At 40.2% G+C, this 57,671-nt stretch carries 60 protein-coding genes and 2 pseudogenes (1 of these 62 running past the window's edge); 45 read left to right on the plus strand and 17 right to left on the minus strand.

Annotation, left to right across the window (positions count from 1 at the left end):
- Window positions 1-54: 54 nt before the first annotated feature.
- The 5 genes and pseudogenes from DW862_RS10940 to DW862_RS10960 all read right to left on the minus strand — a co-directional run.
- A pseudogene (locus tag DW862_RS10940) lies at window positions 55-210 on the minus strand (RloB domain-containing protein); the annotation flags it as partial.
- Window positions 211-216: 6 nt separating this feature from the next.
- Window positions 217-1,368, minus strand: coding sequence for an ATP/GTP-binding protein (locus DW862_RS10945; RefSeq protein ID WP_225449765.1), 1,152 nt, complete (start codon window positions 1,366-1,368; stop codon window positions 217-219).
- Between the two features lie 258 nt (window positions 1,369-1,626).
- Window positions 1,627-2,781, minus strand: coding sequence for a galactokinase (gene galK, locus DW862_RS10950; RefSeq protein WP_004314127.1), 1,155 nt, complete (start codon window positions 2,779-2,781; stop codon window positions 1,627-1,629).
- A gap of 108 nt (window positions 2,782-2,889) precedes the next feature.
- A complete protein-coding gene (locus tag DW862_RS10955; protein ID WP_117809531.1) occupies window positions 2,890-4,200 on the minus strand; it encodes an MFS transporter in 1,311 nt (436 codons plus the stop codon).
- 52 nt (window positions 4,201-4,252) lie between these two features.
- Entirely contained in the window at window positions 4,253-5,350 is a 1,098-nt protein-coding gene (locus DW862_RS10960) for an aldose epimerase family protein (protein ID WP_008021915.1), read from the minus strand.
- A gap of 261 nt (window positions 5,351-5,611) precedes the next feature.
- Between DW862_RS10960 and DW862_RS10965 the strand changes: the two genes are divergently transcribed.
- From DW862_RS10965 to DW862_RS10980, 4 genes are all read left to right on the plus strand, one after another.
- Window positions 5,612-6,583 carry a type I phosphomannose isomerase catalytic subunit gene (locus DW862_RS10965; protein WP_004313588.1) on the plus strand — a complete coding sequence of 324 codons (972 nt, stop codon included), beginning with the start codon at window positions 5,612-5,614 and terminating at the stop codon, window positions 6,581-6,583.
- A gap of 208 nt (window positions 6,584-6,791) precedes the next feature.
- Window positions 6,792-7,757: a tyrosine-type DNA invertase cluster 3b gene (locus tag DW862_RS10970; protein WP_120068297.1), complete on the plus strand. Its 966-nt coding sequence runs from the start codon at window positions 6,792-6,794 to the stop codon at window positions 7,755-7,757.
- Window positions 7,758-8,092: 335 nt separating this feature from the next.
- Entirely contained in the window at window positions 8,093-8,671 is a 579-nt protein-coding gene (locus DW862_RS10975) for a UpxY family transcription antiterminator (protein WP_008018120.1), read from the plus strand.
- Window positions 8,672-8,699: 28 nt separating this feature from the next.
- Entirely contained in the window at window positions 8,700-9,449 is a 750-nt protein-coding gene (locus DW862_RS10980) for a polysaccharide biosynthesis/export family protein (RefSeq protein WP_015531610.1), read from the plus strand.
- 3 nt (window positions 9,450-9,452) lie between these two features.
- Here DW862_RS10980 and DW862_RS10985 read toward each other — a convergent pair whose 3' ends face one another.
- From DW862_RS10985 to DW862_RS10990, 3 genes are all read right to left on the minus strand, one after another.
- Entirely contained in the window at window positions 9,453-9,866 is a 414-nt protein-coding gene (locus DW862_RS10985; RefSeq protein WP_120068138.1) for an N-acetylmuramoyl-L-alanine amidase, read from the minus strand.
- Window positions 9,867-9,870: 4 nt separating this feature from the next.
- On the minus strand, window positions 9,871-9,978 hold the full coding sequence (locus tag DW862_RS25905) for a smalltalk protein (RefSeq protein ID WP_004297473.1): 108 nt from the start codon (window positions 9,976-9,978) through the stop codon (window positions 9,871-9,873).
- 122 nt (window positions 9,979-10,100) lie between these two features.
- Entirely contained in the window at window positions 10,101-10,589 is a 489-nt protein-coding gene (locus DW862_RS10990) for a DNA-binding protein (protein ID WP_008021928.1), read from the minus strand.
- A 219-nt stretch (window positions 10,590-10,808) separates the two neighbouring features.
- On the opposite strand from DW862_RS10990, the gene DW862_RS10995 reads away from it, so the two are divergent.
- Window positions 10,809-11,027, plus strand: a complete 219-nt coding sequence (locus DW862_RS10995) for a DUF4248 domain-containing protein (protein ID WP_004313208.1) — start codon at window positions 10,809-10,811, stop codon at window positions 11,025-11,027.
- 181 nt (window positions 11,028-11,208) lie between these two features.
- Here the strand turns inward: DW862_RS10995 and DW862_RS11000 are convergent, their stop codons facing one another.
- The gene (locus tag DW862_RS11000; protein WP_120068141.1) at window positions 11,209-13,041 is read right to left on the minus strand and encodes a DUF3987 domain-containing protein; all 1,833 of its coding nucleotides are present in this window, start codon (window positions 13,039-13,041) and stop codon (window positions 11,209-11,211) included.
- Window positions 13,042-13,077: 36 nt separating this feature from the next.
- Entirely contained in the window at window positions 13,078-13,710 is a 633-nt protein-coding gene (locus DW862_RS11005) for a BT4734/BF3469 family protein (RefSeq protein WP_061448687.1), read from the minus strand.
- 153 nt (window positions 13,711-13,863) lie between these two features.
- Here DW862_RS11005 and DW862_RS11010 point away from each other — a divergent pair, with 153 nt between their 5' ends.
- From DW862_RS11010 to DW862_RS11110, 22 genes and pseudogenes are all read left to right on the plus strand, one after another.
- Window positions 13,864-14,013, plus strand: a complete 150-nt coding sequence (locus DW862_RS11010) for a hypothetical protein (RefSeq protein ID WP_008021935.1) — start codon at window positions 13,864-13,866, stop codon at window positions 14,011-14,013.
- Between the two features lie 150 nt (window positions 14,014-14,163).
- Window positions 14,164-15,570, plus strand: coding sequence for an undecaprenyl-phosphate glucose phosphotransferase (locus DW862_RS11015; protein WP_120068144.1), 1,407 nt, complete (start codon window positions 14,164-14,166; stop codon window positions 15,568-15,570).
- A gap of 58 nt (window positions 15,571-15,628) precedes the next feature.
- Entirely contained in the window at window positions 15,629-16,444 is an 816-nt protein-coding gene (locus DW862_RS11020) for a polysaccharide biosynthesis/export family protein (RefSeq protein ID WP_120068147.1), read from the plus strand.
- Window positions 16,445-16,450: 6 nt separating this feature from the next.
- Window positions 16,451-18,871, plus strand: a complete 2,421-nt coding sequence (locus tag DW862_RS11025; RefSeq protein ID WP_120068150.1) for a polysaccharide biosynthesis tyrosine autokinase — start codon at window positions 16,451-16,453, stop codon at window positions 18,869-18,871.
- 297 nt (window positions 18,872-19,168) lie between these two features.
- A complete protein-coding gene (locus DW862_RS11030; protein WP_120068153.1) occupies window positions 19,169-20,701 on the plus strand; it encodes a polysaccharide biosynthesis protein in 1,533 nt (510 codons plus the stop codon).
- A 95-nt stretch (window positions 20,702-20,796) separates the two neighbouring features.
- Window positions 20,797-21,888: a glycosyltransferase family 2 protein gene (locus DW862_RS11035; protein WP_165861905.1), complete on the plus strand. Its 1,092-nt coding sequence runs from the start codon at window positions 20,797-20,799 to the stop codon at window positions 21,886-21,888.
- 8 nt (window positions 21,889-21,896) lie between these two features.
- A complete protein-coding gene (locus DW862_RS11040) occupies window positions 21,897-22,775 on the plus strand; it encodes a polysaccharide pyruvyl transferase family protein (RefSeq protein WP_055235450.1) in 879 nt (292 codons plus the stop codon).
- Window positions 22,776-22,812: 37 nt separating this feature from the next.
- On the plus strand, window positions 22,813-23,982 hold the full coding sequence (locus tag DW862_RS11045; protein WP_120068159.1) for a hypothetical protein: 1,170 nt from the start codon (window positions 22,813-22,815) through the stop codon (window positions 23,980-23,982).
- Window positions 23,983-23,987: 5 nt separating this feature from the next.
- Entirely contained in the window at window positions 23,988-24,962 is a 975-nt protein-coding gene (locus tag DW862_RS11050; RefSeq protein ID WP_165861906.1) for an acyltransferase family protein, read from the plus strand.
- Window positions 24,963-24,972: 10 nt separating this feature from the next.
- Window positions 24,973-26,139 carry a glycosyltransferase gene (locus DW862_RS11055; RefSeq protein ID WP_055235447.1) on the plus strand — a complete coding sequence of 389 codons (1,167 nt, stop codon included), beginning with the start codon at window positions 24,973-24,975 and terminating at the stop codon, window positions 26,137-26,139.
- Window positions 26,139-27,344: a glycosyltransferase family 4 protein gene (locus DW862_RS11060; protein ID WP_055235446.1), complete on the plus strand. Its 1,206-nt coding sequence runs from the start codon at window positions 26,139-26,141 to the stop codon at window positions 27,342-27,344. The genes DW862_RS11055 and DW862_RS11060 overlap by 1 nt, the downstream gene beginning before the upstream one ends.
- A gap of 42 nt (window positions 27,345-27,386) precedes the next feature.
- Window positions 27,387-27,653: a hypothetical protein gene (locus DW862_RS26345; RefSeq protein WP_243636477.1), complete on the plus strand. Its 267-nt coding sequence runs from the start codon at window positions 27,387-27,389 to the stop codon at window positions 27,651-27,653.
- Window positions 27,626-27,901, plus strand: a complete 276-nt coding sequence (locus DW862_RS26350) for a DapH/DapD/GlmU-related protein (protein ID WP_243636478.1) — start codon at window positions 27,626-27,628, stop codon at window positions 27,899-27,901. The genes DW862_RS26345 and DW862_RS26350 overlap by 28 nt, the downstream gene beginning before the upstream one ends.
- Window positions 27,902-28,108: 207 nt before the next feature.
- Window positions 28,109-29,092 (plus strand): O-antigen ligase family protein, encoded by a 984-nt coding sequence (locus DW862_RS11070; protein ID WP_165861907.1) that lies wholly within the window; start codon window positions 28,109-28,111, stop codon window positions 29,090-29,092.
- A gap of 76 nt (window positions 29,093-29,168) precedes the next feature.
- Entirely contained in the window at window positions 29,169-29,723 is a 555-nt protein-coding gene (locus DW862_RS11075; protein WP_055235443.1) for a hypothetical protein, read from the plus strand.
- 452 nt (window positions 29,724-30,175) lie between these two features.
- Window positions 30,176-30,727: a glycosyltransferase gene (locus DW862_RS11080; protein ID WP_055235442.1), complete on the plus strand. Its 552-nt coding sequence runs from the start codon at window positions 30,176-30,178 to the stop codon at window positions 30,725-30,727.
- 36 nt (window positions 30,728-30,763) lie between these two features.
- Window positions 30,764-31,858: a glycosyltransferase gene (locus tag DW862_RS11085; RefSeq protein WP_055235441.1), complete on the plus strand. Its 1,095-nt coding sequence runs from the start codon at window positions 30,764-30,766 to the stop codon at window positions 31,856-31,858.
- 184 nt (window positions 31,859-32,042) lie between these two features.
- Window positions 32,043-32,606, plus strand: a complete 564-nt coding sequence (locus tag DW862_RS11090) for a WcaF family extracellular polysaccharide biosynthesis acetyltransferase (RefSeq protein ID WP_055235440.1) — start codon at window positions 32,043-32,045, stop codon at window positions 32,604-32,606.
- A 236-nt stretch (window positions 32,607-32,842) separates the two neighbouring features.
- Window positions 32,843-33,598 carry a glycosyltransferase family 2 protein gene (locus tag DW862_RS11095; RefSeq protein ID WP_120068171.1) on the plus strand — a complete coding sequence of 252 codons (756 nt, stop codon included), beginning with the start codon at window positions 32,843-32,845 and terminating at the stop codon, window positions 33,596-33,598.
- Window positions 33,599-33,951: 353 nt separating this feature from the next.
- Window positions 33,952-34,059 (plus strand): annotated as a pseudogene (locus tag DW862_RS11100) (nucleotidyltransferase family protein); the annotation flags it as partial.
- Window positions 34,060-34,135: 76 nt separating this feature from the next.
- Window positions 34,136-34,429 (plus strand): nucleotidyltransferase family protein, encoded by a 294-nt coding sequence (locus DW862_RS11105; protein ID WP_117809555.1) that lies wholly within the window; start codon window positions 34,136-34,138, stop codon window positions 34,427-34,429.
- Window positions 34,413-34,823, plus strand: a complete 411-nt coding sequence (locus DW862_RS11110) for a DUF86 domain-containing protein (protein ID WP_120068176.1) — start codon at window positions 34,413-34,415, stop codon at window positions 34,821-34,823. The genes DW862_RS11105 and DW862_RS11110 overlap by 17 nt, the downstream gene beginning before the upstream one ends.
- Before the next feature lie 29 nt (window positions 34,824-34,852).
- On the opposite strand, the gene DW862_RS11115 is transcribed toward DW862_RS11110, so the two are convergent.
- Genes DW862_RS11115 through DW862_RS11125 form a run of 3 tightly spaced genes read right to left on the minus strand, consistent with a single transcriptional unit; the run spans window position 34,853 to window position 35,718 of the window.
- Window positions 34,853-35,110 carry a hypothetical protein gene (locus DW862_RS11115; RefSeq protein WP_015531639.1) on the minus strand — a complete coding sequence of 86 codons (258 nt, stop codon included), beginning with the start codon at window positions 35,108-35,110 and terminating at the stop codon, window positions 34,853-34,855.
- A 3-nt stretch (window positions 35,111-35,113) separates the two neighbouring features.
- Window positions 35,114-35,476: a phage holin family protein gene (locus DW862_RS11120; protein ID WP_004297511.1), complete on the minus strand. Its 363-nt coding sequence runs from the start codon at window positions 35,474-35,476 to the stop codon at window positions 35,114-35,116.
- Window positions 35,477-35,508: 32 nt separating this feature from the next.
- Window positions 35,509-35,718 carry a YtxH domain-containing protein gene (locus tag DW862_RS11125; RefSeq protein WP_004297513.1) on the minus strand — a complete coding sequence of 70 codons (210 nt, stop codon included), beginning with the start codon at window positions 35,716-35,718 and terminating at the stop codon, window positions 35,509-35,511.
- 200 nt (window positions 35,719-35,918) lie between these two features.
- Here DW862_RS11125 and DW862_RS11130 point away from each other — a divergent pair, with 200 nt between their 5' ends.
- The 18 genes from DW862_RS11130 to DW862_RS11215 all read left to right on the plus strand — a co-directional run bounded on the left by DW862_RS11130 (window position 35,919) and on the right by DW862_RS11215 (window position 54,403).
- On the plus strand, window positions 35,919-36,689 hold the full coding sequence (locus tag DW862_RS11130) for an SDR family oxidoreductase (RefSeq protein ID WP_087322494.1): 771 nt from the start codon (window positions 35,919-35,921) through the stop codon (window positions 36,687-36,689).
- A gap of 115 nt (window positions 36,690-36,804) precedes the next feature.
- A complete protein-coding gene (locus DW862_RS11135; RefSeq protein WP_004313235.1) occupies window positions 36,805-37,299 on the plus strand; it encodes an SPOR domain-containing protein in 495 nt (164 codons plus the stop codon).
- 251 nt (window positions 37,300-37,550) lie between these two features.
- The gene (cysQ, locus tag DW862_RS11140; RefSeq protein ID WP_165861908.1) at window positions 37,551-38,375 is read left to right on the plus strand and encodes a 3'(2'),5'-bisphosphate nucleotidase CysQ; all 825 of its coding nucleotides are present in this window, start codon (window positions 37,551-37,553) and stop codon (window positions 38,373-38,375) included.
- 11 nt (window positions 38,376-38,386) lie between these two features.
- On the plus strand, window positions 38,387-39,940 hold the full coding sequence (locus DW862_RS11145; RefSeq protein ID WP_120068179.1) for an SLC13 family permease: 1,554 nt from the start codon (window positions 38,387-38,389) through the stop codon (window positions 39,938-39,940).
- 15 nt (window positions 39,941-39,955) lie between these two features.
- On the plus strand, window positions 39,956-40,564 hold the full coding sequence (cysC, locus tag DW862_RS11150) for an adenylyl-sulfate kinase (RefSeq protein WP_015531641.1): 609 nt from the start codon (window positions 39,956-39,958) through the stop codon (window positions 40,562-40,564).
- A gap of 76 nt (window positions 40,565-40,640) precedes the next feature.
- Window positions 40,641-41,552, plus strand: coding sequence for a sulfate adenylyltransferase subunit CysD (gene cysD / locus DW862_RS11155; protein ID WP_181981116.1), 912 nt, complete (start codon window positions 40,641-40,643; stop codon window positions 41,550-41,552).
- Window positions 41,553-41,564: 12 nt separating this feature from the next.
- Entirely contained in the window at window positions 41,565-43,025 is a 1,461-nt protein-coding gene (cysN, locus tag DW862_RS11160; protein ID WP_049702999.1) for a sulfate adenylyltransferase subunit CysN, read from the plus strand.
- 83 nt (window positions 43,026-43,108) lie between these two features.
- On the plus strand, window positions 43,109-44,215 hold the full coding sequence (locus DW862_RS11165; protein ID WP_120068182.1) for a sulfotransferase: 1,107 nt from the start codon (window positions 43,109-43,111) through the stop codon (window positions 44,213-44,215).
- Between the two features lie 25 nt (window positions 44,216-44,240).
- Entirely contained in the window at window positions 44,241-45,209 is a 969-nt protein-coding gene (locus tag DW862_RS11170) for a PCMD domain-containing protein (protein WP_120068185.1), read from the plus strand.
- Window positions 45,210-45,525: 316 nt separating this feature from the next.
- A complete protein-coding gene (locus DW862_RS11175) occupies window positions 45,526-46,665 on the plus strand; it encodes an OmpA family protein (RefSeq protein WP_004313243.1) in 1,140 nt (379 codons plus the stop codon).
- A gap of 74 nt (window positions 46,666-46,739) precedes the next feature.
- Window positions 46,740-47,156, plus strand: coding sequence for a Holliday junction resolvase RuvX (ruvX, locus tag DW862_RS11180; RefSeq protein WP_008021987.1), 417 nt, complete (start codon window positions 46,740-46,742; stop codon window positions 47,154-47,156).
- Window positions 47,157-47,199: 43 nt separating this feature from the next.
- The gene (gene def, locus DW862_RS11185; protein WP_004313245.1) at window positions 47,200-47,754 is read left to right on the plus strand and encodes a peptide deformylase; all 555 of its coding nucleotides are present in this window, start codon (window positions 47,200-47,202) and stop codon (window positions 47,752-47,754) included.
- Between the two features lie 76 nt (window positions 47,755-47,830).
- On the plus strand, window positions 47,831-49,861 hold the full coding sequence (locus DW862_RS11190) for a tetratricopeptide repeat protein (protein WP_120068188.1): 2,031 nt from the start codon (window positions 47,831-47,833) through the stop codon (window positions 49,859-49,861).
- Between the two features lie 82 nt (window positions 49,862-49,943).
- A complete protein-coding gene (gene thrS, locus DW862_RS11195; RefSeq protein WP_004311453.1) occupies window positions 49,944-51,884 on the plus strand; it encodes a threonine--tRNA ligase in 1,941 nt (646 codons plus the stop codon).
- A gap of 72 nt (window positions 51,885-51,956) precedes the next feature.
- Window positions 51,957-52,568, plus strand: a complete 612-nt coding sequence (gene infC, locus DW862_RS11200) for a translation initiation factor IF-3 (RefSeq protein WP_008021991.1) — start codon at window positions 51,957-51,959, stop codon at window positions 52,566-52,568.
- 68 nt (window positions 52,569-52,636) lie between these two features.
- The gene (gene rpmI, locus DW862_RS11205; protein ID WP_004326827.1) at window positions 52,637-52,834 is read left to right on the plus strand and encodes a 50S ribosomal protein L35; all 198 of its coding nucleotides are present in this window, start codon (window positions 52,637-52,639) and stop codon (window positions 52,832-52,834) included.
- A 98-nt stretch (window positions 52,835-52,932) separates the two neighbouring features.
- Window positions 52,933-53,283: a 50S ribosomal protein L20 gene (rplT, locus tag DW862_RS11210; protein ID WP_004297540.1), complete on the plus strand. Its 351-nt coding sequence runs from the start codon at window positions 52,933-52,935 to the stop codon at window positions 53,281-53,283.
- A 358-nt stretch (window positions 53,284-53,641) separates the two neighbouring features.
- The gene (locus tag DW862_RS11215; RefSeq protein WP_120068300.1) at window positions 53,642-54,403 is read left to right on the plus strand and encodes an EFR1 family ferrodoxin; all 762 of its coding nucleotides are present in this window, start codon (window positions 53,642-53,644) and stop codon (window positions 54,401-54,403) included.
- 17 nt (window positions 54,404-54,420) lie between these two features.
- Here the strand turns inward: DW862_RS11215 and xpt are convergent, their stop codons facing one another.
- The 4 genes from xpt to DW862_RS11235 all read right to left on the minus strand — a co-directional run.
- Complete coding sequence (gene xpt, locus DW862_RS11220; RefSeq protein WP_004311456.1) at window positions 54,421-54,993, minus strand: xanthine phosphoribosyltransferase; 573 nt, start codon at window positions 54,991-54,993, stop codon at window positions 54,421-54,423.
- Window positions 54,994-55,083: 90 nt separating this feature from the next.
- The gene (locus DW862_RS11225) at window positions 55,084-56,391 is read right to left on the minus strand and encodes a phenylacetate--CoA ligase (protein ID WP_004313249.1); all 1,308 of its coding nucleotides are present in this window, start codon (window positions 56,389-56,391) and stop codon (window positions 55,084-55,086) included.
- 11 nt (window positions 56,392-56,402) lie between these two features.
- Window positions 56,403-56,987 (minus strand): indolepyruvate oxidoreductase subunit beta, encoded by a 585-nt coding sequence (locus DW862_RS11230; protein WP_008644099.1) that lies wholly within the window; start codon window positions 56,985-56,987, stop codon window positions 56,403-56,405.
- 3 nt (window positions 56,988-56,990) lie between these two features.
- Window positions 56,991-57,671, minus strand: the 3' end of a protein-coding gene (locus tag DW862_RS11235) for a thiamine pyrophosphate-dependent enzyme (RefSeq protein WP_008644106.1). Its footprint extends 912 nt past the window's final position; 681 of the gene's 1,593 nt are visible here — the last part of the coding sequence; the start codon falls outside the window, past its right edge; it ends in the stop codon at window positions 56,991-56,993.

The raw sequence follows: 57,671 nt of genomic DNA on the forward strand, positions 1-57,671 counted from the left end.
GCAAAGATATGGCGGCTAACAACTTATGTCAAGGCGGAAAATAGAATGGTTACCCTTGAAATAGTTAGGTTCAGTTCTTTCACCTTCACATACGATAAGGAAACTAACAGATACATTGCGTACTGCTACTTTTCTTCTTTTATCCAGTTTTGCCTGTCTTTGTTCTCTTTTTATTTCCTCAAACCGATGTTTCGGCAGCAGTCTACTCATTGTGTATTAATCTTTAATATATGGAATTGCGCCGTAACGTCCGTTGATATAATCTTTTTCAAAACTACGGTCTTTCCGAATCTTGTTTCCTTCCGGTTCTCTGAATTCTGCTAATGAATAGAGGTCGGTAGCTTCCGAATGATCTTTTTCCGTAAACCAAATCTGATCCCTACGGAATGTTTTTACATTCAGTAAATTGGTGTCGTGGGTAGCAAATATTAGTTGAGCTCCCTTGGGATTTGTTTTTGGATTGTTGAAAAGTTTAATAATATGTTGAGTCAGTAATGGATGGAGCTTGGAATCGAGTTCGTCTATAACTAGTAGACCTCCCAACGCCAATTGACCAATAACTAAGGCGGCCAAATCGAATAGTTTGTTAGTACCCGATGACTCATGCTCTTTCATGGAAAAGCGGGTTTCTCCAATGACTTCTTCCTGTTCATTATACAAATTATGTATGGTGTATGCTTTTACTTCTTTTGCCAACTTTTCATCTTCGGGAAGTTCAAATCTGTTAAACCCTACATTCATAGATTTCAAGAAATCTTGAATCTCTTGTTGAAAGCTAAGTTCTGGATTTTTATTATTACACATATCATTTGTAAATACAGACCAAGATTCATGGTCGATACCTGATATTACCCAGATACAGTCAATTTTATGAATAATTTTTTTGGCAATTTCACCGTTAAAAGAATCAATTGTAGATAAAAATAGTCCATTGTCACGTACCTTTTCTTCCAAACCTTTGCCTTCATTATACTCGTCAGCTATTCCGATTCCTTCTTCTGTACGAACAAATAAGCATTTTTCCTTTTTTGCTTTTCCCTCTTTTATATATAACCACTCTTCATAAACCTTCAGATTGTCTGCGGTAAAGCCATACGTATATGTTTGGTTATCTATCAGTATTTCTATTTCAAAAAATGATGGTTCTTGAGTTGATTTTTGGTTTAATAAGAAAGGAGTAATATTTAATTTATCTGTAGAACTCATTTTAGAAGAATAGTTGACTATCTCTCCAAATTTGCCAATCGCTTTTAAAAAGTTACTTTTTCCACTTGAGTTAGCTCCATAAATAACAGCTGATGGAAGTAGTCTATATCCTTCTTTTTCTATAACAGATTCATTCAATTCTTTAATAGCGGTAGCTTCCATGCTCAAAACCTTTTTGTCTTTGAACGAACGATAGTTGCCTACTGTAAAATTGATTATCATATTGTTTTTATATTAAGTTGTCTATTCTATAGAACATGGCAAAGATACGAATAGTTTTAGATAATTCTCTTAAAATGAGAATTTTTCTCATTTTAAGAGAATAGAGTTGAGATTGTGTGTTATTATGCCGTGTAAAAAATAAGGGCGGCTCCTATCACGGAAGCCGCCCTTCTTACTTATTTAATAACGAATAAATTCTTATTCCAATCTACGAGAACCGTCACCGATTACTACGTCATACACTTTCGGGCTTCTGCCGAATTTAGCTTTGAAAGCAGCTTTTGTTTTTTCAACGAAGTTGTCATACAACTCATCCTTAACAAGGTTGATCGTACAACCACCGAAGCCACCACCCATTACGCGTGAACCGGTTACGCCGTATTCTTTAGCGCAGTCATTCAGGAAGTCGAGTTCTTCGCAGCTTACTTCGTACAGCTTGCTCATGCCGTGATGAGTTTCGTACATCTTCTGGCCAACAGTTTCGTAATCATCCTTTTCCAATGCTTCGCAAACATCGAGTACACGTTGGATTTCTTCAATTACATATTCTGCACGCATATAGTCTTCAGCGCTGATATCAGCTTTCGCTTCTTCCAGCATAGCCATCGTACAGTCGCGCAGGAATTCTACGTGCGGATGTTTTTTCTGGATAGCGGCAACAGCAGCTTCACAGCTTTGGCGACGCTTGTTGTAAGCAGAAGAAGCCAGTTCGTGTTTAACCACTGAATCCATCAGAACCAGACGATAGCCTTCCGGATGGAATGGGAAATACTGATATTCCAGTGAACGGCAATCCAGACGGATCAAGCTGCCTGCTTTACCGAACACAGAAGCAAACTGGTCCATGATACCGCAGTTAACACCGCAGTAGTTGTGTTCTGTTGCCTGGCCCACTTTAGCCAATTCAAATTTATCTATTTTGTTTTCACCGAACAGTTCGTTCAATGCGAAAGCATACGTACTTTCCAAAGCAGCAGAAGAAGACATACCTGCACCCAGAGGCACATCACCTGCAAAAGCAGTATTGAATCCCTTCACGTCAACGCCACGTTTAATCATTTCACGGCATACACCGAAAATATATCTTGCCCAGCTGGCACGTGGAGCATCCTCTTCGTTCAGACCAAATTCTACATAGTCTTTCAAGTCGATAGAGTAAGCTTTAACCTTGTCAGTGCCGTTTGGTTTGATTTCAGCAATCATGCCTTTGTCTACGGCTCCCGGAAATACGAATCCACCGTTGTAGTCAGTGTGTTCGCCGATCAGGTTGATACGGCCCGGAGAAGCATATAAAAATCCAGTAGTTCCGTCAAAGTGTTTAATGAAGCGACTTCTTACGTATTCTGTATCCATGATATTTATATTTTAAAGGTGAATAATAATAATATAGAGAATTATGATTTCTGATTTCTGAATTATGAGCTATGAACAATTCATAATTCAGAAATCAGAAATCGAAATTTATTCCACAGGAATATCCTTGTTTACATTTTTGCAACCTACCAGACCGTAGAACAGCAGGTAAGCAAGTGCGGCGATGATAACCCAGTAGCTAGGCATGAAACCGGCGATGTCAGCTACCCAACCTTGGATAACAGGCAGGATACCTCCACCACAAACCAGTACCATAAACAGACCGGAAGCAGCAGCCAGATATTTTCCTAATCCTTCTACTGCAAGGTTGAAAATACCACCCCACATGATAGAAGTACAAAGACCTACTAATACCAAATACATAGCGTTGATAGGTACTTCAGCAAAACCGAATGACAAACCGCCGGTAGCACTCTGTTGAAGTACAGGCAGGTTAACCAATGTTCCGGTAGAAGAGAAGATAGCAAGGAATACTAAAATCAAACCCAGTGCAGATGTAAACGTAAGCATCGCTTTACTGGAAATTTTAGCACCGAGTGATGCGCCGGCCAGACGACCGATCAGCATTAAGAACCAATAAGTTCCTGCCACAAAACCGGAAATAGTAGAAGCAATGCCTGCTCCGCCTTTTTCTACGGGGTCTGTCAGGAATAGATTCAAAGTACCCGGTACACCAACTTCAATACCTACATATACAAAGATTGCAATAGCTCCCAGGATGAAATGACGGAACTTTAAAGCACCCTTCATCAATTTGCCGATAGGTTCTGTTGCAGCATTGGCATTAGGTTCGGGGATTTGTACAAACAGAAGTACGAAGAAAGCGAAAGCGAACACAGCCATAGCAGTGTACATCACAGGGAATATTTGAGAAATAGTGGCTTTTTCGATAGATCCGGCGATCAGGATACCTACAAACATCGGAGTAATGGTAGCCATTACAGAGTTGAAAGATCCACCTACCTGGATAAGCTGGTTACCTTTGTTACCTTCACCACCCAGTTTGTTCAACATCGGGTTTACAACAGTGTTAAGCAAACACATAGAGAAACCTGCTACGAATGCACCAATCAAATAAACGGCAAATGCCATTTCCGGGCTTGAATGACCGGATAAGAATTGGATACCTACACCAATGAAACCGATAGCTACTGCGATCAGTGCTGTTTTCTTATAACCCACGCGTTGCAACAGGATACCGCTCGGAATACCCATTACTGCGTATGCAATAAAGTTTCCGAAGTTTCCCAGCATACCTAATGCGTTTGATACGTCAAACTGGTTTTTCAACACGATACCCATAGGAGCAGCGAGGTTGGTAACAAATGAAATCATACCAAAAAGGAAAATCATCGTAATGATTGCAATGATTTTACCGTTCTTTTTTTCTTGTGTCATGGTTCAAAAAAAATGTTAGTTTATAAAATTAGGTTAGTTGTTTTTTCAAATCTTATTCTTCCACTGCAAATTTGTAGACAGTGATCTGTTGGTATTCATCACCCGGCAGCAAAGTAGCCGATGGGAAATGCGGTTTGTTCGGGGTATCCGGGAAACACTGTGCTTCAAAGCAGATAGCGCTTCTTGCAGGGAATGTAGCTCCGTGTGCGCCTTCAAATCCATTCAGCCAGTTGCCTGTATAGAGTTGCACGCCGGCTTCGGTGGTATACACTTCCATGATACGGCCGCTTTTTGGGTCTTTGCAAGTAGCAGCCAAGTCGAGTGAGCCGCTCTCTATCTTGTTCAGTACATAGCAGTGGTCGTAACCGGCACCGAAAATCAGTTGCTGGAATTTGTCATTGATACGTTCGCCTACGGTATGCGGAGTGCGGAAATCCATCGGAGTACCCTCTACTTTGGCAATTTCGCCTGTTGGGATAGAAACCTCGTCGATAGGCGTATAGAAATCAGCGTTGATAGTAACGATGTGGTCGTTGACGGTAGGAGTAGGAGTGGAGATACCGGCGAGGTTGAAGAAACCGTGGTTAGTCAGATTTACGACTGTGGCTTTGTCGGTTGTTGCGCGGTATTCGATAGTCAGTGCGTTTACTTCGTTTTCCAGGCGGTAGGTCATTTCTACTTCCAGGTTGCCGGGGAATCCTTCTTCGCCATCGGCAGAAACATAGTTGAATTGCACTGTGCTCTCGTCAAGTTGTATAGCGTCCCATACACGAGCGTGGAAACCGGTAGGTCCTCCGTGCAGGGAGTTAGGTCCGTTGTTGATTGTGAGTTCATGTTCTTCGCCGAACAGAGTGAATTTCCCTTTGGCGATGCGGTTGCCGTAGCGTCCGATAGTAGTGCTTAGGAAAGGTTCCGGGCTGTTGATGACGTGGTCGATGCTGTCGTGTCCGAGGATTACATTGGCATACTTACCGTTTTTGTCCGGTACCATGATAGAAAGAATGGCGCATCCGTAATTGGTTACAGCTACTTCCATTCCCTTTGTATTTTTGAGGATAAATAAATCAGTTTTCTTATCATTTATATCCTTTTGGAAATCTTTCCGGCTGAGCCCTGATAGATTCCCTTCTGTTGGGAATGTGTTATTCATGTCTGGTATTATTAAAAATTTCCTGCAAATAAAGGGAAATTCTTTCTTTCTCACAAATTATTCCGACTAAATATGACAGGTACTTTAGGAAAGTTTAGCTTTATTACTTCATGTTCTTTCGGATACGCAAAGCAAAAGAATCTTTCTTAAATGAATTTTCATCCTCCTTTTCTTAAAAACTGAACAATTTTTTGTATGTTTGTTCCCGGATTGTAACAATCCGAGCGAATTTAATCTAGGTTTATAACAAGAAAAACAAAAATGTATCCATTAAAATTCGAACCAATTCTGAAGCAGACGCTTTGGGGGGGCGACAAAATTATTCCGTTCAAGCACTTGAACTCTGACTTGAAAGGAGTAGGAGAAAGCTGGGAGATTTCCGGCGTTGAGGACAATGAATCCGTTGTGGCTAATGGCCCGGATAAAGGTTTAACCTTAGCCGATATGGTAAGAAAGTATCGTGAGGAACTGGTTGGTGAAGCGAATTATGCTCGTTTCGGCAACAAATTTCCGCTACTCATTAAGTTCATCGACGCCAAACAGGATTTGTCAATCCAGGTACACCCAACAGATGAGTTGGCGAAGAAACGCCATAATTCGATGGGAAAAACCGAGATGTGGTATGTGGTAGATGCCGACAAAGGAGCTAAATTGCGTTCAGGATTCTCTGAACAGATTACCCCGAAAGAATATAAAGAACGCGTGTTGAACAATACGATTACCGACGTATTGCAGGAATATGAGATCCATCCGGGTGATGTGTTTTTCCTTCCTGCCGGACGCGTACACAGCATCGGGGCAGGTTCTTTCATCGCCGAGATTCAGCAAACCTCTGATATTACTTACCGTATCTACGACTTCAACCGTAAAGATGCGAATGGCAAAACCCGCGAACTTCACACCGACTTAGCCCGTGAAGCCATCAACTACGAAGTGTTGGATGACTATCGCACTAAATACGAACCGTTGAAGGACGAACCGGTAGAACTGGTTGCCTGCACCTACTTTACGACTTCTCTGTATGACATGACTGAAGAAATCAGTTGCGACTATTCCGAACTCGATTCATTCGTGATCTTTATCTGTATGGAAGGATCCTGCAAGATGAGAGACAATGAAGGAAATGAACTGACTGTTAGTGCTGGAGAATCTATTTTGTTGCCTGCAACTACACAAGACATCACAATCACTCCTGAAGGAGGAAATGTGAAATTGTTGGAAACATACGTATAAGAGATTATTATACAGAATTAAAGTCATCCGACTTTGCTCCATTCTAGTGATGGACAAAGCCGGATGACTTTTTTTATTACCAATAGAGTAAAAAAGGCAGAGAAGTCTTTAACTATATTTATCAGAAAGTTTGCGTTGAAGACACAAAAAGATTCGTTCTTTTGCCACTTGCCAAGTGGCATAATATATAAAATAACTAGTGATGCAAATGATGAACAAAAATGGATTTAGCCGGTGTGCGGAATTCTACATCGGTCGTTTGCGAAAGGAGGGACGGCATTCTACGGCGCATGTCTACAAGAATGCCCTCTTCTCTTTCAGCAAATTTTGCGGCACGTCTAACGTGTCGTTCAGACAGATCACCCGTGAGCGTTTACGGCGTTACGGTCAGTATCTTTATGAGTGTGGCTTGAAGCCCAATACGATTTCTACGTATATGCGTATGCTTCGTAGTATCTATAACCGTGGAGTGGAAGCGGGCAGTGCGCCATACGTTCCGCGATTGTTTCATGATGTTTATACAGGTGTGGATGTCCGCCTAAAGAAGGCTCTACCTGCTACAGAACTGCATAAGCTTCTGTATGAAGATCCCAAAACGGAGCGTTTACGTCGTACGCAAGCTATCGCTGCTCTGATGTTTCAGTTTTGTGGAATGTCATTTGCCGATTTAGCCCATTTGGAGAAGTCGGCTTTGAATCAGAATGTGTTGCGATACAACCGTATCAAAACCAAAACTCCGATGAGCGTGGAAGTGCTGAATACAGCAAAGGAAATGATTAACCAGCTCCGTAGTAAGGAAAGTTCTCACCCCGATTGTCCGGATTATCTGTTTGACATTCTTCGTGGGGATAAGAAACGGAAAGATGAAAGAGGTTATCGGGAATATCAGTCCGCTCTTCGTCGATTTAATAATAATCTGAAGGACCTGGCAAGAACCTTGCATTTGCAATCTCCTGTCACTTCCTATACGCTTCGTCATTCCTGGGCAACGACTGCGAAGTATCGGGGAGTCTCCATTGAAATGATTAGTGAATCATTGGGCCATAAATCTATAAAAACCACACAAATCTATTTGAAAGGCTTTGAGCTTAAAGAACGTACGGAGGTAAATAAAGGGAATTTATCTTACGTTAGAAACTGCTGTGTAGGCAGAAATAAAAGCGTAAAGTTCTAATAATCAGAACTGATATATGTGTGTTACTTCTTAGGTAACGGAACTTAAATTTGACGCAAAGATAGACAAAAACATAAATAGTAAGCAAATATTCTTCCATTTTTTTTCGTTTTATCTAAAATATAGGAAAAAAACTATCCGAACATGAAATAAGATTATTTTCATGCCCTATACTTTTTATTGCCTAATCTCTGGATTCTTCCCGTTGAGTATTAGGCTGTTTCCTTCTTATGCCCTATTTCTATATGTGATTTCCATTTTTTGTTGAGATGTGTGCCTTGTGTATGTATTGTCCGTTACCTAAGAAGTAACGGAAGAACATGAGGTAAAAAAACATGATTTTAACAAAGCCGAAATCAATTAGTGCTGGGCCTAGCGATGGGACAGGGGAAGGCGTAGCACACTCTAAACGCTGGTATGTTGCTCTGGTTCGTATGCATCATGAGAAGAAAGTAGCCGAACGTTTAGATAAAATAGGGATTGAGAATTTTGTTCCTGTTCAGCAGGAAATTCATCAGTGGAGTGACCGGCGCAAGATGGTTGAGTCTGTCCTTCTTCCAATGATGGTGTTTGTACACGTTAATCCGAAAGAACGCAAAGAAGTTCTAAGTTTTTCTACAGTGAGCCGTTATATGGTGATGCGTGGTGAGAGCTCTCCAGCGGTGATTCCAGATGAGCAGATGGCTCGTTTTCGTTTCATGCTCGACTATTCAGAGGAAGCTATTTGTATGAACAGCTCTCCTTTGGCACGTGGTGAGAAGGTTCGTGTTGTGAAAGGACCTCTGACCGGGCTGGTTGGTGAACTGGTTAATGTAGATGGCAAAAGCAAGATTGCCGTCCGGTTGAATATGCTGGGATGCGCTTGCGTGAATATGCCTATTGGTTATGTCGAAGCTATCTGCGAGAAAAACTAGTACTCGTCATCATTTATCCACAAATTACATGAATATGAAGTTTTCTTGTGCTTTTGCACTGATATTCTCTTTCTTCTTCTTTTCAGCTTGTCAATCCTATAAGAAAGTACCTTATTTGCAGGATGCGGAGGTTTTGAAACAGGTGAATACGCAAGTTTCCCCTGTTCAGGACGCAAGGTTGATACCGGGAGATGAGGTTTCCATTCTTGTTTCTACTTCCGATCCGGTTGTTTCGCAGCCATTCAATGCACAAGGCAGTACCTTTTTGTTGGATGACCAGGGAAATATCAATTATCCGGTTTTAGGTAAACTCCCTTTAAACGGATTAACGAGTCGCGAAGCTGAAAACCTGATAACGGAGCGACTGAAATCTTACGTGAAAGAAAGACCTACGGTAGTAGTCCGTATGTCCGGTTTTAAAGTTTCGGTTTTGGGAGAAGTGGCCTCTCCGGGTGTTTATCCGGTGGTGAATGAGCAGATCAATGTACTCGAAGCCCTTGCCATGGCAGGAGATTTGACTATTTATGGTGTTCGTGATAATGTGAAACTAATCCGCGAAGACAAGAACGGGCATAAACAGTTTGTTACACTCAATCTGAACGACGCGGATTTGTTATTATCTCCTTACTATCAGTTGCAACAGAATGACATCCTGTATGTCACTCCCAATAAAACCAAAGCACAGAGCGCGGACATCGGAACAAGTACCACGATGTGGATTTCGGGATTTTCCATCTTAGTGTCTATTGCCAGTCTGCTGGTTAATATACTTAGATGATCCTTACAACTCTCCATATTCTTTGATACAGTTAAAACACGGACATTTCTTCATCGGATTTAAATCATGATGGCCTACAATCAATGCTTTGGGGAATCTTTTCCTCAATTCGCGGAGCAAAGCGAGCAAAGAACCTCGTTGCGCCAATGTACGTGTGTCTTGGGGACGTCCGGCAATATCCAGCCCTCCTTCGTAACAAATACCTATCGAATGGGTGTTATGGTCACGGCAGTGTGCCCCGACCTTTTCCAGAGGACGGCCCTGGCAAATTTCTCCATCGCGAGTGATATAGAAATGGTAACCGATGTCACGGAACCCACGGTGTTGGATATGATCTTGTCGGCAAGCCTCCGCCGAAAGGAATTTTCCTTCCGGCGTGGCACTGCAATGAATGATAATCAGCGTAATGGTGCGCATGGGGCTACATACAACTTTGTACTCCAATCAGGCCTCCGATAGCGGTGGCAACGGTGATAATCACTTTGATAATGAAGCTCCACACGGAGCGGGGAGAAGATGAATTACTCATAAATAAGAGGTTTTAAATAAATTAATAATAGTTTTCTTATTCACCACAGAGTACACAGAATTTTTTCACCATAGATTATTCCTTTTCTCTGTGTCCTCTGCGTCCTCTGTGGTGAATCTACCTTAGGCAGCCGGGTCAGGCGCTTCACCGCTTCCGCCCGGATTTGGATTCGGCGTATTGCCTGAATCGGAATCTCCACCAGGGGTAGTTGGTTTCTGATACTCCGCTTGCTGCTTCAGTTGACTGTCGAGTTTCAGGTTGGTAGTCGACAAATTACCGGTGGCACGAGCTTTAAGACGCATACCTGTGATGTTTTTCTCTAACGAAAAATCTTCCAGCGTATCAGCCGCCTTACTGCGGATGCCTACCCCAAAGATGGCAAGGTCGTCGATTTTCACGCATTTGCCGTCGAGCAGCAATTCTTTGATGCAGTCTACCATGTCAGAAAGTACACCTTTGATGACACCACCGGAATACGGTGAATTGTGTTTCGACATGTGTTCGGCAAGCTTGGCCAAATCAAACGTCTCGTCGCTTACCGCACGGGCGAACCACTTGCCTGCGTTCAGGCCTTTCTGCTGTTGGTTTTGATAAATTTTGTAACGAATCATAAAACAATAAATTAAAGGGTTAAACATATTGTCCGGGGATTCTTTTCCCTTCCGACAATACAAAGATACTACCCTGAAACATCGATAAATCAATTGTTTGCGATTGCACACGATTGTTGTCAATTATATGTCGTAATGGTCGTTTATTCAATGGAAAAGCGTTGGTTATGTGGTACTATTTTGTTATTTTTGTAACTGTAAATCAAAATTTTATCCATTATGACCGAATTCAAAATACGTGCCTATGGGCGCATGGAACTGGCGCAACTTTATTCTCCGACACTTACCGACATTGCTGCTTATCGAAAAATGAAGAAATGGATCTCTTTATGTCCCGGACTTCTGCAACGTCTGTACGACTTAGGGTACGAATCAAAGCGTCGCTCATTCACACCGTTGGAGGTGAGAGTGATTGTGGACGCTTTGGGAGAACCTTGAAGAAGTTGAGAGTTGAGAATTGAGAGTTGAGAGTTGAAAAATGAAAGTGGGAGATGGAGAGAGGAATAGAGGCGGTTTGTGTGGGATAAAGCGGTGCTTTATGGTTGCTAAACCTATGCTTTACGAACGCTAAAGCGATGCTTTATTAAAATACAAGAAATACACTTTTACCCCCCTCTCCCTAACACACGCACACGTGCGTGCGCGTATAGATGCCTTTATCGTCTGCGTTGGTAAACAATCCCTTTTTAATCAGACGATTCAACCAGCCGAAAGCAGTGTTAGGTTTGATTTTCATGATTGTAGCCTGCTCCGACAACTGTGCACGGGTGAATTGGTTGCCCATTGCTTCGAAAAGTGCATCCCGGTCGGCATTGGCTCTATGCTTGACTTCTGTGGAGGGAAGAAAAGACAAGATATGCGTGGCATGACGATAAAGCGGAGTTACAAGCTCCAGGACCGCTTTAAAATCTTCAGCGGTGATCGTTACATCCCAACGGGTGATAATGCCGTCTTTGATATTATCAGTGGCAATCTCCTTATCAGGAGTAAGCAGATGGATAGAAGAATTCTTGAATTGGTAAGGTTGATCACATTCCAATGCACGTATCATAGCTACTTCTGCCATGATACGGCACGTGTTGACAGCCAGTCGGGCGATGGAACTGCTCATTTCGTTGTCGTTGGCAAGTCCCGAACGGAAGAACAAATCGGAAAAGAGAGCGTTGAACTCTTGCTTTTGCTCGTCGGTGAGCCGGAGCGTATGGACTCCATGTGTTTTCATCAGGTCGAGTTGCTTTTTCCATTCCAGGCCTATGTCTGTGAAGATAGCTTCCAGATCGGCTTCGCCACTTTCAAACTGATTGATCCATGCCCATATACCATGCATATAATAAAACAGTTGGCGCGAGAACAAGCCGTTCTCTGTCGAGGGAATAAGTGGTTTCACTTGTGCGGGCGTACCGGAAAGCAGGACGGACAGATAGCTTTTCTTTACTTCCCGGTATTCCTGGTCGGTACGCCGGTTGTACGACAAACGGTCATGGTCGAACGCTTTGCGGAGCGTGTCGCTCCAGTGTCCGTATTCCGAGCCGATGGCAGCAGAAATAGTATCTGCTTCCGTTTCGCAGATAAGTCCTGTGCCGTTGGCATCCATGATATTTTGCAGAATACCTGTTCCGGTGTTATTGCCAGAGATGAGAAACATTCTGTTTTTGGGCATTTGGGGAGCTTCCACTTTGCTACACTCTTTTCCCATGACGTCGTAGGCGGCTTTCTCTTTTTTGTAAGCCTTGACCTCTGTCGCTACTTGTTGGCGGATCTCGTCATGGATAGGTTCGACGAGCAGACGGATAAGCGAAAGAATTCCCTTACCCGAGGCAGAAGGAGCCACGATAAAACTTTGCAGGCAAGGAGACTGGAGTTTGCCGGCGTATGGACATCTCACATATCGTTCCATGCTGGCACCTATGGCAGTCAATGCTCCAATCAGCATGACATCACGCTGCGTAGGGCTGGTGGCATAGCTCATGATGAGCAAGAGGATTTTCGGCCAGTCCGCTTCGGGGAAAGTGGGCAATGGCTGGTTGGGGTCACTACCGTTCAGCAGCTCTTCGGATTCGTCCGGTTCGTCATTCTCCACCTTATTATATACGTGTGCGTGTGTGAGAACTTTGGACGGTGTATTTTCCGTATTTTCTGTATTTCTACGGTTGTTCATAACTTCCGTATTACAGAGTTTCACATTGGCCGTCTCGGCAAGATGGAAAGCCGTACCCAGGTGTACTTCCCCATGCCGGGTAGTGAGAGCATTGGAGAATATCCGTTCGGCATGTTCACGTTGGTACTTGGCGGACATCCGGCACAAACGGTGGAAAAACTCGCGTCCCGCTTCTCCGCAATCTGTTGCGATGGCAAACGCCAGTTGTACATATTCAGCATAGGTAGGAGCAATATCCGCTCCTGCAGTTTCAACCGCTTCAGTGAGGCGGCGTAAAGATTCAATATCAGTCATTATTTTGATTTATGATTTATAATTTATGATTTATGGTTATTCGTTGGTGGCTCTAAATAATGCTCCCGGGTCATGGCAAAGGAAGCAGGATCTCACAATGTCTTTACCGGAAAAGTCCACGCCTTTTTTCTTTTCTCCGAAAGGAGGAGGTGTTCCTGTACCATAGATCATCACAGTGTATAACATTGCTAACTTCATTTTTTCCGTAATACAGTTTGCGTCATCGGCCATGGGTAAATGATTATAGGGTATGAAGGCTTTTACGCCCCGTCCGCTAGGACTGATAAACGTGAGCACAGGGTGGAGAAGAGGATCATTGAACAACGTCTTACGCATCTCCACTGCTTCCTGATAGGAGGTGAGATAGTCTATATCTACTACTGTTAGGAGGGAAGGATCTATGAGGCATTTGCTGCTGCGACGCGAGAATGTACCACAGGGAGTCACGTATGGTAATAGTGATGCTTTTGCCGTCCGTATATCTTCGGAGTTGCGTACTTGTTCGGTCAGAACTTTGAGATTCTCGTTGCAGGTAATCATTTGAAAGACTTGCTCTACGGAGACTTCGCAGCAGGGAATAAGCGTAGGAGGAGTAACTAGTTGTCCGTGTTCGTCTTTAATGGGCGCAATGGGAGGCATGAAATAAGACATTCTAAAATCGTTTGTCATAACGTATCTAATTATTTGATTATCGCCTTGAATTTTCAAAACGCGGGGCGAAGGTAGGAATAGCTTTTAAATCAACTGTTCTGACATATCAGAACAGTTATAGGTAGAATCATGTATTATTTAATAACTTTAACAATTAACAGAATTACAAAAATGAAAAAGTACTCTCATGTAGCACTCGGTCTTTTCATCGCCGAGCAGTTTAAGAAAGCAGGTGTGAAGATAGCTCCCATGTGCGCTGAAATAGGTTTGGGCAAAGCTGTCTACTATGCAAAGGTTATAAAAGGGGAGACGTTCGTTTAAGCCATTTCACCCGTCTTTTGGCTTACTTCTATGACTGTCATACCAAAGAGGAATTTCGAGCCAAAGCAATTGAATGGGTCGACCGTTATATTGATTATCGTGAGAAACACGGGTGATGGGAAAGAAATTTAATCAATTGATAATAAAATAATGCAGGAAGTCCAACGTTTCAATAAAGTCCTAAAATCGTTTGTCCTTCTAGGGGACATCATCTTATTGAACTTGCTGTTATGGATGTTTACTTCGATCTGGGAAAACCGGTCTCTATTTGAGTATTCAATGCCTCTTCTCCAGAACATGGCTCTGATGACTTTATGTTATCTGGTTTGCAACATCCGTTCAGGAGTGATCCTTCATCGTCCGGTGGTTCGCCCGGAACAAATTATGCTTCGGGTGGCCCGGAATATGATTCCTTTTGTCTTGATAGTCTTTGGGCTTTCATACATATTCCATTTTGAATGTGTCAATCTGCGTCAGTTGGGGGTATTTTATATAGTTCTCATTATCGTTATCATTTCCTATCGTCTGACGTTCCGATCTATTCTGGAGCTTTATCGCAAAAGTGGGGAAAATGTCCGAAAGGTAGTGTTGGTGGGTAGCCATGAAAATATGCAGGAACTTTATCATTCCATGACGGATGATCCGACATCCGGGTATCGTGTATTGGGATATTTTGAAGATTTTCCGTCAGACCGCTATCCTATGAACATAGCTTATTTGGGACAGCCGTGTGAAGCTGTTGATTATTTGACTCGTAATGCGGGAAAGGTAGACCAACTTTATTGTAGTCTTCCTTCCGCCCGTAGTGCTGAAATAGTGCCGATTATCAACTATTGTGAGAATCATCTGATTCGTTTCTTCAGCGTTCCCAATGTTCGGAACTATCTGAAACGGAGAATGTATTTTGAAATGTTAGGTAATGTCCCGGTACTTTCTATCCGTCGTGAGCCACTTGAATTATTGGAAAATCGTATGATGAAACGTGGCTTTGATATTATTTGCTCGCTACTGTTTCTTTGTATCCTATTCCCGATTATATATATCATTGTGGGACTGGCTATAAAGATAAGTTCGCCTGGGCCTGTTTTTTTCAAGCAGAAACGAAGCGGGGAGGATGGTCGTGAATTCTGGTGTTATAAGTTTCGCTCAATGCGGGTAAATGCTCAATGTGATACATTACAAGCTACAGAACATGATCCTCGTAAAACCCGAATCGGTGATCTGATTCGTAAGACGAATGTGGATGAACTTCCTCAATTTATTAATGTCCTGAAAGGGGATATGTCTTTAGTGGGTCCCCGTCCGCACATGTTGAAGCACACAGAAGAATATTCTCATTTAATAAATAAATATATGGTTCGTCATTTTGTAAAGCCTGGTATTACAGGTTGGGCACAAGTGACAGGTTTCCGTGGAGAAACGAAGGAGCTTTGGCAGATGGAAGGACGTGTGCAACGTGACATCTGGTATATTGAGCATTGGACGTTTCTTTTGGATTTATATATCATGTATAAGACTGTGTATAACGTAATCCGCGGGGATAAAGAGGCTTATTAGGCGAAGAGTTGGAATTTGAATAAAGATTAAATCAATAGTTGTAAAATTACATGAGTAGGTGGTTATGAGAAAATTGAAACGATTGACTTTGGGTGCGTTACTTGCTTTTTTGCTGGTATCCTGCCAATCATATAAGAAAGTGCCTTATTTGCAGGATACGGCTTTTGTGAATGATACAGAACAGAGTGTTCGTCAGACAGGTGTGAAGGTTATGCCCAAGGATTTGTTGACGATTGCCGTATCTTGTTCTACTCCGGAACTGGCTGCACCTTTCAATCTGGTAAATTCGGGTACTGCTAATGGAACAGAGGGAAAGACGGTAGGACAAAGAACTGCATCATCTGCTCTACAGCAATATTTAGTAGATAATCAGGGGAATATCAACTTTCCGGTGTTGGGCGAGATTCATGTAGGTGGATTGACTAAACTTGAAATAGAAAATCTGATTATAGATAAGTTGAAGGTTTATTTGAAAGAAGCACCGCTTGTAACTGTACGTATTGTTAATTATCGGATTTCGGTATTGGGAGAGGTTACTAAGCCAGGAAGCTTTGTAGTCTCTAACGAGAAGATTAATTTGTTGGAAGCGCTCGCCATGGCAGGTGATTTGACTATTTATGGTATGCGTGATAATGTGAAATTGATCCGGACAGGACAAGATAACAAGCAGGAAATTATTACTATGGACTTGAATAAGGCTGAAACGGTACTGTCTCCTTATTATCAGCTGCAGCAGAATGATATTATTTATGTGACACCTAATAAGACTAAGGCTAAGAATTCGGATATAGGAACCAATATGGGATTATGGTTTTCTGCTACTTCTATCTTGGTTTCACTTGCAAATATATTGGTAATTTTATTAAATAAGTAATTAGTAATGAAAGAGAATTCGTATAACAATAATATGAGTGAATTAGACGAAGAGAAAGTAAATTATCAGGAAATTCTCTTTAAGTATATCATTCACTGGCCTTGGTTTGTTGCTTCGGTTTTAGCTTGTTTGATTGGTGCTTGGGTGTATTTGCATTTTCAAACTCCCGTATATCAGGTTTCTGCTTCTATCATGATAAAGAATGATAAAAAGAATGGTGGTGGGAATACTTCAGATTTAGAAAGTTTGGGATTAGGTGGGGTGATTACTTCTACGCAGAGTATTGATAATGAGATAGAAGTGCTACGCTCAAAAACAATATTGAAAGAGGTCGTAAATAATCTGGAACTTTATATTACTTACTATGATGAGGATGAGTTTCCTAAAAAGGAACTGTATAAAACCTCTCCCGTAATTGTGAATTTGACAGCACAAGAGGCGGATGAATTGCCAAATGCAGCTTTGGTTGATATGGAGTTAGCTCCAGAAGGTAGTTTGGATGTGAATCTAAAGATAGGCTTGAATGAATATAATAAGCATTTTGATAAGCTTCCGGCAGTGTTGCCTACGGATGCAGGTACATTTGGGTTTACATTGAAAGATTCTTTATCAAATGGGAAGATAGTAGGGCAAAGTGTAGTACGAAATATCAGCACTGTAGTTTGTCAGCCATTTGGAGTCGCAAAAGGATATCAGTGGGCATTGGAAATAGCACCTACTTCAAAAACGACTTCTGTAGCAGTTGTTTCATTGATGAATACGAATATACAGCGAGGACAGGACTTTATCAATAAGTTGATGGAAATGTATAATCGGAATACGAATAATGATAAAAATGAGGTTGCCGAAAAAACAAGAGAGTTTATCAATGAACGTATTAAGATTATTGATGAGGAACTTGGCACTACGGAGGATAAATTAGAAGCTTTTAAAAGAAATGCTGGATTGACGGATATCAGTAGTGATGCCCAATTGGCTGTATCGGGAAATGCCGAATACGAAAAGAAACGAGTGGAAAACGGTACGCAGATCAATTTAGTTCGTGATCTTAATAAATATATCAATAATCCATCGAATGAGTATGAGGTGTTACCTAGCAATATTGGTTTATCTGATAATGGGCTAACTACCCAAATAGATCGTTATAACGAATTGATTATTGAACGTAAGCGTTTACTTCGTACTTCTACGGAGAGTAACCCGATGATTGTAAATCTGGATACAAGTATTCGTGCCATGAAAGCAAATGTAAAAGCTGCTATTGATGGGACTTTACAAGGCTTGCTTATCGTGAAGGCTGATCTGGATCGCGAGTCCAGTCGTTTTTCCCGTCGTATCAGTGATGCTCCGGGACAGGAGCGCCAGTATGTAAGTATTGCACGTCAGCAGGAAATCAAGGCTGGGCTTTATCTGATGCTTTTGCAGAAACGTGAAGAGAATGCTATTACTTTAGCCGCTACTGCGAATAATGCAAAGATTATTGATGAGCCAGCAGCTGAAGGTGCTCCTGTTTCTCCTAAGCCTAGGATAATCTACTTAATTGCTTTAGTGGTAGGAGTGGGGTTGCCTGTTAGTATTATTTTTTTAATTGGTTTGACTAAATTTAAAATAGAAGGGCGTGGTGATGTAGAGAAGTTAACAAGTCTGCCTATTGTAGGTGATGTACCGTTGACAGAAGAAGCAAACGGTTCTATTGCTGTGTTTGAGAATCAGAATACTTTAATGAGTGAAACTTTCCGTAATCTCCGTACTAATCTTCAGTTTATGCTTGAGAATGATCAGAAAGTGATTTTAGTGACTTCGACAGTTAGTGGTGAAGGTAAATCTTTTATTTCTTCCAATCTAGCAATAAGTCTTTCTTTATTAGGAAAGAAAGTAGTGATTGTGGGGCTTGACATTCGCAAGCCCGGTTTGAATAAAATTTTTAATATTCCGAGGAAAGAGCAGGGAATTACTCAATATCTGTCGAATCCGGACAAGAATCTGATGGATTTCGTTCAGCCTTCGGATGTTAGTAAGAATTTGTTTATTCTTCCAGGAGGAACTGTACCACCTAATCCAACAGAGTTATTAGCTCGTGATAGTTTGGATAAAGCGATTGAGGTATTGAAAAAGAACTTTGATTATATAATTTTGGATACTGCCCCGGTTGGTATGGTAACTGATACTTTGCTCGTAGGTCGTGTCGCTGATTTGTCAGTTTACGTATGTCGGGCAGACTATACTCGGAAAGTAGAGTTTACCTTGATTAATGAATTGGCTGATAGTAATAAGTTACCTAATCTTTGTACTGTAATCAATGGTCTGGATCTTCAGAAGAAAAAGTACGGTTATTATTACGGTTATGGTAAGTATGGCAAATATTATGGCTATGGCAAGCGTTATGGCTATGGTTATGGAGAACAACATAGGGTAAAAGACGAATAGTTTGTTGAAAAAGATTTCGTTGTGATATGATATTTCACGATGACGAAAACATCGTTTTATAGAATTGCAGATGTAAGGTAAAGATTAGATTGATTATCTTTTGAACGAACAACTTACCACAGCCATTCGAATTTTTAAAGCTTGTCACTACATAAGTTCTTTCAGTGTTAAATGCCACTTCTGTCAGTGAATATTACAAAATAATTTAAAGCTCAAAACTGGCTGTGATACCTGCAAGGGCATTATGACCATATAGTAAAATAAAAGTCTTTTTATTCGAAGGATAAAAATCTGATTATGCCTACTCAAAACTCAATTGCAAAAAATACTTTATTTCTCTATGTGAGAATGCTTCTTTCACTTACTGTATCTTTATATACAGCTCGTGTTGTTCTTGATGTCTTAGGGGTAGACGACTATGGTATTTATATAGCAGTAGGAGGAATAGCTGGTTTTATGAGCTTTGTCAATAGCGCATTGGGCAATGCTTCTACCCGTTTTATCATGTTTGCATTAGGAAAAGATGATAGGTTGAATATGGAGAAAACCTTCTCTACTTCACTAACGGTTCATATCATTTTGGCTTTCCTAATCGTTGTCTTAGGTGAAACGGTAGGCTTATGGTTTTTACATCATAAAATGGTAATACCTGTCGAACGTATGTCTGCAGCGATATGGGTATATCATGTATCTATCATTACCGCATTTTTTACCATTACACAAGTGCCTTTTACAGCCACAATCAATGCTCATGAGCACATGTCTGTATATGCATTTGCCTCCATTATAGAGTCCATATTGAAACTGACTATTGTCTTTTTATTAACAGTTTTCCAATACGATAAGCTTATTGTGTATTCTTTATTGTATTTTGCTGTGACGCTATTTATGCTGATGTTTTATCGTTTCTATTGCCAGAAACATTTTTCTGAAACGCATTATAAACCTCGACTATATGATCGCAATGTTTTTAAGGAAATTAGTGTATTCTCTGGATGGAGCTTACTAAATTCTAGTGGTATAGCTTTTATTGGGCAAGGTGTTTTACTACTATTAAATATATTTTTTGCTCCTGCTGTAGTATCAGCTAGAGCTATTTCTCTCCAAGTAAATGGGTTGGCAATGCAGTTTTCAAATAATTTCAAGGCAGCAGCAAATCCTCAAATTGTCAAGCGATATGCCAATAACGAAGAGGATAGTGCAAAGTCACTTGTGCTTAAAACTGCAAAATATAGTTGTTTTCTTATGTGGTTTCTTGCATTGCCTATTTGTCTACTAGCGTCTCCCTTATTGCATGTATGGCTCAAGATTGTACCTCCATATACAGTGTTGTTTATTCAATTTGTTGCGATACAAAGTTTGTTTTCCACTTTGCAATCTTCTCTGTTTATGGCTTTTTATGCAAAGGGGCGTTTAAAAATAAATACCATTTTTACTACACTTATTTATTTTATACAGTTTATTGTTGTCTATATCCTATTTGAATTAGGTTATTCTCCTATATCTTTGTCGATAGCTAGTTTACTGACAGATGTGCTTTTGGGAGTTGTATTGCAGCCTATCTTGTTGAATAGAATGTTGGGATACTCTTTGCCTGATTTATTGCAAGTGTTCATTCCATGTGTAAAGATATCATTTTTCTCTGCTATTTTACCACTTATACTCTATTGCCTTGTAGATGTCCATACCATTATAGGTTTCTTTATTATTGGATTTTCTTGTGTGGTTAGCATCGCTCTTACTGTTTGGGTTTGTGGATTGGAAGAGGAGATACGACTCAAGGTTTCGGAAAAGATTCGAAATCTTGTTTACAGCTATATTCATAAGTAAGTTTTTTAATGATGAAAGTAGTATAAATAATCTACAAGATTCTGGTGCTTTATTAAATGCAGAATTGTTTTTTTAATGTCTTGGAAAGTAATCATATGAAAAAAGTATCAATTATTATACCTGTTTATAATGTAGAGGCATATATTGAAGATTGTATTGCTTCTGTAATGGCTCAAGATTATGAACAGTTGGAAGTCTTGGTGGTTGATGACTGTACACCTGATCAAAGCATCTCTATCGTGGAAAAAATGATTAATGCTTATGAGGGATCGCATACTTATCGGATTATCAGGCATGTAAAGAATGGCGGGTTGTCTGCAGCTCGTAATAGTGGGCTACATGAAGCGTTGGGGGAACTAATCTATTTTTTAAATAGTGATGATTATATCTGCGAAAGGGCTATTAGTAGCTTGGTTGAGCTTTACAATCAAACACAGGCAAGTATTGTAGTTGGTAATTTGAAGATAGTGGATCATCAGACTGGGGAGGTGGTACGTAATTCTATTCAATTGCCACTTTCTTATTATTTCTTTGATTCTTTGAGAGATTTGTATGCTTGTCGTGAGATCGTTGAAATGGATTTGAATGGAATAGCTTGGAATAAACTTATAGAGAAAAACTTTTTGTTGGAGAATAATTTATTCTTTGATATTGGTATGCTTTTTGAAGATGATATATGGAGCTATAAAGTATATTGTTGTAAACCTAAGATTGCAGTAAGTAGTATCCCAACTTACGTATATAGAATGCGTCCTAGCAGTATTATGACAACATTTACTGAACACCATTTTTATTCTTCTGTGAAGTGTGCTGATATTGCTATTCTTTATGGACATCATGTGCAACAATCTTCCGACCATTGGTTTGTAATAAATGGAATAGAACGTTATATTATTGGAGCGTTGTACAAATCCTTTGATAAGGTGAAATCAAAAGATACATATAGTAGACTTTATCGCAGGTATAGAAAAAAACATAGGCCTTCTTTTGAATTGTGGAGTAATCTTCATGTACCATTAGCTACTAAGGTGAAAAGTTTACATTATTTGCTACCGTGTATATTGGGTGAGAAGCTCCTTTTGTGTTTTTTGAAGCGGCAGCAGAAAATAATGCGAAAACTCTATCCTCATCAAGCTGCTCTTCCTACTATTGAGCTAAGTGATTCTTTTTGGAATGAAATTGAATAAATTGTACAATGAAAAGGAAGATAAATAAAATATTACGTATGATAAGGAATTCTTTTATAGAGTTCCTCCAACGCCCAGTAGTAGTGAATGCTAGTTTAAGCATTGATAAAACGGGTGAGGTGTATCATTCTAATTGGGGAGATGATATTAATTCTTTTTTTCTGGAAGCGATTTCTTTGAGGCCTGTTGTGTTGTATCATGAATGTATATTAGCCAAATTATTTAAGAGAGATAATTATGTAGTGATAGGTAGTACTATAGATATGTTGGTCAATCGACAATCTATTGTTTGGGGTGCAGGACTCATTCAAGAAAACCCTTGTAATTTAGTAATGCCTAGGAAAATTTGCGCCGTTCGTGGTCCAAAAACACGTGAAGTGTTGTTGAAGCATGGGATAGAGTGTCCAGCTATATACGGAGATCCGGCTTTGTTGTTGCCTATCTATTATCGACCTCGTACACGAAAAAAGTATAAGTTGGGCATTATTCCTCATTATACGGAACTGTCTTTGCTTCCAGAACATTTATTAAATAGTGAGGATGTATATGTAATTAGAATACAAGGTTATCAGCATTGGCTTGGTTTTGTGGAAGAATTGAATGCTTGTGAGTATATTGTTTCTTCTTCTTTACATGGATTGATTTTGGCAGAAGCGTATGATATACCTAATTGTTGGATGGAGCTTGAATGTGCGCAACAGCGTTCACGTTTTAAATATGATGATTTCTATGCATCTATAGGTAAACAGATTGTCTCGCCTTTTGTAATGAATAAAGAGATGACGGTTCAACAACTCATAGAGCAATGTCAACAATGGTCTCCTGGAACAATAGACTTACAGCCACTTTTGAATGCATGCCCTTTTGAACTTAAAATAACTCTTTGAGTTCAAAAAATCTAAAATCATAAATTGTACAATAAAAATGCAGAAGATTATTATTCAAAGTATAGAAAAAGAATTGCCCAATCGATTACTTTATAGATTGACAGTAGGCGACCAGCAAGAAGAAGCACATATTGAAGTAGATAAGATGTATGCTGACTATTTGGTGACTGATAGAATAGATTCTTTGGTTTGGGGACTATTGCAGTTTGCTATAAACAAAGGATATGATATTGAATCTGCTCTTCCTATTACGGAGGATCTTTGGTATAATTTGGAGATGAATCTTATAGATCCGTTGGCTGCTAATCCCGGGATGCATAGAATACATATTCAGGCTCCTTTAGTGCCTGTCATGAATCATGCGGGAATAGTAGCCACCGGCATTTCATGCGGTGTGGACAGCCTGTACACTATTGCTACCCATGGGGAGAATGTGCCTAAGCCCTATCGCCTTACTCATCTTTGTTTTTTTGATGCAGGTTCGCATAATACAGGATTACAAGATGATTCATCAACAAAACTATTTCAAGGACGTATGGATTTGTGCCGACGTTTTGCCGAAGAATATAACTATGGCTTTATACTTATTAAGAATGATGTTTATGAATTACTGAATAGACACGGGGGATATTCTCACGTAGAGAACCATACTTTTATGGCATTATCTTGTATTTATGCATTACAAGGAGCATTTGCTAAATACTTCTATTCAGCAGGTTGTAGCATTAGAGAATTTTCTTGTGTGAAATCAAAGGAAAATTTTCGGCTGGATGCAGCGCACTATGATATACTTACATTAAATTCAGCGTCTATTCCAGGACTTGATTTTATTTCAACAGGGGGGAGTCTGGATCGAATTGCAAAAACAAAAACTATAGCGGATTATGATCCTGCATATAAATATTTGAATGTGTGTGTTACTGCTGTAGAGAATGATTCTACTTGTTTTAAGTGTGTGCGTACAATGTTGACTTTAGATGCTTTAGGAAAACTGGATAAATTTAGTGCTGTTTTTGATGTCCAGTATTACATGAATCATCGAAAAAAATATATTGAAAGAATGTATGCTGATGGTAAGTTTGGGAATGATGAATCTTTATTATTATTATTTCCTCTATTCAAATCAGAGTTAACTATTAGGGTGAAGATATCGGCTATTATACATAAAGTTCAAAATGCTGTTCGATGTAGAATCTTTAAGAGATGAATAAAATGCGCAAACGAAATGAGTGGGATGTGTTAAAGTGTCTGGCAACGCTGCTGGTTGTCATAGGGCATATTGTGATTCTTTACAAACAAGGGGGGAGTTTTCCGGCAATGGAGAATCGCTATTTGGCTATGTTTGCTGATGTGATTTATTTGTTCCATATGCCTCTGTTTGTGACAATCAGTGGGGCTGTATATGCCATCGGTAAGCAGTCGGGGAAATATCAAGATTTCAAAAGTCTTTTGGTGAACAAGGTTAGGCGCTTGCTTGTGCCCTATTACTTTGTGGCTTACTTATTTGTGGTTCCCACTATCTTGGGGCTAGAAATGAATCGGTTTGAAAGTAATATCGACTATTTTATAGAAATCTTTCTAGGAACTAACTGTAGACATCTTTGGTATCTCTGGGCTCTGTTTTGGATGTTCATAATTGTACGCTTTTGTAAAGGAAGATATTTGGGTAATACTATTTACTGTTTGACTATTGCGATGATACTCTCTGTGGGATGTAGTTATTGGGTGGGTACAGATTGGTTCAGCTTTCGGATGGCTCTGCATTATCTTCCTTTTTTCTTCTTAGGTGAATGGTTAGTCGCAAAAGGTAGAATTTCTATGAAGATGTGGAAGCCTGTGACTTTGGTGTTATTGTCCGGCTGTGTACTGAAATTGACGGATAGTAGGTGGATGGATTCACTTTTTAGTCTTTGGATGAATGTCGGAATTGTAGTTGTTATTTGCTTGTTTGTTCGCAAGGTCAGCGTCGAAAAGTTTTTTTCCCACTCCTTTAATGTTCTCATTCTTCGGGATAGTTTTGGAGTTTATCTTTTTCATGTTCCCGTCATCTATATTATGGTATCGTATCTTCAAAACTATCCTATTTATGTGTTACTTCCGTTGGTGGGAGTTGTTTCTATCATAGGCAGTCTATTTTTTACAATGATTTTACGAAAAATGAGATTGCAATGCTTGATGGGTGAATAATGTTTGATAAATGGATAAAAGAATGTACAAATTAGATTTTCTATTCTTAGTGGAAAATGCCAATTTGCGTGGGGGGACTGAAATTCAAACGATTAATATCACCCATGCATTGATAGAAGCGAATTATCGAGCACGTGTTTTATCCGTTGTCCCTTATTCTGGAGGTGATGATGTGATTGTTTCCTTTGACTTGAAATCTTATCGGATGTATGAGAAGCAGAAGAAAAATCCAATCAATGATTTGTGTGCGGAAAGATTTTCTGATGCTTGTCTGGCTAAGTTACTACGAGTATTCATAGCAACGTGTCAACCTAAAGTATTGGTGAATGAGACATATGAATTGATAACAGCTCTTCCCTTTGGAGAGCAGTGCCGGATTGTACAAGTCTTTAATTGGTCGATTTTGGGTTATGAAGAATCTATTTTGCAGATCATTCATCAAAAGCATGGATGGATGCGTTTTCTTTCAATGAAAAAAAATGTCCGACAAGTTACAAAACGCCATGCGGCTATTGCTTTATGTAATGACTTGATTGTGTTGACAAATACTGCCAAAAAAGAATTAAAGATGGTGAATCATAAAATAAAGGAAACTCAGATAAGAGTGATTGCCAATCCTTTGAGAAAGAGTGATGACGCAAAAAATATCTCTTCTCTAGACAATCGAAATATTGTTTTTGTGGGTAGGCTAAGTTTTGAGAAAGGGGTTATGCGTCTGCTGCATATATGGCAAAGTATATCTAGGCAATTTCATGATTACACGCTTTCAGTCTACGGAGAAGGGGATGCCAAAGATCAGATGGAACAATATATTCAGGAGAATGGCATGAGAAATATTCGTTTTTGTGGGTTTGAACAAGATTTGTCTAAAATCTATCTTTCTGCCGATTTACTGCTATCCACCTCTGAATCGGAAGGTTTTGGCTTGGTGTTTATTGAGGCGTTTTATTATGGAGTACCTGTAGTGTCTTTTAACTGTCCTGTTTCTCCAAAAGAAGTGATTGCTGATGCTGGTGTATTGATAGATTGTTTTGACGAGCAAGCGTATGCCACTCAAGTGATGACATTGCTTCATGATAAAGAAAAACTAAGGATGCTCCAACACAAAGCTGTGGAGAGGGCTAGATGTTTTTATCAGAGTCGGATTGTAAGTCAGTGGGTAAAATTGGTAGAATAATGAAAAAATATTATATTATAATTACTCCTTTCTTTCCCAATAGTGATTCTTTTAGGGGAGCGTTTATATACGATCAAGTACGTGCTATCGCAAAGAATAGCAGCTATGAAGTGGTGGTATTTAAAAGTAAATCCATAACATCGGGAGAGAAAGATTACATGTATCGTGGTATTCAGGTTCACTTGTTTGACGATATTCAGATGCCTTCATATATATTGAATGGATTGACAAATGAAATCAACTGCAGTCTGTTTATGAAAGCTGTAAAGCGGTTGAATATTGATCTTGATAATGTAGTCATAGCTCATGGGCATACGGCTCGCTTTGCTGCATTCCCATTAGCATTAAAGCGTATAAATCATAATATAACAACGTTGGTCCAGCATCATGATCCAGATCCTTTTAATATTAGAAATGGTCGTTTTGCTACAAAAAGGTGGAATGCCGTGTTTCGGACTTGGATGAGCACAAAGTTGTTTACCCAAGTGGATTGTCATGTTTGTGTGAGTCGTTTTGTAGAGGAATCGCTGCGTAAATTTCCTCATCCTACTGATTCTTTATACTTCGATTCCTACAAAAGGGTATTAAAGGTGGTAGGAAATACCCCCCCGGCAAATATAAAACATTCTTATGTTCTGTACAATGGGGTAGACTGCTCCATTTTTAATAGTGAAAGCCATCGTATACATCCTACATTTATAATAGGCTGTATTGCAAATTTTGTAGATTGGAAGGGGCAAGAGACACTGATACGTGCGTTGGATATTTTGAAAAGCAAACAGGATCAGTTGAAAATGATATTTGTAGGTTCAGGTCCTACCTTACAGGATTGCATGAACTTGGTTCAGGAATTGAATTTGACAGACATTGTTGAATTTAGGAAGGAGGTACATCATCATGAACTGGCGGCATTCTATCACAGTCTTGATCTGTTTGTTTTACCCAGTTATTTTGAAGGATTTGGTTGTGTTTGTACGGAAGCGGCAGCTTGTGGGGTACCTTATATGATATGTCAGGGACAAGGTGCTGCAGAGTATATACTGGAAGAAGAATCCGACCTTTGGACTTTTATTCCTAAAGACTACGAACAACTTGCTGATAGAATAGACTATTACAGGACGAATAAACCTATACAACATCTTTGTGAAACTTTCGATATAGATATTTTGATGAAACAATTTCTAAATTTCTTAGAATCATTATAAATGAAAAAGAGTATATTTTCGAGGCTTCTATCATGTAGCAAAATGCTATATCATGAATTGCATTACCTTCTTTGTATTCCTATTATTCAAGGTTGGTATGGCGGATTTTGGAATTATAGACATAAAATAAAATCGAATGGTGGAAGCGAGAATATGTATTATGCTTATCTGATGAGATATAATGCTTTTGTAGGACTTGGAGCTAACATACAGGGTACTCCTATGTTACCCCATGGCTTGAATGGTATACATATATCTGATGCTGCTACTATTGGTGAAGGTTGTGTTATTTTGCAACAGGTCACCTAGGCAGTAATACAACGAAAGGAAGTAAGCACTTTGGTTCACCTACAATTGGTAAACATGTTTTTATTGGAGCCGGTGCTAAAATCATTGGTAATGTTCGTGTGGGTGACAATTGTCGTATAGGGGCTAATTGTGTGGTGGTAAAGGATATGCCGGACAATTCTACGGCAGTACTTAGAAATATAGATATAATTATTCATGATATTTCCAGGGATAATTCTTTCAAAGGGATCTATCATTTCGAAGAATAAACTATTTGGAAGAATCAGACACTCACTATGAAACAAAAAATAGCTGTCTATTTACCTCTCTTTTGTTTGCTGAGTTATTGGTATGTGGAATTTGCCGCAGTTTTTTTGGCAGTGTTACTCACCGGAAATATATTCAAAATATTCCGAGGATTCAACAGAAAACATTTCCTATATTTATTATTGTTTGTGGGGATAGAGATGTTTATTATGGCTCTACTTGATTATGATATGCGTAAGTTTTTTGAGCAAGTGGGACTCGTGGTAACTACTGCTATCGGCTATCGTGCTTATTTCATCTATGTGCTCAAAAAGGATATTTCGTTCTTTGTGAAATGCTATTTGAATATGAGTGTGGTGATAGTAGGATATGCTTTGGTTGCTTATGCTTTAAACATAACCATTAGTGGAAGACTTGAAGGATGGGGTGGTGAACCTGGAGATATTGCTTTATTGATTCTTCCAGCATTGGTCTACTATTTTTATCATAAAGAAATTTCTATCCGCTGCGCTCTGACGGTACTTGCTTTTATGTTAGCTTCATCTACCGCCAGTTTTGCAGCTCTTTTCATCATTTTAGCTCTGTTTCTATTTGTATACTATAGAAAAAAATTTTTCAAACTGATAGTGGCAGCATTGGTAGTGTTTATGGTGAGCAGTGCTGTTTCCTCCTATCTTTCGGATAATAAATCTGATAACAATGATGCAGCTCTTAAGTTTAAAGAGACATGGGAGATGCTGCAAAGTAATCGTTTCAGTTTTTATGACCTTGAGACGTTAAATGCTAGTACCTATGCATTCTTGACAAATCTGTGTGTGGCAGAACAGGCACCTTCTCGTCTGTTTGGTACAGGGCTAGGAACACACCACATCAATTATGAAAAGATTTACCCTAGTAGGAGTACGACCTATCGACTATATGGATTGAATGCTAATGACGCTTATTCTTTATCTATCCGTGTATTTTCGGAATTGGGTATTCTGGGATTGTTCTTGCTGTTTGTCTTTATGTATAAGAACTTCAATTCGTTATCTTTATTTAGCTTTATGGCAATGAGTTATCTGGTAAATGCCTGTATTACTGGAGGACATTATACGGCAAATGGAGGAATGCTTTTTTTCGTATTCTTCTATTTTGCTGGGAAGTATGTGCAACAAGATGCTTTTTTGGGTGATAAAAAGAAAAATGAATGACAATGTATTAATAAAAACAATTGTAGAGTGAGATAAATAGTAATAAAAAATCGTGTATGAATAATAGAGATTAACGATGTATAGATTTGTATTTTGGCAAAATTGTTTGAGCCCTCATCAATTGCCTTATATTGTCCACTTGCTTGATGATGCCAGGGTAAACGAAGTAGTGATTGTGACGAACGAAGTGGTATCGGACGAACGTAAGAATATGGGATGGGATGTGACAGTCTTTCCTGGTCTTGAAAGATGCGATGTGAGGCTGTCCCCACCAAATAGTGAAATCCATGAGTTATTATCTAAACGACAAGAAGAGAGTATCCATTTCTTTTCTGGTATACATGGTTATCCTTTTGTTACTAAGGCCCTTGATATGAGTTTGAAATATGATGTCAAGAGAGGTATGATTTCCGAACGTCCTGATACGTTTAAGTTTGGGTTAGCCAATGGAAAACCTCTTTGGCTACATCGGATTCGTTTTTTTATTCAAGACCGGAAGTATGCTCGACACATACAATATGTATTTGCAATGGGTGACGATGCAGTAAGCTATTTTCGCTCTGTATGGAAGTATTGGGAGGTTTTTCCTTTTGTCTATTGTACAAATAGACTGAAAAATATAGATATCTAGGAGTTAGAGATATTTCGGAGATACTATATATTATCTTTGTAGATTTATTGACTTGGTAGAAAAATCCGCAAATTATTCCTCATTTTTTTTCTTTCATCCTAAAAGGTTTGGCTGGGGATGGACCAGAATGGAAACGATGTCGCTATATTCAACTAAAAATAGCTTGGAGCAGTTGAAATGATCGGATATATGAATAAATTAACCATTCTTATCTGTTGATAAATTCGGCATAAGTAACGTGTTTGATAACGGAAAAAGTGAATCAACTTGCATCTGCTGTTTACTATTAAATTGATAATAGAGAGCCCATTCGAAATAAAAGGGAAGAGTGCATTATATTGATTCTTTGTAGTATTCTTTGTTGCATAGTCTACTACATGATGAGGTTAAAAGTGAAAAGACCTTGGTTTATCTTCTCTTTAGTTTATATATATTCTCACAAAAATAATTTTATGACAAAATTAAACTTATCATTCGTATTTGTAGGTAGTCTTTCTGTTCGGAAAGCTGCTTGGGATATTATTCAAGCTGTCAAGGATATGCCTGATATCGATTTAACCTTGATTGGTGATGGAGAACAAAGGGCGCTAATAGAGAAAGGTATTGCAGATTATCATCTAAGAAATGTAAAACTGTTAGGTACTCGCAACAATTCGGAGATTATGCAACTCATAGCAGATAAGGACGTTTTTGTGATGTCAAGCCATTATGATGGATGGGGTGCTGTAGTGAATGAAGCACTTACCTGCGGATTATATGTGATTTGTACTGATAGAAGTGGAGCTAGAGATTTGTTGGAAAGTACACAGAGAGGAATGATATATCATGCAGGCGATATTTCTCAATTGCACGAATGTGTTCAAAGGTGTATGGCGAATGCATATAAGATTCAGCATTCAAAAGAAGAGAGAATAAAATGGGCAGCGCGTAGTATTGATGGAAAGGTATTAGCTACTTATTTTATAGACTGTTTGCAAGGTTTAAAACCTACGAAGCCGTGGTAGGATACCTTGGTGTAATTATGAAAAAGTATTGCTAGTATGAGAATAATACATTATATTCCTACAATAGATAGAAACTCTGGAGGTTTGGGGGCATATATGCAGTTGCTTTCAAAAGAGTTGGGGAGGTTGGTCGATTTGCATATCGTTACGCATGAGTCAGAGAATATGTTGGAGATAGAAAATGCTACATTACATTTGATTGATGGTAGATTGACACATTTGTTGAAAGCAAAAAGGCAATTTGTAGTTTTATTGCAAGGGGTTTCTCCTGATTTGGTTCATGTGAATTGTTGTTGGACACCTCAATGTGCTTTGGTACAATTTTGTGCACAATGTTTAGGGTACAAAGTACTTTTAATGCCTCATGGGATGCTGGAACCTTGGATTTTAAAGAAAAATCGTTGGTTGAAAAAAGAACCTGCGTTATGGTTATACCAAAAGCGGGCTGTTCAAAGGGCTGATGTGTTATTAGCTACAGCAGAGAGTGAAAAGCAAAATTTGTTGCGTTTAGGTTGGAACGAACAAGTATACGTCATTCCTAATGGAATTGTTGTGGATGATATCGAATGTAAACAGTCTTGGAAACAAACAAAATGTATATTTTTCTTAGCATTGTTACGCCCTAATAAAGGGGCCCATCTACTGATAGAAGCAGTAGCGCGATTGAGAGATGAGATGAGGGGATGGAACATAGTGATTGCTGGTAAGGATGATGATCGATATGCTGCTTATTTGAATCAATTGATTGCTCAATATCGTTTGGAAGAGATGATTTTTCTCCCTGGAGCACTTTATGGAGAAGATAAATGGAATATGTATAGAAAAGCGGATTTTTTTGTACTACCTACACTTAATGAGAACTTTGGTATTGTAATAGCGGAAGCATTATTATGTGGAACTCCTGTAATAACTTGTAAGGGTGCTCCATGGAATGTACTTGTTGATAATCATTGTGGGTGGTGGGTAGAACGTTCTGTAGAAGATATTGCAGATGCTTTAAGTGATGCGATTGGATTGCAGGAAAATGAAATTAGAGAAATGGGTATGCGTGGTAGAGAGCTTGTACTGAATAATTATACATCAGGCCTTATGGCAAAACAAATAATTGGTGTATATAAATCATTGTTGTAATTGGGGGAATTTATAAAATGATTCAAGTTTTAATTCTATTTTTATCTGTATATTACTATTTGTCCGACTTCAAGTTATATTTGGTTTATATGCAGATGTTTGAAAATATAGGTACGCAATAATTATATTATTTAGCTTTTGATTTCATATTATGTAATACCTATTCAAAAACAGTAATAAAAGAATGGATAAAGTAAATTTAGCCGCATTCTCCACAGGTAATTTTGATAAGGGGGCAGGTGAACTAAAAATTATAACATGGTATTTTATTAATGCTTTGTTGGTACGTGCTTCTTGGAATCCCTTTATGAGCATAAAGATTATTTTACTTCGTGCTTTTGGTGCAAAGATTGGACGAGGCTTGGTAATAAAAAATAATGTAACCATTAAGTTTCCTTGGAAACTGACAATCGGAAATAATGTATGGTTAGGAGAACAGTGCTGGATAGATAATTTGGATTATGTAACCATTGGTAGTAATGTATGTATTTCACAGGGAGCTTTACTACTTACGGGAAACCATGATTATACAAATTCTTCTATGCCTTATCGAAATGCTCCTATCACATTGGAAGATGGGGTTTGGATTGGTGCCAGAGTGGTAGTATGTCCGGGGGTAATCATGCGTAAAAATTCTATTGCTTCCGTGGGTAGTGTGGTAACAAAAAGTACGGAGGTTAATGGTATTTATCAGGGTGTGCCTGCGGTAGTGATTAGAAAAAGGAAAGTTTGTGGACAAACAATTTGAGATAGAACATAGGTATATTGTTTTGTAATTTATTTTTGATAATGATTCTTGTTTATTAATAAATTGCATAAAAGGGTATTATGGTGACATATGTAGTGTTCCTTATATTGACGCACTGTAATGAAAGCGGCTTTTTCACATGAAAAGTTAGAGGAAAGATGCATCTTATTTCATGATGGACAAAATATACTCAAAGGGATAATTCAAGTGATTAGGAATTTTCAAAGATAAATTTTATGAAAGTATCTATAATAACGTCGTGCTTTAATCGTGCGGCGACGATTCGTGGTGCCATAGAGAGTGTTTTGGCGCAGGATTATAATAACATAGAGTTTATTGTTGTAGATGGGGCGAGTACAGATGGTTCGTTAGAGATTATTAGAGAATATGAAGGTCGTATCTCAACTATTATCTCGGAGCCCGATCATGGAATGTATGAAGCCATCAATAAGGGAATTCGTTTGGCTACAGGTGATGTAATTGGATTACTACATTCGGATGATTTCTTCTATGATAATGGGGTCATAAGCCGCATTGTGGAACACATGAAGACTACTCGAGCAGATTTTCTGTATGGTGATGGACTTTTTGTGAATCCTGATAATACAGACAAGGTGGTACGTAACTGGATTGGCGGTGATTATCGTTTATGGAAGGTACGTCATGGCTGGCTTCCATTACATCCTACTTGTTATATTCGCCGCGAGGTAATGATGAGACTAGGTCTTTATAACGAAAGTTATAAGATTGCTGCGGATAGTGAACTGTTGGTGCGTTATCTGATGACGGGCGGACTTTCTGTTACTTATTTGAAAGAGTATGTTGTACGTATGCGCATGGGAGGGCTTTCTACCGATAGTGCTAAGCGTAAGAAAATGTGGGGAGAAGACATTAGAGTGTACTCCTCTCACGGTCTATGGCCTACTCTGACTAAATTAGAGAAGATGGCATGGAAAGTACCACAGTTTGTGTTGGCATTATTGAAAGGATAATGGCAATTAAATGAGATTGGTTGTTGATTTGTGCAGAGCAACTAGCTATTTTCTAAAAATAGCTCCTGAAGATTATTAGCTTATAATATAACGATACATGTAGGTCCCTAATTTCATGCTACACACATGAATCCCCTACATTTTGCAGGTTGGGAAAAATACAGCGGTATATTCCTGATCTGTCCCCCTCATATTAGCAAAATGCTGATATGTATTCTAAATATATCAACTGTCTGTGAAGATCGTTGATATATTGTTTTTTAATAGTATGCTTGTTGATTAAAAATAATATTCAGATTTCTAGTTTTGTATTATAGAAAGGATTAGGATATTTATCCTTGCTTCGTGAGTATATGCGAAAGAATTCTGCTAAATATGGTATTTCTTGCATGGGGATATTTGGCTCCGTTACTCGTGGTGAACAACGTGAGGGTAGTGATGTCGATACTTGTGTTGAAATTTTCATTCTTAAATGTGGATAAATGAAATTTTATTTGTTTCTTTGCAATGAAAGCTTTATAATTTATCAGGTAGTGTATGATGGATACAGTAGAAATAGTGAAAATCTTAAAGAAGTTTAAGGCTGAATCTGCTCATAAATATGGGATTAAATCTCTTGGTATTTTCGGCTCATTCGCGCGTTGTCAGCAAAATGAAGCGAGTGACTTGGATATATTTGTCATGCTACAGGAATCTGATTATTTTATTTTGGAGAAAATAAAAGAGGAACTAGAACATCTGATACATTTCAAAGTTGATGTCGTTAATTTTAGAGATTCATTACGTGAGTCTTTTAAACAAAATATTTTGCGAGATGCGATCTATATCTAAAGCTTTAGTTATTGAATATCTGGAATTGATGATTGATAAATCAAATCTGGTAATAGAACGTAATAAATCAATAGTAAACGTTTATGACTTTTTGATTTCTCCTGAAAGAATGGAGAAATTTGATGCTGCTTGTATGCTTATTCAAGTGATAGGTGAGACGGCTAAAAAAATAGATGATTGGACGTCATCCAATTTATTCTGTAATTATCCAGATGTTTATTGGAGAGGAGTGTTTGGATGTAGAAATATTATTTCCCATGAATATGGTAATGTTGATTCGGAACAGATTTTTATAATTATAAAAAAGTATTTACCGGAATTAATTCTTTGTACGGTTAATATTGTAAAAGATGTGCAAGAGGGCAAACATGACTTATTATTCCATGAGAAATGAAAATGCTCCAAATGACTGTGACATCTTTCCTATCTCAAATTTCTAAAATACGCCCGCACCTTCCGCATAATCTTGATTCCCATCACTACGCCATCAAATACAGCCATACCGGTATTGAACGAACGCATGATTGCATCCGCCTTATTGGTTGCCGGAGCAAGTGGGGCGAATATTTCGCGTGTAGTAGCTGTCATGGCTTTTTTTTGAGCATGGATCTCATTTAAAAGCTTCTTTTTACGTTCGGCAATCTCTTCTAATGTAAATTTCTGCGGGGTCTGCGCATTCATAATTTATTTATTTGAATCAGTTAAAAATAAATTAGCGAGGAAGTTCACCATCGGAGAAATGATGAGCTGCTTGCGGAAAATAATAACCAGGGCGATGAGAACAACATTGATGCCTGCAATGATGGCGAAACTCGACATCAGGCCGCCCACTAAAGGCTCCAATATATAAGCAAGAGCAAAAAGCAGATAAAACAGAGCCACCATGCCAAGGATAATAAGTACTAATATCATAATTAACGTGGAAAAAAGTATGGTTAACTTCTCCGTCAATTCTAATTTGGTATATTCTTTTTGAAGCTCCAGATATTTCTTGAACTCGAAAAACAACTGCTGAAAATTCTCAATACTTTTATCGTCTGCAAACATGGTCGCTCTGTTTTTAGTCTTTGATTACTCACTTATTCTGCTATTTCTCCTTTCATCTCCGCAGCAATCTCATCAACGAGAGTTTCCATTTCGCTGCGATTCAGCTTGATTCCCTTTTTACGAAGAATCTCTGCGATTTTGTGACGGGTGTCTTCTCCTTTTTCAGGAGCAAATAAAATACCAAGGGCTGCGCCTACGGCTGCACCACCCAGAAAAGCTGCTAAAACATTCAATCCTTTCATAATGTATAATGTTTAAAATGATTATGATACAACAAATATAACATTTTTATGGAAAGGTTGTTCGTGAAAACTGAAATTTTTTGCTACGTTTTATAATTCTTTTTTTCTTTTATGGTTTAATCTTATTTAACTGACTTTCGTAGCTAACCTTTGAAGGTTAAGGCGTACTTTTGTTTTCGAATATTGTAAATCAAAACATAATGGAAGCTAAGATTGTTTTTATAACCGGTGCCAGTAGCGGAATTGGCGAAGGTTGTGCCCGTAAATTTGCGAAGGAGGGATGGAATCTGATTCTGAATGCCCGTACCGTTTCGAAACTGGAAGAACTGAAAGCTGAACTGGAAGTGACGCATGGTGTACGGGTTTATATATTGCCCTTTGATGTGCGCGACCGGAAGTTGGCTGCCGCCTCTTTGGAATCATTGCCTGAAGAATGGAAGGCGATTGATGTGTTGGTGAACAACGCCGGACTGGTGATCGGTGTGGATAAGGAATTCGAGGGTAACCTGGATGAATGGGATATCATGATCGATACGAATATAAGAGGACTGCTGGCAATGACGCGTTTGGTGGTGCCCGGTATGGTAGAACGCGGACGCGGACATATTATTAATATCGGATCTATTGCCGGTGATGCCGCTTATCCGGGTGGGAGTGTGTATTGCGCAACGAAAGCTGCTGTGAAGGCTCTTTCGGACGGACTCCGGATCGATTTGGTGGATACTCCGTTGAGAGTGACGAACATCAAACCGGGAATGGTGGAGACAAACTTTACAGTGGTGCGTTATCGGGGAGATAAGGAAGCTGCCGATAATTTTTATAAAGGGATTCGTCCGTTGACGGGAGATGACATTGCGGAAACAGTTTATTTTGCCGCGTCGGCTCCTGCGCATATTCAGATTGCGGAGGTACTTTTGATGCCTACTTATCAGGCAACGGGTACTATTTCGTATAAGAAAAAGCCGGAATAGATGTTTTTTTGACGGATTTCTTTGCCGGATGATAAAATTTCTATTATTTTGTTGCCCGAAACTAAATGTAATAGACGAAAATATTGAATTATTAATTAAAACAGAGTATAGGATTATGAAAAAATTAGTCGTATTAGGAATGGGAGTATGCTTGGTGCTAGCATTTGCATCTTGTAAATCCAGCGAAAGTGCCTATAAGAAAGCTTACGAAAAAGCGAAACAACAAGAATTGGCAGAACCGCAGGTGGAAGCTCCGGTAGAAGTAACTCCGGTGGTTGCAGCTCCTGTGACAACTACTAAAGTGGCAGATACATCCGGCGTTCGTCAGGAAAAGGTTACAGTGGTTTCCGGCAACGAAGGGTTGAAAGATTATAGCATCGTAGCAGGTAGCTTTGGTGTGAAAGCGAATGCTGAAGGCCTGAAAGATTGGTTGGATGGACAAGGATATCACTCTACGATTGCATTTAATGCTGACAAGGCAATGTATCGCGTTATCGTGAATTCATTTGCTGATAAGGCTGCTGCTGCTGAAGCTCGCGACGCATTCAAGGCTAAATATCCGAACCGTTCGGATTTCCAGGGTGCTTGGTTGCTGTATCGCGTATATTGATTTCTTTTTGGTAATATATATTGGAAAGAACGAACGTTTTTTTCCGAATAAGAAGGCGGTAACTGGGAAGTTACTGCTTTTTTATTGAAAATGAGTGACTTCTTCGTTTAGATATTTTTATCTTTCTACTAAAAGAAGTTATAAATGATAGGAGGGAAACTTTTATAGCAAAGAAAGTTTTTACTTTTGTCAATTCTTAATTTGGAGAATGTATTGCCTGAATGTGAACAGGGCATTAATTTAGAGATTGAATGGAACAAAAATATGTAATGGCTGCTATCGACGCGGCTTTAAAAGCAGGTGAAAAGATTCTTTCTATTTATAATGATCCGGCATCGGACTTTGAAATAGAAAGGAAGGCTGATAACTCTCCGCTAACTATAGCAGACAGAAAAGCGCATGAAGCAATTGTGACTATTCTGAATGATACTCCTTTTCCTGTTCTTAGTGAAGAAGGGAAGCATTTAGGGTATGAGACTCGACGTGAGTGGGATACTTTATGGATTGTAGATCCGCTGGATGGAACGAAGGAGTTTATCAAGCGTAATGGAGAATTTACGGTAAATATCGCTTTGGTGCAGAACTCTGTGCCTGTGTTCGGTGTTATTTATGTACCTGTGAAAAAAGAACTTTATTTCGGGATTGAGGGTGCAGGGGCTTATAAATGTTCCGGTATTGTCGGTTTGGAAGGTGACGGCGTGGCATTGGAAGAACTGATCGGAAAATCGGAACGGTTACCTTTGAAGGAGGTGCACGATCATCTGATTGTGGTTGCTTCACGTTCGCACCTGTCGCCTGAAACAGAATCATATATTGCAGATTTAAAGAAGAAACACGGCAGTGTGGAGTTGATTTCGAGTGGAAGTTCTATTAAAATCTGTCTGGTTGCTGAAGGAAAGGCTGATGTATATCCGCGTTTTGCTCCGACAATGGAGTGGGATACGGCTGCAGGGCATGCGATAGCCCGTGCCGCAGGGATGGAAGTATATCAGGCTGGAAAGGAAGAACCTCTACGATATAACAAGGAGGATTTATTGAATCCGTGGTTTGTTGTTGAGCCAAAAAGAGAACACTAAATAATGTTTATATGACATTTGAAATCGTATTTGTACTATTATCCCTATTAGGAATGGTAGCGGCTTTGGTAGCAGACAAGATGCGTCCGGGCATGATACTTTTTTCGGTAGTGGTTTTGTTTCTGTGTGCCGGCATTCTGACTCCTAAGGAGATGCTGGAAGGGTTTAGTAATAAAGGGATGATTACCGTTGCTCTGCTGTTTTTGGTGAGTGAAGGTATTCGTCAGTCGGGTACACTGGGACAAGTGATTAAGAAGTTGCTTCCGCAGGGAAAGACAACGGTGTTTAAAGCACAGTTGCGTATCTTGCCTTCGGTGGCTTTTATTTCTGCCTTTCTGAATAATACGCCTGTCGTGGTTATTTTTGCTCCGATTATCAAGCATTGGGCTAAATCGGTGAATCTCCCGGCTACGAAGTTCTTGATTCCTCTTTCTTATGTGACTATTTTGGGAGGTATCTGTACGTTGATCGGTACTTCTACTAACCTGGTGGTGCACGGAATGATATTGGAGGCCGGATTTGAGGGCTTTTCTATGTTCGAACTCGGAAAGGTGGGAATATTCATCGCTATTGCTGGAATTATTTATATATTTCTTTTTTCCAAGCGTCTTTTGCCGGATGCACGTCCGGATACAGCTGTGCCGGATGAAGAAGTAGAAGAGGGGGAGAAGTTGCATCGGGTAGAGGCTGTTTTGGGGGCTCGCTTTCCCGGTATTAATAAAAAGCTGAAAGATTTTAATTTTCAACGTCATTATGGTGCCGAAGTAAAAGAAATCAAGACGCGTAATGGACAGCGTTTCGTAACAAATCTGGATGATGTGGTGCTTCATGAAGGAGATACGCTGGTGGTGATGGCTGATGATACATTTATTCCGACATGGGGTGAATCTTCTGTGTTTGTCTTGTTGACGAACGGAAATGAACCGGATACTACCGGAAAGAAAAAGCGGTGGTTTGCTTTGCTGTTATTGGTTCTGATGATTGTCGGCGCAACGGTAGGTGAACTTCCGGTAACAAAGGAGATGTTTCCGGATATCAAGCTGGATATGTTTTTCTTTGTGTCTATCACTACTATTATTATGGCATGGACAAATCTGTTCCCTGCCCGTAAATACACTAAATATATTTCGTGGGATATATTGATTACGATTGCCTGTGCGTTTGCTATCAGTAAGGCAATGGTGAATTCCGGCGTGGCAGATAGCGTTGCGAAGTTTATTATCGGATTGAGTGATGATTATGGTCCGCACGTGTTGCTCGCGATGTTGTTTATCATTACGAATCTGTTTACGGAACTGATAACGAATAATGCTGCGGCTGCCTTGGCTTTCCCGCTGGCATTGTCGATTGCTTCACAATTGGGAGTAAGCCCGACGCCCTTCTTTGTGGTGATTTGTATGGCTGCATCTGCCAGCTTCTCAACGCCTATCGGTTATCAAACGAATCTGATTGTGCAAGGTATCGGTAACTATAAGTTTACGGATTTTGTACGTATCGGTTTGCCGCTTAATATTATAACTTTCTTAATATCTATTATCCTGATCCCATTGATCTGGAACTTTTAATAAATAAATCTGTAAATGGAAGAAAAGAACCATATATATCCGATATTTGACCGCATGATGACGCGGCAGGATAAAGAAGAACTTTTAGGGCAACACAGTGTGATGATCTGGTTTACCGGATTGAGCGGCTCCGGAAAGAGCACGATTGCTATTGCATTGGAACGTGAACTCCATAAGCGCGGATTGCTTTGCCGTATCTTGGATGGGGATAATATCCGTAGTGGAATTAATAATAACCTGGGATTCTCCGAAACGGACCGGGTGGAAAATATTCGTCGTATAGCTGAAGTGTCTAAGCTGTTTTTGGATAGTGGCATCATTACGATTGCTGCATTTATCAGCCCTAATAATGATATTCGCGAAATGGCTGCGAATATTATCGGTAAGGATGATTTTCTGGAAGTTTTCGTTAGCACTCCGCTGGAGGAGTGTGAGAAACGTGATGTGAAAGGCTTATACGCGAAGGCACGGAAAGGGGAGATTCAGAATTTTACAGGAATTTCCGCACCATTCGAGGTTCCGGAACATCCGGCTTTGTCACTGGATACTTCCAAATTGACTTTGGAGGAATCGGTGAACCGTTTGTTGGAGCTTGTTTTGCCAAAAGTGAAGAGTATAAAATGAAGAATGAGGAATTAGGGATGAAGAATTAGTATGCGGTTATCAGCAAATTCATAATTCGTAATTCATAATTTTAAAAATAATGGAAGAATATAAATTAAGCCACTTGAAGGAACTCGAAGCCGAGTCTATTCATATCATCCGCGAGGTGGCGGCGGAATTTGAGAATCCGGTGATGCTTTACAGTATCGGAAAGGATTCTTCGGTGATGGTACGCTTGGCTGAAAAAGCGTTTTATCCGGGTAAAGTGCCATTCCCATTGATGCACATCGACTCGAAATGGAAATTCAAGGAGATGATTCAGTTCCGTGATGAATATGCGAAGAAGTACGGATGGAATCTGATCGTGGAAAGTAATATGGAGGCTTTTCATGCAGGGGTAGGACCTTTTACGCATGGAAGTAAAGTGCATACAGACTTGATGAAGACGCAGGCATTGCTTCATGCGCTGGATAAATATAAGTTTGATGCTGCATTTGGTGGGGCCCGCCGCGATGAGGAAAAGTCACGTGCGAAGGAACGTATTTTCTCTTTCCGGGATAAATTTCATCAATGGGACCCGAAAAATCAGCGTCCTGAATTGTGGGATATTTATAATGCCCGTGTGCACAAAGGGGAAAGTATCCGTGTATTCCCGATTAGTAACTGGACAGAGTTGGATATCTGGCAGTATATTCGTCTGGAGAATATTCCGATTGTTCCGCTTTATTATGCTAAGGAACGTCCGGTGATTAATTTGGATGGTAATATTATTATGGCAGATGATGAGCGTTTGCCTGAAAAGTACCGGGATCAGATTGAAATGAAGATGGTGCGTTTCCGTACGTTGGGCTGTTGGCCTCTGACTGGGGCGGTGGAAAGCGGAGCTGCTACAATCGAAGAGATTGTGGAAGAAATGATGACTACCACCAAGAGTGAACGTACTACCCGTGTGATTGACTTTGACCAGGAGGGTAGTATGGAACAAAAGAAACGTGAAGGATACTTTTAATTGTAACTAGTAATGGCAGATAATAAATTAGATATAAAAGCTTTTCTGGACAAGGATGAACAGAAAGACTTATTGAGACTGTTGACGGCGGGTTCGGTGGATGACGGAAAATCAACATTGATCGGACGCTTGTTGTTTGACAGTAAGAAATTGTATGAAGATCAACTGGATGCACTGGAACGTGATAGTAAGCGTGTAGGAAATGCAGGTGAGCATATCGACTATGCGTTATTGCTGGATGGTTTGAAGGCTGAACGTGAACAGGGAATTACAATTGATGTGGCTTATCGCTATTTTTCTACTAATGGACGTAAATTTATCATCGCGGATACTCCGGGACACGAACAATACACCCGTAACATGATTACCGGCGGATCTACGGCGAACCTGGCTATCATCTTGGTGGATGCCCGCACGGGAGTGATTACCCAGACTCGTCGTCACACTTTTCTGGTGTCTTTGCTGGGGATCAAGCATGTGGTATTGGCTGTCAACAAGATGGACTTGGTGGACTTTTCGGAAGAGCGTTTTAATGAGATTGTGGCTGACTATAAGAAGTTTGTTACTCCGCTGGGTATTCCGGACGTAAACTGTATTCCTCTTTCTGCATTGGATGGGGATAATGTGGTGGATAAGTCAGAACGTACTCCGTGGTATAAGGGGATTTCTTTACTTGATTTCCTTGAAACGGTTCATATCGACAATGACCACAACTTTACGGATTTCCGTTTCCCGGTTCAGTATGTGCTTCGTCCGAATCTGGACTTCAGAGGATTCTGCGGTAAAGTGGCATCGGGTATTGTTCGCAAAGGCGATACAGTGATGGCGCTTCCTTCCGGAAAAACATCTAAGGTGAAGAGTATCGTGACTTATGACGGAGAATTGGATTATGCCTTCCCACCGCAGTCTGTGACATTGACGCTGGAAGATGAAATCGACGTGTCACGTGGTGAAATGTTGGTGCATCCTGACAATCTGCCGACTGTGGATCGTAACTTTGAAGCGATGATGGTTTGGATGGATGAAGAACCGATGGATATTAATAAATCGTTCTTTATTAAACAGACTACCAATTTGAGCCGTACGCGCATCGATACAATAAAGTACAAGGTGGATGTGAATACAATGGAACATCTGTCTCTGGAGAATGGTCAGTTGACCAAAGAGACTTTGCCTTTGCAATTGAATCAGATTGCCCGCGTGGTATTGACTACGGCTAAAGAGCTGTTCTTTGATCCTTATAAGAAAAATAAATCGTGCGGTTCCTTTATCTTGATCGATCCGATCACCAATAATACTTCTGCGGTAGGTATGATTATTGACCGGGTGGAAATGAAAGATATGAGCGACACGGAAGATGTGCCGGTATTGGATATGACGAAGCTGGGAATTGCTCCGGAGCATTATGAAGCGGTAGAAAAAGCAGTGAAGGAGTTGGAACGCCAGGGCTTGGCCGTACGACTAATAAAATAGATTGTTAAACAATAATTTGGAAGTTGGAAATGATGGCTTTACTGTCATTTCTAATTTTCGATTTTTAATTTTTAATTAATAAAGTGGGATTACTCGAATTTAATAAACTTCCGATTAATACATTGGTAGGTGCCGACTGGAAGACATTCAAGGCTATTACTGCCGGTCGTGAAATTGATGCAGCCTACAAGGGGAAATATCGATTGACTAAGGCTGTGTGTCGATTGCTTTCTCCATTGGCGTCATTGCAGGACAAGCGTTACGAGAAACTGCTCGCTAATCAGCCGTTGGAGCATGACCCGGTATTTATCCTAGGACACTGGCGAAGCGGAACTACGTTTGTACATAATGTATTCTCTTGTGATAAGCATTTTGGGTATAATACTACTTATCAGACTGTATTCCCTCATCTGATGATGTGGGGACAACCTTTCTTCAAAAAGAATATGAGTTGGCTGATGCCGGATAAGCGTCCGACGGATAATATGGAACTGGCAGTGGATCTTCCCCAGGAAGAGGAGTTTGCTTTGTCGAACATGATGCCTTATACCTATTATAATTTCTGGTTTCTGCCGAAGTATCAGCAGGAGTACGCTGATAAATATCTTTTGTTTGATGACATAACGGATGCCGAATTGAAGGTGTTTGAAGAGGTGTTCACTAAATTGATTAAGATTTCTTTGTGGAATACTCATGGTACTCAATTTCTTAGTAAGAACCCTCCGCATACCGGAAGGGTGAAGGAATTGGTGAAAATGTTCCCGAATGCTAAGTTTATCTACCTGGTGCGTAACCCGTATACTGTATTCGAATCTACACGCAGTTTCTTTACAAATACGATTCAGCCGTTGAAATTGCAGGATGTCAGCAATGAACAATTGGAGGAAAATATCCTTTCTATCTATGCAAAGCTTTATCATAAGTATGAATCGGATAAGAAGTTTATTCCGGAAGGTAACCTGATGGAAGTGAAATTTGAAGATTTCGAAGCGGATGCGATGGGTATGACGGAAACTATTTATAAGTCTCTTTCTATCCCCGGATTTGCTGAAGCACGTAACGATATAGAAAAATACGTGGGCGGAAAGAAGGGATATAAGAAGAATAAATATAAATATGACGACCGTACGATTCAATTGGTAGAAAAGAACTGGGATTTTGCTTTGAAACAATGGGATTATAAATTATAAGAAGAAAAAGAAAGGAAAAGTATTGATGATTCAGAAAAGCATTCATCGCCTGTTGATGACAGGTTTCGTTGCATTTATTTCTTCCTTGTCTTTGATGGCGCAACATAAAGTTGAGGTGATTCCTTTCGGGGACATGAATCAATGGGTGGACCGTCAGATAAAGGAGTCGAGCATTATTGGCGGGAATACTAAGAATGTATATGCGATAGGGCCGACGTCGGTGATCAAGGGGGATCAGGTTTATAAGAATATGGGTGGTTCGCCTTGGGCTACTTCGAATGTGATGGCGAAAGTGGCCGGTATTACGAAAACTAATACTTCGGTCTTTCCGGAGAAGCGGGGAGATGGATACTGTGCCCGTTTGGATACACGCATGGAAAGTGTGAAAGTGCTGGGATTGGTTAATATTACAGTGTTGGCGGCAGGGTCTATCTTTACCGGTTCGGTGCATGAGCCGATTAAGGGCACTAAAAATCCGCAGAAAATGTTGCAGACGGGTATTCCGTTTACAAAAAAACCGGTTGCTCTTCAGTTTGATTACAAGGTGAAGATGTCTGACCGGGAGAATCGTATTCGTGCTACCGGTTTCAGTAAGATTACGGATGTGCCCGGAAAAGATTATCCGGCAGCTATCCTGTTACTGCAAAAACGTTGGGAAGATGCCAATGGAAATGTGTATGCGAAACGGATAGGGACAATGGTGACTTATTATTATCACTCTACGGACTGGAAAAATAATGTAACTTATGAGATTATGTATGGTGATATAACGAATCGTCCGGAGTACAAGGCGCACATGATGCGTCTGCAAGCAACCGAAAGTTATACGGTGAACAGCAAGGGTGAAAGCGTGCCTATCCACGAAGTGGCCTGGGGAGATGAAAATGATGTTCCGACTCATATGTATATTCAATTTACATCCAGTCATGGAGGAGCTTATATCGGTTCTCCGGGAAATACATTATGGGTTGACAATGTAAAACTGGTATATTAACAAAGTATATAGACAAAGAAGAGAAATAGTCAGTGATATCATTTATCATTGACTATTTTTTTTGTTTTAATTCTTTTGTCACAAACCCTTTCAGATGCCTTCTGGAGTTATCTAAGACTTTTATCGCTCTATAAAAATCTATGAATGAATGAAAATTTACGTGTTTTTTTGTTTGTGTTATATTAAATATCTATATTTGCACCAAATTTAGAAAGAAGAATGACGTTTATTGTCTCTTAGTCAGGTGTAGAACATTTGGGTTGTGTATCTATCCTGTAAGACAATTGAAATATATTATTTACTAAAATAAATTGAGATGAAAAAGGGTTTATTGTTTATTTTATTGGCAGCAGCATCTGTATGTTTGCCTGCACAAGAAAAAGAAAATGCAGCAAAGAGTTATAGAGTGGAAACTAACCGCTTTGGTGCTAACTGGTTTATTAGTGGTGGCGTTGGCGCACAAATGTATTTTGGCGACAATGATGGTAAAGCCGATTTCGGAAAACGTCTTGCTCCGGCACTTGACATTGCTGTAGGTAAGTGGTTTACTCCAGGTATCGGATTACGCGTGGCTTACAACGGTCTTCAGGCTAAAGGTGCTACTCCTTATGCTAACGGTCCGCTTGTAGACGGAGGACAGTACTCTAATGGTTACTACAAAGAAAAATGGAATGTTGTTAACCTTCACGGAGACGTATTGTTGAACCTTACCAATATGTTCTGTGGTTATAAAGAAGATCGTCTGTACTCATTCATTCCTTATGTAGGTGCTGGATTCGTACACACAGGTAAAGGTCCGGGTTATGATGAACTGGGTATCAATGCCGGTTTGATCAACCGCTTCCGTCTGTCTTCAGCTTTGGATCTTAACGTTGAATTGCGCGGACTTTTGATGAAAGGCGCATTTGGTAACTCAGGTCCTGAAGGATTGGCTGGTCTGACTGTAGGTGTTACTTACAAGTTCAAGAAACGTGGTTGGGATGCTGTTCCTACTGTACCGATGGTTCCGGAAAGCCAGTTGAACGACATGAGAGACAGAGTAAACGCTCTGAAGGGTGAAAACGAATCTTTGAAACGTGACTTGGTTGAAGCACGTAACAAAAAACCGGAAGTGATCGTTAAGAAAGAAGCTGGTTTCATTCCACGTTATGTTGTTGTATTTAATATCGGAAAGAGCAACATCAGCAAGAGAGAGTATATGAATATCGAAGCTATGGCTAAAGGTATCAAAGCAACTGATAAAGTATTTACTGTAACAGGTTATGCTGATAAAGGTACTGGTTCTGCTGAATATAACATGAAATTGAGTAAGAAGAGAGCTGAAGCAGTTCGTGACCTGATGGTTAATGAATTCGGTGTTCCTGCTTCTCAGTTGAAAGTTGATTATAAGGGTGGCGTAGGCAACATGTTCTATGATGATGCTAAGTTAAGCCGTGTAGCTATTGTTGAAGAATAATATACATTTTAAATAATAGAATAAAAGAGACGTTTCCTTTCACAGGAAGCGTCTTTTTTGTATTTTTGTACCCCATGAGCAGAATAGTAGCAATAGATTATGGAAGAAAGCGTACTGGGATAGCTGTGAGCGATACTATGCAGTTGATTGCAAACGGATTGACAACAGTGCCTACGCATGAACTTCTGAACTTTATCGGTGAATATATGGCTAAAGAACCGGTGGAACGGATTATTATTGGATTGCCAAAGCAAATGAATAATGAGGTTTCGGAGAATATGAAGAATATAGAACCTTTTGTTCGTTCGCTGAAGAAGCGCTATCCGGACCTTCCGGTCGAGTATGTGGACGAACGGTTCACTTCTGTTCTTGCGCATCGTACCATGTTGGAGGCCGGTCTGAAGAAAAAGGACCGCCAAAATAAAGCATTGGTGGATGAGATAAGTGCTACTATTATTTTGCAAACATATTTGGAGAGTAAACGTTTTTAATAGAAGATATTGAATAACTTAATTTTTAGTAGAGTATAAAAATATGATTTTACCTATTTATGTATATGGTCAGCCTGTATTGAGAAAGGTTGCAGAGGACATAACACCGGATTATCCGAACCTGAAAGAGTTGATTGAAAACATGTTTGAAACAATGGTGCACGCCGATGGCGTAGGACTGGCTGCTCCGCAGATTGGTTTGCCTATTCGCGTGGTTACTATTACGTTGGATCCGCTTTCGGAGGAGTATCCTGAATTTAAAGACTTCAATAAGGCTTATATCAATCCCCACATTCTGGAAGTCGGGGGCGAAGAAGTGAACATGGAAGAGGGTTGTCTCAGTCTTCCCGGTATTCATGAAACAGTGAAAAGAGGTGATAAAATTCGCGTGAAATATATGGACGAGAATTTTGTGGAGCATGAAGAAGAGGTGGAGGGTTATCTGGCTCGGGTGATGCAGCATGAATTCGATCATTTGGATGGTAAGATGTTTATCGACCATATCTCACCGCTTCGTAAGCAGATGATTAAAGGAAAGCTGAATACGATGTTGAAGGGGAAAGCACGCAGTTCTTATAAGATGAAACAGGTGAAATAAAGATAAAAAACGTTTATATCCCTGTTAAGTAAGCGAAAAGCATTATTTTTGCTTCGTTTACAAGCATAAAATATCAATGGTAAAAAGAATCTTAACAGTTTTATTACTGTTCCCAACGCTGGTGTGTGCTCAGATAAATACGGATCGGGTGATGACTATTGCCCGAAACGCTCTTTATTTTGAGGACTATGTACTTTCTATTCAGTACTTTAACCAGGTTATTAACGCTAAACCTTATCTGTATGAGCCCTATTTCTTCAGGGCATTGGCAAAACTAAACCTGGAGGATTTCCAGGGTGCTGAAACAGACTGTGATGCAGCTATCCAACGCAATCCGTTTGTGGTGGGTGCTTATCAGATTCGTGGTTTGGCAAGGATTCGTCAGAGTAAATTTGATGGAGCGATTGAGGATTACAAGAAAGCATTGCATTATGATCCGGAGAATATTACCTTATGGCATAACCTGACATTATCTCATATCCAGAAGAAAGATTATGATGCTGCGAAAGAGGATTTGGAAAGTTTGCTGAAAGTATCTCCGCGTTATACCCGCGCTTATTTGATGAGGGGGGAAGTGTCCTTGCAACAGAAGGATACGATTGCTGCCTTGAACGACTTCAATAAGGCTCTTGAACTGGATAAATATGATCCGGACGCATGGTCTGCAAGAGCGATCGTTAAATTACAGCAGGCTAAGTATGCGGAAGCTGAAGCGGATTTCAACCGTGCTATTCCTTTGAGCGCTAAGAATGCGGGAAATTATATAAATCGTGCATTGGCACGTTTTCATCAGAATAATTTGAGAGGCGCTATGAGCGATTATGATCTGGCGTTGGATATTGATCCGAATAACTTTATCGGTCATTATAACCGTGGTTTGTTGCGTGCTCGGGTAGGAGATGACAACCGGGCTATTGAAGATTTTGACTTTGTCATCAAGATGGAGCCGGATAATATGATGGCTGTCTTTAACCGTGGATTGCTACGTGCCCAAACGGGTGATTATCGCGGGGCAATACAAGATTACACAACTGTTATCAACCAGTATCCGAACTTCCTTGCCGGATATTACCAGCGTTCGGAAGTTCGCAGAAAGATTGGCGACAAGAAAGGAGCGGAGCAGGACGAGTTTAAAGTCATGAAAGCTCAAATAGATAAGCAGAACGGTGTGACGAATAAAGATGTAGCACAGAATAAGGATAAGGAAAACGAAGAGGAAGGCGGAGAGAAGACCCGTAAGAAATCAGATAAGAATATGAATAACTATCGTAAGATAGTGATTGCCGATGATTCCGAAGCTGAACAACGCTATACAAGTGATTATCGTGGACGTGTGCAGGATAAGAACGTAAATATAAAACTGGAACCGATGTTCGCTTTGACTTATTATGAGAAGATGAGTGACGTGAAGCGTTCGGTGAACTTTCACAAATATATTGAGGATTTAAACCGTACAGGTATACTTCCGAAACGTCTTCGCATCACGAATATGGAAGCTCCGTTGACGGAAGAACAGGTGAAAGTGCATTTTGCCTTGATCGATACACATACATCGGCTATTGTGGAAGATGATAAGAATGCCTCAAAACGTTTTGCCCGTGCAATTGATTTTTATTTGGTGCAGGACTTCTCGAGTGCAGTTTCTGATTTGACTCAGACAATCTTGTTGGATGGTGATTTCTTCCCGGCATATTTTATGCGTGCATTGATTCGTTGTAAACAGTTGGAATATCAGAAAGCGGAACAAGCTGTCGAAACAGATGTTGTTCCTGGCGATAATAAGCGTAAAGAGATTACCGCGGTAGATTATGAGGTGGTGAGAAAAGATTTGGATAAGGTGATTAATCTGGCTCCGGACTTTGTATATGCATATTATAATCGTGCCAATGTTTCTGCCATGTTGAAAGATTACCGGGCTGCAATTGTCGACTATGATAAGGCGATCGAGCTGAATCCTGATTTTGCGGATGCTTACTTCAACCGTGGACTGACTCATATTTTCTTAGGAAATAATAAGCTGGGTATTTCTGATTTGAGTAAAGCCGGTGAGTTGGGGATTGTTTCTGCTTATAATGTTATCAAACGTTTTACAGATCAATCGGAATAACATTTTTTTGATAAAAAATAGAAAACTCAAAAGATTTAGTTACTTTTGCGTTCAAATTATGAAAATATAACATCATCATATTATGATAAAGATAACATTTCCCGATGGCTCCGTTCGTGAGTATAACGAAGGAGTGAACGGTTTACAGATTGCTGAAAGTATCAGCTCGCGTCTGGCACAGGAAGTGCTTGCATGTGGAGTGAACGGCGAGACTTATGATTTAGGACGTCCTATTAATGAAGATGCTAATTTTGTTCTTTATAAATGGGATGATGAAGAGGGTAAACATGCGTTTTGGCATACAAGTGCACACTTGCTGGCGGAAGCTTTGCAGGAACTTTATCCGGGTATCCAGTTTGGTATCGGACCGGCTATCGAGAACGGATTCTACTATGATGTGGATCCGGGTGAAGCTGTGATTAAAGAAAGCGACCTTCCAGCCATTGAAGCTAAAATGTTGGAACTGGCTGCAAAGAAAGAAGAGGTAGTCAGAAAAAGCATCGCAAAGACAGATGCTCTGAAAATGTTTGGCGATCGTGGCGAAACATACAAATGTGAATTGATCTCCGAACTGGAAGACGGACACATTACAACTTATACCCAGGGTGCATTTACTGACCTTTGTCGTGGTCCTCACTTGATGACGACTGCTCCGATCAAGGCTATCAAGTTGACTTCAGTGGCTGGTGCTTACTGGCGCGGTCATGAAGATCGTAAGATGCTGACCCGTATTTATGGTATCACGTTCCCGAAGAAAAAAATGCTGGATGAATATCTGGTATTGCTGGAAGAAGCGAAGAAGCGTGACCACCGTAAGATCGGTAAGGAGATGCAGTTGTTTATGTTCTCCGAAACTGTAGGTAAGGGACTTCCTATGTGGTTGCCGAAAGGTACTGCATTGCGTCTGCGTCTGCAAGAGTTCTTGCGTCGTATTCAGACACGTTACGATTATCAGGAAGTAATCACTCCGCCAATTGGTAATAAATTGCTGTATGTGACTTCAGGTCACTATGCAAAATATGGTAAGGATGCATTCCAGCCTATTCATACTCCGGAAGAGGGTGAAGAGTATTTCTTGAAACCAATGAACTGCCCTCACCACTGTGAGATTTACAAGAACTTCCCACGTTCATATAAGGACCTTCCATTGCGTATTGCAGAATTTGGTACGGTTTGTCGTTATGAACAAAGTGGTGAGTTACATGGTTTAACTCGTGTACGTAGCTTTACACAGGATGATGCGCATATCTTCTGCCGTCCGGAACAAGTGAAAGATGAATTCCTTCGTGTGATGGATATCATATCTATCGTGTTCCGTTCTATGGATTTCCAGAATTTTGAAGCACAGATATCCTTGCGTGATAAAGTGAACCGTGAAAAGTACATCGGTAGCGATGATAACTGGGAAAAGGCTGAACAGGCTATTATTGAGGCTTGTGCGGAAAAAGGCTTGCCTGCTAAGATTGAGTATGGAGAAGCAGCTTTCTATGGTCCTAAACTTGACTTTATGGTGAAAGACGCTATCGGTCGTCGTTGGCAGCTGGGTACGATCCAGGTTGACTACAACTTGCCGGAACGTTTTGAACTTGAATATATGGGTTCTGACAATCAGAAGCATCGCCCGGTAATGATTCACCGTGCTCCGTTCGGATCAATGGAACGTTTTGTTGCCGTACTGATTGAACATACTGCCGGTAAATTCCCATTGTGGCTGACACCGGAACAGGTAGTTATTCTGCCAATCAGTGAGAAGTTCAATGAATATGCAGAGCAGGTGAAGATGTATCTGAAGATACACGAAATCCGTGCGATTGTAGATGATCGTAACGAGAAGATCGGCCGTAAGATTCGTGATAATGAGATGAAACGTATTCCTTATATGCTGATTGTCGGCGAAAAAGAAGCAGAAAATGGAGAAGTTTCTGTTCGTAGACAAGGCGAAGGTGACAAAGGAACTATGAAATTTGAAGAATTTGCTAAAATTTTGAACGAAGAAGTTCAGAATATGATAAATAAATGGTAACTTTGCAGCCGTTTCAGAATAAAATATTTAGTATAACAATAAAAAGATCAAACTAGGAAGTAAACGTTTTTAATGAAGAATGACACTCTAAAAGGGCAATACAGAATCAATGAACAGATTCGTGCCAAGGAAGTTCGCATAGTAAGCGATGATATTGAACCGAAAGTATATCCAATCTTTCAGGCTCTGAAAATGGCTGAAGAGAGAGAATTGGATTTAGTGGAAATTTCTCCTAATGCTCAACCCCCTGTTTGTCGTATTATTGATTATTCTAAATTTCTTTATCAATTAAAGAAACGCCAGAAGGAACAGAAAGCGAAGCAGGTTAAGGTTAATGTGAAGGAAATCCGTTTCGGACCCCAGACAGACGACCATGATTACAACTTTAAGTTGAAGCATGCTAAAGGATTTTTGGAAGATGGCGATAAGGTGAAGGCTTATGTATTCTTTAAAGGTCGCTCCATCCTTTTCAAGGAGCAAGGTGAAGTGCTTTTGCTTCGTTTTGCAAATGACTTGGAAGACTACGCTAAAGTAGATCAAATGCCGATACTGGAAGGTAAGCGCATGACTATTCAGCTTTCTCCGAAAAAGAAAGAAGCTTCTAAAAAGCCGGCAACAGCTGGAACACCGAAACCTGCTGCTCCTGCACAAAAAGCAGAGAAGCCGGAAACGGGCGAAGAATAAGAAAGGATGCGTAACGCGCAGGTATAGTGCGTTGCCATTATATATTTAATAATTTAAAAACAAGTAAGATGCCAAAGATGAAGACTAACTCCGGTTCTAAAAAAAGGTTTACCCTTACCGGAACAGGTAAAATCAAAAGAAAGCACGCTTTTCACAGTCACATTTTGACTAAGAAAACTAAGAAGAGAAAAAGAAATCTGTGCTACTCTACAACTGTTGATACAACAAATGTAAGCCAGGTTAAGGAACTCTTAGCAATGAAGTAATCAAAAGCGTAAAAGTATTATTAAAGTATTAACCGAATGCATTAGCCTGAAGTTCGCTGCGTGAAGTAGCGGCGCTAACATTCAAAAAAAGTAAAACTATGCCAAGATCAGTAAATCATGTTGCTTCAAAAGCAAGAAGAAAGAAAATTTTGAAATTAACCAGAGGTTACTTTGGTGCAAGAAAGAATGTATGGACCGTAGCTAAAAACACTTGGGAAAAGGGTTTGACTTACGCGTTCCGTGACCGTAGAAATAAGAAAAGAAACTTCCGCGCTCTTTGGATACAACGTATCAACGCTGCTGCACGTCTTGAAGGAATGTCTTATTCTAAATTGATGGGCGGTCTGCACAAAGCCGGTATTGAAATAAACCGTAAGGTTTTGGCTGATTTAGCTATGAATCACCCGGAAGCTTTCAAAGCTGTAGTTGCAAAAGCAAAAGCTGCTTAAGCATCAATAGTTTACGAGTTACAAAGTGTCAGTTACTAAGCTAGTAACTGGCACTTTTCTTTTGTTAGGCAGATGAAAGGGAATAAAAAAATGTTAGTTGGCAAACAAAATCCTTTTTTTTCTTGTTAGTTTCATGTATTCTTATTACATTTGTGATACTAAAATATTAGCCGTATCGACTGGATCGGGAAACTCTTCAAATTAATCTGATGCACCGAGAAAGCTTCGTTCTTCAATGGCGGGCCACATCCTTCGGGACAGCTTTAAGCCGGTGGATTACAAAGAGGGCGAGCGCTCAAATCTTGTTCTATCAGAGTTTCATCACATCGTCGATGCGGCTTTTTTTATATACTTTTCTATGATATTCTATTTCTCCGGTACAGGTAATTCTAAATGGATTGCAAATCAGCTTTCCAAAGAGCAAAAAGAAGAATTGGTTTTTATTCCCGATGCGTTAAATAACGGAACGTTCGAGTTTTGTTTGCGGGAAGATGAAAAGATTGGTTTTGTATTTCCTGTCTATTCGTGGGCGCCTCCTGCAATCGTACTTAATTTTATTCGGCAACTCTCTTTAAAGGAGTATAAAAGACAATATTTGTTTTTTGTTTGTTCCTGTGGGGATGATACCGGGCTTACGCAGCAGGTGCTGGAGAAGGCTTTGAGTCATAAAGGCTGGAAGTGTCATGCAGGCTTTTCTGTGACTATGCCCAATAATTATGTATTGCTTCCCGGTTTTGACGTAGATAAGAAAGAGCTGGAGGAGAAAAAACTGGCAGATGCTATTCCGGCTGTCAATCAAATAAATGCTTCGATAAGCAGGAGAGAGGAGTTGTTTCTTTGTCATGAAGGGAGTATCCCTTTTATTAAGACGAGGATTATCAATCCTTTATTTAATCGCTTTCAGATGTCTCCCGGGAATTTTTATACTACGGATGCTTGTATTGGATGTAAGCGTTGTGAGAAGAGTTGTCCGGTAGGGAATATTATGATGATGGGCAGAAAGCCTGTTTGGGGGATGGATTGCACCTCATGCCTGGCATGTTATCATGTTTGTCCGCAGCATGCGGTGCAATATGGGAAAAGAACGAAAGATAAAGGGCAGTATTTCAATCCTAATTAATCTACTCGCCAATTAATCTACTCGTCTTTGATTTTAATGCAGCAATTGGATAAGTCTTCAATGATAGCTAGGCTTTCTACTCTGACGCCTTGCTCCTCAAGTTTTTTACGCCCATTTTGGAAGGCTTTTTCAATAATGAATCCCATTCCTACCAAGTTTGCTCCGGATTGCTTGATGAGGTCGATAATGCCTAATGCGGCATTGCCATACGCGAGGAAGTCATCCACGAAAAGAACATTGTCATTTGGAGTGAGGAAATCGGCACTGATAACGACTTCATAATCACGATCTTTGGTGAATGAGTGCACGGTGGTGCTTAGTGCATTCTGAATGGTTTTAGGAGACTTTTTCTTTGCAAATACAACTGGTAAATCCATCAGGTAGCCTGTCATGATAGCCGGGGCGATGCCGCTGGCTTCGATTGTCATAATCTTATTTACGTTTGTGGCTGCAAAACGACGGACAAACTCGACTCCGATTGATTTCATCAGGACAGGATCCATTTGATGATTAATAAAACCGTCTACTTTCAGGATACCTCCTTCGTAGCATTTTCCGTCTTGCAGAATTCTTTTTTTAAGTAATTGCATGCTGTATGATATTAATTAATAATGTGCTAATATTCCATTCCGCATGGTGAAAACGGCGGTTGGTATATTAGCACATGGATATTTGAATCGTTACTTGTTGTCTCTTAAGTCTTTCACCCGGACGGCTTTTCCTTCGCTTTGCGGGAGAGAGCCTTTCTTTACCAGTTTAACTTTAGGAGTCACCAATATTTCATCCTTCAATTGGCGGGTAATATCCTTGCGGATCTTCTCCAGTTCAATATAATTGTCGGTAGAAAGGTCGCTTAATTCTACTTCGACGATCATCTCGTCTTGGTTGTTGACAGTTTCCAGCGTAATCAGGTAGTTGCTGCCTAATTCGGGGAATTGTACCAGAATCTTTTCTACCTGCATCGGGAAGATGTTTACTCCCTTGATAATGAACATATCATCACTACGTCCCTTGATACGGTCGATACGGATATGGGTACGGCCACATGGGCATTTTCCGGGAAGAATACGGGTTAAATCGCGGGTACGATAGCGAATTAACGGCATCATTTCACGATCGAGAGTCGTAAGTACTAATTCTCCGATTTCTCCTTCCGGAACAGGTTCGCCTGTTTCCGGATCGATAATTTCTACCAGATAACAGTCTTCCCAGAAGTGCATTCCATTTTGTTCCTGACATTCGAAGGCAACACCGGGGCCGTTCATCTCTGTCATACCGAAGCTGTTGTATGCTTTTACGCCCAGCATCTTTTCTATTTTCCGGCGTTGTTCGTCGGTGTGGGGTTCGGCACCGATAACTAAGGTTTTCAGTGTGGTTCCTTTGGGATCAAGACCTTCTTCCTGGAAGACTTCTGCAAGGCGGATGGCATAGCTGGGGATAGCATGTAAAGCGGTGGTCTTAAAGTCGTTGATGAATTTAATCTGTCGTTTACTGTTTCCTGCAGCAGCAGGGACTGTCAGGCAGCCTAAGCGTTCTGCACCGTATTGGAAGCCTAAACCTCCTGTAAACATACCGTATCCGGAGCTGTTTTGGAAAACGTCAGTCTTGCGTATTCCTACTGCGTATAGACAGCGGGCTACCAAGTTGGCCCAAGAATCGAGGTCGTGTTGTGAGTGAACGATAACGGTCGGGTTTCCGGTGGTACCACTGGAAGAGTGAATACGTACACCATCATTGCTCATATCACCTGCCACCAGTCCGAACGGGTAGTGGGCGCGCATGTCAGATTTGGTAGTGAAAGGTACTTTGCGGATATCATCCAATGACTGTATGCTATCTGCCGTGATGCCATGTTTGCTGAAAACTTCTTTGTAATATGGAGCGTTCGCAGCTATATTAATTGTTTTTTTAAGCCGTTGAAGCTGCAATTCCTGCAACTTCTCCCGGCTCATGGTTTCTAATTCTTCTTCCCAGTATTGTGTACTCATGGTAATGCCTTTTATTGCATTAGCTTTTCCGCAATTTCTTTGCCGGCTGCCAATGCTTTAAGATTCATTTCTACAATTGCTTCTCCCTTACGCTGGAAGATTTCACGGATGCTGTCTTGCACTTTTTCGTAATCAATGCCCAGGAATGGGATTGTTGCTCCCAGTAAGACAATGTTGGCAACGCGGGCGGAGCCTACTTCTTTTGCCACTTTGTCTACGTTCAATACTATCTTATGAGGCAGTTTGTTGATTTCTGCCATCACTTTGTCTGTTTCCGGATAATTGGGGATGTTGACAAACGGGGTTTCGTTAGTCACCAACCAGCCGTTAGGGCTAAGGTAGGGGAGGTAACGCAATCCTTCCATCGGTTCCAATGAGATGATGAGATCACATTTGCCTGATGGGATCAGGTCTGAAGCAATCGGCTGGTCGCTGATACGGAGATTGGATTGGACATCTCCTCCGCGTTGACTCATTCCGTGCACTTCCGCTTGTTTCATGTATAATCCTTCTTTCAAGGCAGCTTTGCCGATTACTGTGGCAATGGACAGAATTCCCTGTCCGCCGACTCCTGATAATATAATGTCTTTTTTCATGGCTTACTTACTTCTTTTTTTGCGTGCTAATGTCTGGATACACTCTCTGCGTGGGATAATGACAGATACACCACGATATTCGATTTCTTCGCGAATGATTTGCTTCATTTCCTCATAGTTCTTCTTCAATGGAGTAACTACACGGATATGGGCCGGATCTACTCCGATACCTGCACAGATCGCTTCGATGCGTCCGGTTCCGGCAGAATCCTGTCCACCTGTCATGGCGGTGGTTTCATTGTCGGAGATGACGATGGTTACACTGGCGTTCTCGTTCACGCAATCTAACAGTCCGGTCATTCCGGAATGGGTGAACGTTGAGTCGCCGATGACAGCTACAGCCGGGAAAAGACCTCCGTCAGCGGCACCTTTTGCCATCGTAATGGAAGCACCCATATCCACGCATGAATTAATTGCATTGAAAGGAGCATTTGCACCTAATGTATAACAGCCGATATCGCTGAATACTTTATGAGATGGATATTCTTCTTTCAGAACTTCGGTCAGCGTGATATACATATCGCGGTGTCCGCAGCCTTCGCAAAGTGCAGGCGGGCGCATTTCTACAACAGAAGGAATACCGAATTCCGATTTATTCTCTTTACCTACGGCACGGGCTACAGAGTCCGGATTTAACTCTCCGTCCTGTGACAGAGTACCGTCGAGGCGTCCTTTTACTTTAAC

The sequence above is a fragment of the Bacteroides sp. AM37-9 genome (assembly GCF_003603455.1).
Classification (GTDB): Bacteria; Bacteroidota; Bacteroidia; order Bacteroidales; family Bacteroidaceae; genus Bacteroides; species Bacteroides xylanisolvens.

Coding starts and splice junctions, on each gene's coding strand:
- DW862_RS10945 (WP_225449765.1), bottom strand. CDS start 1,368: ATGGAAGCTACCGCTATTAAAGAATTGAATGAATCTGTTATAGAAAAA.
- galK (WP_004314127.1), bottom strand. CDS start 2,781: ATGGATACAGAATACGTAAGAAGTCGCTTCATTAAACACTTTGACGGA.
- DW862_RS10955 (WP_117809531.1), bottom strand. CDS start 4,200: ATGACACAAGAAAAAAAGAACGGTAAAATCATTGCAATCATTACGATG.
- DW862_RS10960 (WP_008021915.1), bottom strand. CDS start 5,350: ATGAATAACACATTCCCAACAGAAGGGAATCTATCAGGGCTCAGCCGG.
- DW862_RS10965 (WP_004313588.1), top strand. CDS start 5,612: ATGTATCCATTAAAATTCGAACCAATTCTGAAGCAGACGCTTTGGGGG.
- DW862_RS10970 (WP_120068297.1), top strand. CDS start 6,792: ATGATGAACAAAAATGGATTTAGCCGGTGTGCGGAATTCTACATCGGT.
- DW862_RS10975 (WP_008018120.1), top strand. CDS start 8,093: ATGATTTTAACAAAGCCGAAATCAATTAGTGCTGGGCCTAGCGATGGG.
- DW862_RS10980 (WP_015531610.1), top strand. CDS start 8,700: ATGAATATGAAGTTTTCTTGTGCTTTTGCACTGATATTCTCTTTCTTC.
- DW862_RS10985 (WP_120068138.1), bottom strand. CDS start 9,866: ATGCGCACCATTACGCTGATTATCATTCATTGCAGTGCCACGCCGGAA.
- DW862_RS25905 (WP_004297473.1), bottom strand. CDS start 9,978: ATGAGTAATTCATCTTCTCCCCGCTCCGTGTGGAGCTTCATTATCAAA.
- DW862_RS10990 (WP_008021928.1), bottom strand. CDS start 10,589: ATGATTCGTTACAAAATTTATCAAAACCAACAGCAGAAAGGCCTGAAC.
- DW862_RS10995 (WP_004313208.1), top strand. CDS start 10,809: ATGACCGAATTCAAAATACGTGCCTATGGGCGCATGGAACTGGCGCAA.
- DW862_RS11000 (WP_120068141.1), bottom strand. CDS start 13,041: ATGACTGATATTGAATCTTTACGCCGCCTCACTGAAGCGGTTGAAACT.
- DW862_RS11005 (WP_061448687.1), bottom strand. CDS start 13,710: ATGACAAACGATTTTAGAATGTCTTATTTCATGCCTCCCATTGCGCCC.
- DW862_RS11010 (WP_008021935.1), top strand. CDS start 13,864: ATGAAAAAGTACTCTCATGTAGCACTCGGTCTTTTCATCGCCGAGCAG.
- DW862_RS11015 (WP_120068144.1), top strand. CDS start 14,164: ATGCAGGAAGTCCAACGTTTCAATAAAGTCCTAAAATCGTTTGTCCTT.
- DW862_RS11025 (WP_120068150.1), top strand. CDS start 16,451: ATGAAAGAGAATTCGTATAACAATAATATGAGTGAATTAGACGAAGAG.
- DW862_RS11030 (WP_120068153.1), top strand. CDS start 19,169: ATGCCTACTCAAAACTCAATTGCAAAAAATACTTTATTTCTCTATGTG.
- DW862_RS11035 (WP_165861905.1), top strand. CDS start 20,797: ATGAAAAAAGTATCAATTATTATACCTGTTTATAATGTAGAGGCATAT.
- DW862_RS11040 (WP_055235450.1), top strand. CDS start 21,897: ATGAAAAGGAAGATAAATAAAATATTACGTATGATAAGGAATTCTTTT.
- DW862_RS11045 (WP_120068159.1), top strand. CDS start 22,813: ATGCAGAAGATTATTATTCAAAGTATAGAAAAAGAATTGCCCAATCGA.
- DW862_RS11050 (WP_165861906.1), top strand. CDS start 23,988: ATGCGCAAACGAAATGAGTGGGATGTGTTAAAGTGTCTGGCAACGCTG.
- DW862_RS11055 (WP_055235447.1), top strand. CDS start 24,973: ATGGATAAAAGAATGTACAAATTAGATTTTCTATTCTTAGTGGAAAAT.
- DW862_RS11060 (WP_055235446.1), top strand. CDS start 26,139: ATGAAAAAATATTATATTATAATTACTCCTTTCTTTCCCAATAGTGAT.
- DW862_RS26345 (WP_243636477.1), top strand. CDS start 27,387: ATGCTATATCATGAATTGCATTACCTTCTTTGTATTCCTATTATTCAA.
- DW862_RS11070 (WP_165861907.1), top strand. CDS start 28,109: ATGGCTCTACTTGATTATGATATGCGTAAGTTTTTTGAGCAAGTGGGA.
- DW862_RS11075 (WP_055235443.1), top strand. CDS start 29,169: ATGTATAGATTTGTATTTTGGCAAAATTGTTTGAGCCCTCATCAATTG.
- DW862_RS11080 (WP_055235442.1), top strand. CDS start 30,176: ATGACAAAATTAAACTTATCATTCGTATTTGTAGGTAGTCTTTCTGTT.
- DW862_RS11085 (WP_055235441.1), top strand. CDS start 30,764: ATGAGAATAATACATTATATTCCTACAATAGATAGAAACTCTGGAGGT.
- DW862_RS11090 (WP_055235440.1), top strand. CDS start 32,043: ATGGATAAAGTAAATTTAGCCGCATTCTCCACAGGTAATTTTGATAAG.
- DW862_RS11095 (WP_120068171.1), top strand. CDS start 32,843: ATGAAAGTATCTATAATAACGTCGTGCTTTAATCGTGCGGCGACGATT.
- DW862_RS11105 (WP_117809555.1), top strand. CDS start 34,136: ATGATGGATACAGTAGAAATAGTGAAAATCTTAAAGAAGTTTAAGGCT.
- DW862_RS11110 (WP_120068176.1), top strand. CDS start 34,413: ATGCGATCTATATCTAAAGCTTTAGTTATTGAATATCTGGAATTGATG.
- DW862_RS11115 (WP_015531639.1), bottom strand. CDS start 35,110: ATGAATGCGCAGACCCCGCAGAAATTTACATTAGAAGAGATTGCCGAA.
- DW862_RS11120 (WP_004297511.1), bottom strand. CDS start 35,476: ATGTTTGCAGACGATAAAAGTATTGAGAATTTTCAGCAGTTGTTTTTC.
- DW862_RS11125 (WP_004297513.1), bottom strand. CDS start 35,718: ATGAAAGGATTGAATGTTTTAGCAGCTTTTCTGGGTGGTGCAGCCGTA.
- DW862_RS11130 (WP_087322494.1), top strand. CDS start 35,919: ATGGAAGCTAAGATTGTTTTTATAACCGGTGCCAGTAGCGGAATTGGC.
- DW862_RS11135 (WP_004313235.1), top strand. CDS start 36,805: ATGAAAAAATTAGTCGTATTAGGAATGGGAGTATGCTTGGTGCTAGCA.
- cysQ (WP_165861908.1), top strand. CDS start 37,551: ATGGAACAAAAATATGTAATGGCTGCTATCGACGCGGCTTTAAAAGCA.
- DW862_RS11145 (WP_120068179.1), top strand. CDS start 38,387: ATGACATTTGAAATCGTATTTGTACTATTATCCCTATTAGGAATGGTA.
- cysC (WP_015531641.1), top strand. CDS start 39,956: ATGGAAGAAAAGAACCATATATATCCGATATTTGACCGCATGATGACG.
- cysN (WP_049702999.1), top strand. CDS start 41,565: ATGGCAGATAATAAATTAGATATAAAAGCTTTTCTGGACAAGGATGAA.
- DW862_RS11170 (WP_120068185.1), top strand. CDS start 44,241: ATGATTCAGAAAAGCATTCATCGCCTGTTGATGACAGGTTTCGTTGCA.
- DW862_RS11175 (WP_004313243.1), top strand. CDS start 45,526: ATGAAAAAGGGTTTATTGTTTATTTTATTGGCAGCAGCATCTGTATGT.
- ruvX (WP_008021987.1), top strand. CDS start 46,740: ATGAGCAGAATAGTAGCAATAGATTATGGAAGAAAGCGTACTGGGATA.
- def (WP_004313245.1), top strand. CDS start 47,200: ATGATTTTACCTATTTATGTATATGGTCAGCCTGTATTGAGAAAGGTT.
- DW862_RS11190 (WP_120068188.1), top strand. CDS start 47,831: ATGGTAAAAAGAATCTTAACAGTTTTATTACTGTTCCCAACGCTGGTG.
- thrS (WP_004311453.1), top strand. CDS start 49,944: ATGATAAAGATAACATTTCCCGATGGCTCCGTTCGTGAGTATAACGAA.
- infC (WP_008021991.1), top strand. CDS start 51,957: ATGAAGAATGACACTCTAAAAGGGCAATACAGAATCAATGAACAGATT.
- rpmI (WP_004326827.1), top strand. CDS start 52,637: ATGCCAAAGATGAAGACTAACTCCGGTTCTAAAAAAAGGTTTACCCTT.
- rplT (WP_004297540.1), top strand. CDS start 52,933: ATGCCAAGATCAGTAAATCATGTTGCTTCAAAAGCAAGAAGAAAGAAA.
- DW862_RS11215 (WP_120068300.1), top strand. CDS start 53,642: ATGATATTCTATTTCTCCGGTACAGGTAATTCTAAATGGATTGCAAAT.
- xpt (WP_004311456.1), bottom strand. CDS start 54,993: ATGCAATTACTTAAAAAAAGAATTCTGCAAGACGGAAAATGCTACGAA.
- DW862_RS11225 (WP_004313249.1), bottom strand. CDS start 56,391: ATGAGTACACAATACTGGGAAGAAGAATTAGAAACCATGAGCCGGGAG.
- DW862_RS11230 (WP_008644099.1), bottom strand. CDS start 56,987: ATGAAAAAAGACATTATATTATCAGGAGTCGGCGGACAGGGAATTCTG.